A 57,671-nucleotide genomic window follows, 5' to 3' on the forward strand; every position below is an offset into this window, starting at 1 on the left:
GACGGAGCAGCTATAGGACGTCCTGATATTTCTATTATCCTATGCATTACCTTATGTGAAGGAACTCTTATGCCTACGGTATCAAGTCCGCCTGATGTTATCATAGGTATCTTGTCGTTTTTAGGAAGCACCATAGTAAGCGGACCCGGACAGAATTTTTCAGCAAGCTTATAAGCAAGCTCAGGTATAGAGCTTGTATACTCCACAGCCTGTGAAAAATCGGCAAGGTGAACTATTAACGGATTATCAGCAGGTCTGCCCTTTGCTTCAAAAACTTTTCTGACAGCTTTCTCATTTGAAGCGTCAGCACCGAGACCATAAACAGTTTCGGTAGGTATACCTACAATATCACCATTTTTAATTAATTCAGCCGCTTTTATAAGGTCTGACTCATTATCACCAAGTAAAACTGTATCCATAAAAACTACGCTTCCTGATTTGCGAGCTTGGCAGCCTGATCGGCAGTAGCAAGCGCATCAAATACTTCATCAAGATTTCCGTTGAGAATATCTTCAAGTCTGTATATAGTAAGTCCTATACGATGATCTGTAAGACGTCCCTGCGGATAATTGTAAGTTCTGATCCTCTCGGAGCGGTCGCCTGTACCGACCTGCATTTTTCTCTCCGATGCGATTTTTGCGTCGTGCTCCTCCTGCATAGCTTCGTAAATTCTTGAGCGCAGAATTTTCATTGCTTTATCTTTGTTCTTATGCTGGCTTCTTTCGTCCTGACACTCCACTATAACATTTGTAGGGAGATATGTTATTCTTACAGCAGACTCTGTTTTATTTATATGTTGTCCGCCTGCACCGCTTGCGCGGAAATAGTCTATTTTCAGATCCGTGGGATTGATATCAAGCTCTACTTCATCAGCTTCTACAAGAACAGCCACGGTAACTGTAGATGTGTGTATCCTTCCCTGAGACTCTGTCTCGGGAACTCTCTGTACACGATGAACACCACTCTCGTATTTAAGGCGCGAATATGCTCCTTCGCCTTCAATAGAGAAGCTTATCTCCTTAAATCCTCCAAGCTCGGTCGGATTTGCACTGAGTATCTCCTGCTTCCAACCCATAGCTTCAGCGTACATCGTATACATACGGTACAGTGAATTTGCAAAGAGTGAAGCCTCTTCGCCGCCTGCACCGCCTCTTATTTCAATGATAACGTTCTTTTCATCATTCGGATCTTTCGGAAGTAAAAGTATCTTTAGTTCCTGAGTTATTGTTTCTATATCTTCACGAGATTGATCAAACTCAGCCTGTGCCATTTCCTTGAATTCTTTATCAAGTCCGCCGCCTTCAAGAAGCTCCTTAGCTTCATTAAAGGAAGCCTGTGCCTTCTTGTATTCACGATATTTTTCTATAATAGGTGTAAGGTTTTTGTATTCCTTCATAAGCTGCGCATACAGCTTATTATCACTGATTATTTCGGGATCAGATAATTTATTGCTTATTTCTTCGTATTTCTGCTCCATTAAAGCAAGCTTTTCAAACATTCAGTATTCTCCTTAATGCTAAAAATATTACAAAAATTATTGCAGAAAGCTAACCTTCATCGGCGTGTTTAACGCTGCGGATACTCTTTTCTATCTTATTCCTTGCGACCATGAACTCTCTCTCACATTTTGTACAGCGAAGTCTGAAGTCCATTCCTGAGCGTATCACATACATTTCGTTGCCACCACATGGGTGATTTTTTTTCATTGTAAGTGTATCTCCGGGTCTGATATCCAAAGCAGTATCCTCCTTCCGAAAAATTTGAAAAATCGTACATTTTTCATTATACCCTAAATACGTTCTCAAATCAATATTTTAGAAGTATATTTTTTTCATTTTGGTGAAAAATAATAAAAACTTCACTTTAAACATATTGAACACATACAAAAATGGAAAGGATTTATAATTATGATTTCAAGAGTAACAGCCGAATTTGAGTCTCCTGAACTTGCAGAGCTCGCAATGAAGCGGGTAAAAGAAAGCGTTGACTATGTTTATTCAGCTAAAATGATATATAACAGGATCTCAGACAAAGCCTTAAAACTTAGCAGAGGAACTTCATTTTCTATTATTCCGACTTACTATAATACCAACACAAATTTTCTTACAGCAGTAATGGAATCCCCTGCCTCACGGGATATAATTCCCGAACCCGCCAGAAGCAGAAAGACCTCTGCCTGTATAATCTGCGGAAGTGCAGCAGTAGATAATGTTATATCGGTTCTTAACTCTATGGGAGCGCTTAATATCAGATTTGCCCAATAGCATAATTGTATTTGTCCTCGCATAATATCTAATGTCAGGACTGTTCAAAGGAACAGTAACAAAAGGAAATTGCGGAGGTACAAACATGATCTACAAACCTGAAGGCTGCATATACGAAACAGTTTCAAATCAGAAATATATATCCTCATCCGAAGGATTGAGAGAGGCTATGGAAAAAGGGGTTATCCTTGAAGCCAAAGCAGTTTTATGTACAAATTCTCACGACCTTATAATTGATCTGCCATATGCAAAGGGTATTATCAGCCGAGAAGAAGGTGCTTTAGGCATAACAGAAGGTACGACCCGCGATATCGCTCTGATATCACGGGTCAACAAATATGTATGTTTTAAAGTTAAAGCTATCAAGCTTGATGAAAACGGATTTCTTACAGCTCATCTCTCACGAAAAGATGCTCAGGAGGAATGTTTAAAAGAATATGTATCAAAATTAAGATCGGGAGATATTATAAATGCGCGAATAACTCATTTTGAAAAATTTGGCAGCTTTGTTGATATCGGCTGCGGAATACCTTCACTGCTGCCGATAGATACAATGTCTGTTTCCCGTATCTCACACCCTTCTGACCGTTTTAAAGTAGGCCAAATGATAAAAGCAGTTGTAAAGGCGAATGATAATAATAAAATATTTCTTACTCATAAAGAACTGCTTGGTACATGGAAAGAAAATGCAGATCATTTTAAGCCGGGAGAAACGGTCCCCGGTATTGTACGTTCTATAGAAGAATATGGCGTTTTCGTTGAACTTTCTCCTAATCTTGCAGGTCTCGCAGAGCCGAAGGAGTCTGTATGTATCGGGCAAAGTGTAAGTGTCTACATAAAAGCTATTCTCCCTGATAAAATGAAAATAAAGCTTATAATTGTAGATGTATGCAGCGACAAAGCAGAGCCCTCGGAGATAAATTACTATATCCGATCAGATCATATTGACCACTGGAAGTATTCTACAGATAATTCTTCAAAAAATATAATCACTGATTTCTGACAAAAAATGCACCTGTAAAAACAGGTGCATAATTTTTTTAAAAAGCGATTTCTTCAGCGATATGATGAAGCTTTTCATCATAATCCTTATGCATTGAAAGTGCTTCCTGAATATCATAATCAACGATCTTGCTGTCCTTGATACCAACAACACGATTGCCGATACCCTGCTCGAGAAGCTCAACAGCATAATATCCCATTCTTGTAGCTTCAACTCTGTCTCTTACTGTAGGTGAACCGCCTCTCTGTACATGACCAAGAATTGTTGCTCTTGCATCAATTCCTGTTTTCTCCTGAAGCATATTAGCGATCTCCTGTGAGTGACCAACGCTCTCAGCAACGATTACTACAAAGTTCTGCTTACCCTTTGCCTTCTTAGCAAGCATTGTGTTTGCTATTGCGTTGATATCATAAGGTACTTCCTTTGTAATGATATCTGTAGCTCCGCAGGCAATACCTGTATTTACAGCGATATGACCAGCGCCTCTTCCCATTACTTCAACAACAGAAATTCTGTCATGTGACTGAGAAGTATCACGAAGCTTGTCAACAAGCTCCATAGCTGTATTCATAGCTGTATCGAAACCGATCGTATAATCTGTGCAAGCGATATCATTGTCGATAGTTCCGGGAAGACCAATACAAAGAACTCCCATTGCAGAAAGATCAGCTGCACCTCTGAATGAACCGTCGCCGCCAATAACTACAAGACCTTCGATACCGAGCTCGTCACACTTTGCTTTACCCTTAGCAACGCCTTCCTGTGTTCTGAACTCAGGGCATCTTGCTGTATAAAGAACTGTACCGCCTGTGTGAATGATATCTGAAACGCTTCTTTCGTCCATCTTGATAATGTCACCGTTTAAAAGACCAACATAGCCTCTGCGGATACCGTAAACTTCCATGCCTTTGCTGAGGGCAGCTCTTACAACTGCTCTTACTGCGGCATTCATACCCGGTGCGTCGCCGCCGCTTGTTAAAACACCAATTTTCTTGATCATACATATTCTCCATTCTGCACTTGGCATATATTGTTTAACCCGCAGGAAAACTGCGGCATAATTCCATACTCTTATATTTTACTACTTTGTGGAAAAAATGTCAAGTGTATTCCTTATTTTTTAGGATAAAACTTGAATTTGATAAAAACGGGATCAATGATGGACTGAATTATCAGTGTTTGAGATACTCCAAAAATCTATTATAGATATCAGGATATTTGTTTTTCAGGCGAATCGGTTTCATGTTTTTATCCGTAAGGCAATGGAGAGAATGACCGATAGCATTTACCTCTCCTGATTTTTCGCTTACAACACGATAATCAAGTTCGAGCGTTGTTCCGTTGAATTTTACTAATGTGCCATAAACAGAGAACGGCTCGTCAAAAACAAGAGGACGTTTGTATTCGCAATTGAGTGATAATGTATGAAGAAGGATGCCAAGTTGTTCCAACATATCAAATGGGATATCAGCCTGTTTGAGATAATCCACTCTCGCTTCATCAAAAAATCGTATATAGTTTGAATGATGTACTCCCCCCCATTTTGTCTGTTTCATAATAAAAAACATTTCTTTTGTACGCGTTTAACTCTTTCATAATATGATCTTCTTAAATAAAAATTATACTTATTTATTTTGTCACGCAGGCCGAAGAAAGTCAATATTTTTATAATAATATTTATTTCAACTTAATAATGAATGTTATGTTAGGCGTAAGTTTGATGTTTATTGGAGGCAAAATCAAGTTATTTAATGCGTCGGTTGCTCTTTTTTTATTTCTGTGCTATAATAAATAAAGAATTTTTCAATCAGGAGGTCAATATGAAAACAGCTCTTGTAACAGGCGGCTCTGGCGGTATCGGCGCTGCTATCTGCCGAAGACTTGCTTCGGAAGGGTATTTCGTTTATATAAATTACAACAGCTCAAAAGAAAAAGCTGAGAACCTTGCTTCAGAAATAGGTGGACAAACAATTTGTTTTGATGTTTCGGATAATAGTGCTGTAAAAATTGCAATTGAATCCATAAGCGATATCGACCTTCTTGTCAATAATGCAGGAGTATCGGAAATAGAGCTTTTCACTTCAATAAAACAAGAAAATTCTGACAGAATATTGGATATAAACCTGAAAGGCACTTTAAACTGTGCAAGAGCGATACTTCCTCCAATGATTAATAAGAAAAGCGGAAATATTATTAATATATCATCTATGTGGGGACAGTGTGGAGCTTCCTGCGAAGTTGACTATTCTGCATCAAAAGCAGGAATTATAGGATTTACAAAAGCTCTGGCAAAAGAAGTTGCACCTTCCGGGATCAGAGTGAATTGTATAGCTCCAGGATTTATTATGACAGAAATGAACAGCAGATTTTCAAAGGAAGATCTTGAACTGATACGTGAGGATATCCCTCTTGGCATATTTGGAGAACCGCGGCATATTGCAGATGCTGTTGCTTTTCTTGCGTCAGATCAGGCGGAATACATTACAGGTCAGGTATTGGCTGTAAACGGCGGAATGGTTATTTAGGAGGAAATAAAATGAATGACAGACTGAAAAAGCAGATAGATTTTATACTTGAAATTGACAAAATGAAAAATCTTTATCGTCAGACATATGTGTTACATGAAGACAGGAAAGAAAATGATGCAGAACACAGCTGGCATCTTGCTATTCTTGCGTTCCTTCTTGCGGAGTATTCTAACGAAAAAATTGATGTTACCCATGTAATGAAAATGGTGCTTCTCCATGATATCGTTGAAATTGATGCAGGAGATACATATTGTTATGATAAAGAAGGAAACAGATCAAAAGCTGAACGCGAAGAGAAAGCGGCTCAACGCATTTTCGGACTTCTTCCTGATGATCAGCGCAAGGAATTCTATGAGTTATGGCGCGAATTTGAAAATTCAGAGACAGCAGATTCACGTTTTGCAGCCGTACTCGACCGAATACAGCCACTGCTTCTGAATTATACCAAAGACGGAATTTCGTGGAAAGAACACGGAATACATAAGCAGCAGGTCTTAGAACGTAATGCTGACTATTTTTCGTCGTCTGATGAACTTTCTGAGCTGATAAAAAATATTATTGATGATGCAGCTTTAAAGCAATGGCTTAAATCATAAATCGACAAAATGCACAATTTTCGTTATCATTCACAGTACACTATTACTAAACCGCTGAATTTCGTGAATAAATGATGACAATTTATCTTAAAACTTGAATTTTTACTTATATTATGCTATATTAGTAGTGTAAAATTAGATATAAAATAAGATTATTATAGAAGGATGATGACTAATGCCAAAGAATTCAATAAAAAGTCCTTCCGATTCTGCTGTTAAAACGGAAGAGACAATTATTAATAAAGTTAAAGATCCTATAGAAGCTGCCATTGAACCGGCTGAAGAAAAGAAAACCCGTTTTCCAAGGCTTAAACGGTTCAATGAAAAAAGAGAAGCAAATTCTTTGAAATACAGCAAATTCAATCATTTTATAATGATAATTTTTCCGATATTCATTTGCTGTATGGCTGAAATAAACCATTCAAAATATATTTCTTCTTTTGGAAAGCTTATAACAGAAAGACCAACAGTTTTTGTGTTCGATCTTATAATCACAACCATTGTTTTTATTTTCCTGCTTGGTATCTTCAAAAAAGGTTGGCTTACAATACTTGTACACAGTATTATTTTTATGGCACTGAGTACTACGGAGCTATTTAAATACGGAACAAACGGCAATCACCTTATTCTTTCGGATATGAAGCTTGTCAAAAGCGTAAAGAGCCTTACTTCGTTTGCGTACATAAAAATAACTCCGCAGCTTATCCTGCATTTTGTAATAGCTATTGCGTTTATATATTTAGCGTTTTACTTCAATCCCAAAATCAACGCTACGCCGCTTCGCAGAGTGACTATGTCCTGTGCTTGTGTTCTTCCGATGGCAGCACTCATAGTTCTCCCCTCATTTTACAAGCCTGTATATAATGTTTTCAAGCTCGATACGACAGATGCTACAAACGCATTTAAGCTCAATGAAAAATTTGACAAAAATCACTTCCTTGCGTTTCTTGTTCAGACAGCTTCTGAAAGCTACGCAAACCGTCTTGTAGTACCTGAAAGCTACAGTGAAGAATATATTCAGCAGATAATGAATATCCCTGTTGACACAAATGAGGACTTTAACGGAGGCAAGAAGCCGAACGTTATCGTTATAATGAGTGAATCATACGCTGATTTCCGCGTTTTCGACCAGCTCAAGGTCGATGATAAATATTATAAATACTTCGACAGAGCATCTGCTGAGGGAAAAAGCGGTACAGCGATAACTCCTACATACGCAAGCTGGACTGTTCGTTCTGAATTTGAGCTTCTATTCGGTCTCCCTGTAAGAGGAATCAATACACCTAATATGCCGCAGCGTGAACTCGCAGAGAGAGAGCAGCCTGCTCTTGCACAGTACTATAAGAGCTGGGGATACAATACGATATATGTTCACCCATTCCAGAGCGGATTCTACAGCAGAGCTAAGATATATGGCTACTTCGGATTTGAGAAAATGATCTACCATGATGACCAGGAGGGCACAACCGATTTTACTGTTCCTGTTGATCATTTCGGTACTTATGTTGATGATTCATCTGTTTTCAATCAGATACTTTATGAAATAAAGGAGTCTGACAGACCTATTTATCTCCATACAACAACAATGCAAAATCATCAGCCGTACAATCAGGGAGATGATCCTGATGATGAATTCGGAAATTATCTTACATGGATCCAGCATACTAACGAGGGCCTTAACAATTTCCTCTCTGAATTAAAAAAGATAGACGAGCCTACACTTGTATTCTTTGTCGGCGATCACTTCCCTTCATTGAGAGGAGAAACAAGTGTTTATAATCAGCTCGGTCTGACAGGTGAAAATTGTTCACCGCTTTATCAGCAGAAGTATTTCTTCTGGAGCAATTATGATGCTGATTACTCATACGTTCCAAAGAAAGAAATATCATTCTTCTATATTCCTTACGTTATACTGAACATTATTGATGCTCCGCATGATGCATTTATCGAAAAAATGAATGGTTTTATGGAAACAGCGCCTGTTTACTCTACTGAGTATAACAACGACATTCCAAGGAATGATGAGCTTGACATTCTTACTATCGACAGAGTTGTATTAGAGGAGTTTTCACCTTCTCCTATTCCGCCTGAAGAATTATCAACACATGATTAAGGAGTCAATATGAAAGAATTAACCAAAGGTATAACAGGCATATCTGAACTTACAGTTTCTAAGAATGAGCTTGCTGTTAATGTTGGCAGCGGCAGTCTTGAAATACTCGCCACACCTGTAATGGTAATGCTTATGGAAAAGGCAGCCTGTGCTTGTATTTCAGATTTTCTTGAAGGTGATGAAACAACTGTCGGAACTGAAATAAATGTAAAACACATTTCCGCTACCCCAAAAGACATGAAGGTTTGTGCTGAAGCTGAGCTTCTGGAGGTAAACGGACGAGAACTTGTGTTTTCTGTAAAGGCGTATGATGAAGCCGGAGATATTGGCGAAGGAATCCATAAAAGATTTGTTGTTTATGGTGAAAAATTCACTGCAAAAGCCAATTCAAAATTATAAAACGAAAGCTTCCGCTATAAGAAAGCGGAAGCTTTTTTTGTATTAAAAAGCCTCTTGTATTGCTCAAGAGGCTTTGTCATATTTATTTAATCATTATGTCCCTTCCTTAGGATTATCAATGATAGCTTTCTGTTCCTGGAGGGTTACTTTTATCTTTACATCTCTTCCGTCACGAGAAACTGTAAGAGTTATCACATCTCCAGCCTTGTACTTATTCTTTACTTCATTGAATTCCTTGGCTGTTGTCACGGTTTCGCCTTCAATATCAATTATAACATCGCCGACTTTAAGTCCTGCAAGATCAGCTGCACTTCCCTCCTGGATAGCTCTTACAAGAACACCCATCGGAATATTATAAAAACGTGCCTGTATTTCATCAATGTCCGTTGTATTTATACCTATCTGAGGTCTACCTGTAACATATCTGTAATTGATGAGGTCATCAATAATGACCTTTGCTTCCTTCATCGGGATAGCAAAGCAAAGACCTTCGACGCTTGCTGAACTGCTGCTGTAGCTTGATGACATCTTTGCAGAATTAATACCTATGACCTGTCCGCAGCTGTTAAGAAGCGGTCCGCCGGAATTACCGCTGTTTATAGCAGCATCTGTCTGTATCAGATTCATCTTTTTTTCGTTTATATCAATTTTTCTGTTTAATGCAGAAACAATACCGCTGGTAACGGTTCCAAAAAGATCAAAGCCAAGAGGGTTTCCTACAGCAATAACAAGTTCTCCGACCCGCAGCTCATCGCTATCACCCAGGACAGCAGGTTTAAGTCCTTTTTCATTAACCTTCAGAACAGCAATATCTGTATCAGGATCAAAAGCAACGATGTTAGCTTCGTGTTCTGTTTCATCACTAAAAAGCACAGAAACCTCTATAGCCTTTCCGGCATTGTACTGTGTATCGTATACAACATGAGAATTAGTTACAATGTATCCGTCCTCTGAAATTATAAAACCTGTACCTGTAGCTATTGCCTGACGCATAACAGGCTGAGTGTTCCAGCCCCACATACTAAAGGACTGCTGCTGTTCAAATTCAAAGGTGGAAGCAACGCCTACTACAGAAGGCATTATAGAATCTACAATATCAGGAAGAGGCTTTGCGTCGGTACGAGATGCAAGCTCGATAAGGCTTGGAAGCTCCTCTATCTTTTTATCAGTCTGCTCTATCTCTTTTGAAACAGATTTAGCAGACGGATCACCTGACAGTTCTACAAGCTCTTCCCTTGTATCACTGAGAAATTTATAAATCTGAACAGTTCCCGCGCCCAATATTATAACAGCGAGAACAGCTGCGGCACCTTTCATAAGTAAGTGGATATTTTTATTGCACTTCTTTTTGGAGTTTTCGGAAGTATATGAATATGAGCCTGAATTTGAATCCGAATTAAATCTGACTTCGCTGCTCTTACTGCCAATTATATCATCAGAACTATCTTTACGAGAATAATTATCGTTACTTAACAAATCATTTTTATCCAAATTATTGTTATCATTATAATTCTCTGGCATATTGTTCTTCCTTCCCATACTTATTCATTATATACTATTATAAGCAGTTTTGTGATAAATATATGATAACATACGGAAAAATCAGATTTTACCATAAAATTATATTTAAAACAAAAGCCCCGACATAATGTCGGGGCCGTAATTATTCTATTTTACTTTTAAGCGACTTTCATCACTTGGCTAAATTACCCTTTGGACTCACCCTTTCGGATCAGATTTTAAATGTGTACCTATTTTTCATATGCACATCATTCCTTTAATAAAAGTAATCAAGCAATGTAAAAATTCTCCATTGGAATCACCTATAAATTGTATTTTTTTCGGTATCGCTACATCCGATCCGAATATTCTGCAATTTCATTAAGTAATAACCTATTTTCTCATTGGACTCGTCCTTTACTAAAAGATTTTTCGCAATATATCTAAAGACTCATTGTCGAAATTTCAGATAATCTGTATTCAAACTGAGTTTAGACATGAAGCCGTTTAAAACAGCAATACGTCAGCCTTGTGAATCGAACTTAAAGCATTTTTGAACTTTTATCAATGGAACAAGCCTTTCAGCCTAAATTCCCTCTTACTTCGTTCTTTTCACTCAGCAAGCCCGCCGGCTTCACGCTGCTGTCTTAACGTTTCTTCCATCGGACTCACTCTCCCTTCCGCGTATAATCATTTACATTGAGGCTCACGCCTCAGTCCAAGTAAATTCAGCTTGGAGTTTCCTTTCGGTCTCTCCTTTTCCTTGATTATATAATACCACATCTTATGTAAAATGTCAATAGAATTCTATTAACTTTAAATAAAAAATAGTGCATTTCAGCATATACAACAAAGCAACGAACGTTTGATTGTGCATTTTTACCTTTGTAATTATATTACTATTTCCTCTTGATTTTTCAGCAGAAATAGTGTATAATATATTTATCAAAAGGCGTACGCCGGAATGGAGAATTATTATGTCAGAAATGAACGAATACACCCCGGATCTCTTTGAACTGATCGACGAGGAGGGAAATAAAAAACAGTTTGAGCTTTTTGACGTTGCTGAGATAAACGGAGAGCAGTATTATGCTATGCTTCCTGCTATTGAAGATGATGATTTTCTTAATTCCGACTGTGATCTCGTTATTCTTAAATCAATTGAAGAGGACGGCGAAGAAATTCTCGCTTCTATTGATGATGATGACGAATTCGAATCCATTTCTAAATTTTTCCTTGAAAGATTACAGGATGCTTTTGAAGAATAAAAAATTTCATATTTTAATGATTTTACATAAAAATCCTATTGATTTTTTGAATTCTTTGTGATATAATATATACAGTAAAGAAAAATTTCTGCCTTGTTCGGGTAATTATAGTTTTTATAATCCAACACATAATCCTAGGGAATTCGACTCCGTATGTGGACTGCAGACCTCCCGCCCTGCGGAAGAAGGGAGCGAGAAGCATAAGGGCGTTTACCCACCTGCTTCGTGCGGGTTTTATGCACTATATGACGGCAAGGCGGATTTTTATAACATTTTATAATCAAAAAAGCCTGAAAGCAATTCGCTTTCAGGCTTTTTGTATGTTATGCAGCTTCCTGCTGTTTTATATCGTTAGTTTTCCATTTCTGTATTTCTTCGATCAATCCATCAAGATTTGTGAAATGGAGATAATGCTCACCCTTTATAACCGTTACCTTGCTGTTAGGATTTGTGACAACATCTCTGTGTATCTGCTCCCATGAAGACATACTATCAACATTAGATTTTGCAAGAACATAAAGAACCGGGATCTGCGGCGGAAATTTCATATCATAGCATTTATCCATATTATCCGGAAGTTCATTCATCTCGTCCATTTGTGTATCCGTAAGAGACGCTGTACAGTAAAGTGCAAGTGCCTTTTCTCTGTCATCTTTTGTAAGTGTTGGTATCTGCTTCATATATTCATCAAATGAAAGTTCCGTAATCAGACGCTCAATACCTGTTTTAACAAAAGCTACTCTTACTATTTTATATAGTATTCTTGTATTTTTCGGTTTGGCTATCCATATTGCATCATCTGACTGATGCGGCAGTGAAGCATCTATTCCGATAAAAGCTTCAACTTCATCAGTGTACTGATTAGCATAATATAAGCTGTACAGTCCTGCTATTGAGTGACCAATTATAGTATACTTGTCGTAATCAAGATACTGCATAAGCTCGTGAAGTTCTTCGCAGTAATTCTCTACAGTTCGCTTTCTTTTTGTTCCGTCACTTAGTCCTACGCCTAACGGGTCAACGATTATAATTTTGTAATCATCTTTAAGTCTGTCTGCGAAAGCATCGAATTCATAATGTGCTGTACTACAGCCGTATCCTGGGAGAACAATTGCCACATCATCGGATTTGCTGTCATAGAAGGTATAGTTAATTCTGTCCCCTGATGATGTAGTAAAATACTCGCCATAGGCATTTTCAAATATCTTCCTGTCACTTTTGCATTTGAAATAATGCCTTATGGTCAATATCACAACTGCAACAAGTATGATAAGGAACAGTATTCCGAAAAATTTAAGTATTTTTCTGCCTATTCTGCGAGGTTTCTTTTCTTTGATCGTAGTTTCGTTATTATTCATTTAAATTCTCCTTTTTTCGACATTTCAGGATTTTATTATACATCAAAGGATATTAATTTGTCAATTATAAAAAAATAATACCTCTGACTGTACATCAGAGGTATTTATTCTTATTTATGAATTATCAAAGAAATTATGGTTCTGTCTCTACAGCACGACCTGCTGCAAGACTTTTACCGCAATCAATATATCTTTGATTTGAACTTCCTCGGAACTTTATTTCCCAATCCTTCTGAGCGAGGATAAAGGGACCGTCAATAAGGTAGTCTGTAACTGAAAGAAGCTCATTCCAGTGATTTTTGCCGCGATTTTCATAAAGCTGCTCGAACGTATAGCCCGTATACGTTATAATATTCAGCCCAAGCTTCTTTATTTCGGTACCAAGCGCTGCAAGAGCTTCTGCCTGGAAAAAAGGTTCACCGCCGCTGAATGTAACACCGTCCAGAAGCGGATTTGACTTTATCTTTTCAAGCAGTTCTTCCGTTGTTGTTACAGTTCCGCCATTAAAATCATGTGTCTGAGGATTATGACAGCCCTCGCAGTTGTGAGGACAGCCCTGTACAAAAATCGAAAATCTTATTCCCGGACCGTCAACAATAGAATCGTTGACAGTTCCGGCAATCCTGATATTCATTTATATCACCTTATACATTATGCTTTACTCGGTCATGCTCCTCGGCACGCTTGCCGTCGTTGAAACGATCAAGGGTTCCTACAAGATAACCTGTGATACGGCGTATCCTGTCAAAAGCGACATTGTTGGAGTGTTCCTTTCTGCCGCAGCATGGACAGGTCTCACCGATAATACCTGTATATCCACAGCATGGGTCACGGTCAACAGGGTGGTTTATAGCACCGTAGCCTATTCCCGACTCCTTCATGCAGCGAACTATCTTCTCAAATGCGCTGAGATTTTCAAGTGGGTCACCGTCAAGTTCGATATAGCTTATGTGACCTGCATTTGTAAGCTCATGGTAAGGAGCTTCTATCTTTATCTTTTCAAAAGCGCTTATCGGATAGTAAACAGGTACGTGGAAGGAGTTCGTGTAATAATCACGATCTGTAACTCCTTCTATTATACCGTATTTCTTAGCGTCCATGCGTACAAAACGTCCTGACAATCCTTCAGCAGGAGTTGCAAGAAGTGAGAAGTTAAGACCTGTTCTCTTTGACTCCTCATCAAGACGTCGTCTCATGGCTGTAACGATCTCTATGCCGAGCTCTCTTGCTTCTTCACTTTCGCCGTGATGAACTCCGATAAGAGCCTTTAATGTTTCAGCAAGTCCTATAAAGCCTACAGATAATGTTCCGTGTTTAAGTACCTCGCCTACTGTGTCATCCGGAGCAAGCTTGTCGGAATCGATCCATATTCCCTGTCCCATAAGGAAGGGATAATTTCTTACTCTCTTCTGAGACTGTATCTTGAAGCGGTGCATGAGCTGGTCGATAACAAGCTCTACCTTTTCTTCAAGCATATCAAAGAACAGACCGACATTATGATCTGCCTTTATAGCAAGACGAGGAAGATTTATAGATGTAAAGCTGAGGTTTCCTCTGCCTGTTACGATCTCTCTTGAAGGATCGTAATTATTTCCGATAACTCTTGTACGACAGCCCATATATGCTATCTCAGTATCAGGATTGCCCTCCTTGTAATACTGGAGATTATACGGAGCATCTATAAATGAGAAATTCGGGAAAAGACGCTTTGCAGAAACTCTGCAAGCAAGCTTGAAAAGATCATAGTTTGGATCGGTAGGATTGTAGTTGATACCGTCCTTAATCTTGAAAATATGTATCGGGAAGATAGGAGTCTCGCCGTTGCCGAGACCTGCTTCCTGAGCGAGGAGAACGTTCTTGATGACCATTCTTCCTTCCGGAGTTGTATCTGTACCGTAATTTATAGAACTGAAAGGTGTCTGTGCACCTGCACGGCTGTTCATGGTATTAAGGTTGTGGATAAGAGCTTCCATAGCCTGATAAGTAGCCCTGTCTGTTTCCTTTTCAGCATTTCTTGTGGCGAAAGCCTGAATTTTCTCAGCAGTTTCCTTATCTGTGTACTTCAGCAGAAGTTCCATTTCCTTTTCCTGATAGCCGTTATCCTGTGCAAGAACGGGTTTCAGACCAAAGTTTTCGGATATTTCTTTCTTTATATTGTCTATTACCTCAAACTCGTTATCAACACCGCCGATAAGTGAAAGAGCTCTTGCAACATTCTGTGTATATCTTGCTGCATATGTTTTCTTTACACCCTCAGCCATTGCGTAATCAAATGTCGGTACGCTCTGACCGCCGTGCTGATCATTCTGGTTAGACTGGATAGCGATACATGCAAGAGCTGAATAGCTTGCTATATCGTTAGGCTCTCTGAGAAAGCCGTGACCTGTGGAAAAGCCGTTTGTAAAAAGCTTTTTCAGATCTATCTGCGTACAAGTAGTTGTAAGCGTATAGAAATCCAGATCGTGTATATGTATATCGCCCTCGCGGTGAGCCTTTGCATGAGCAGGTTCAAGGACGTACATTTCATAATATTCCTTTGCTGATACCGAACCGTATTTGAGCATGGTTCCCATAGCGGTATCACCATCTATATTGGCGTTTTCACGCTTTATATCACTGTCTTTTGCGGGACTGAAGGTAAGCTCGTTGAGCACGCACATTAGATTGGTTTTCATCTCACGTGAGCGTGTACGCTCGTAACGGTAGAGAATATATGCCTTTGCTGTTTTGGCGTGACCTTTTTCAATAAGCACTTTCTCGACGAGATCCTGTATCTCTTCAACAGTTGGAGTCTTTCCTGGATTTTGTTCCTCATATATTCTGCACACCTCAACAGCAACGTCCATTGCAACATTGAAATCCGTGCCGCCGCGAGTCTGCGCAGCCTTGAAAATAGCATTTGCTATCTTCTCTATATTAAAAGGAACCTTTCTTCCGTCTCTTTTAATAATATGGATTATCATTTTTTTGTCATACCTCCAAACACAATATATAGTGTCTGCCTTTCAAGAGTTCTTTATAAGTATAAAACATTCTGAGTCATATGTCAATGTCGTATGTGCACAACTAATCTGCTTTACAAAAGCTGATTATTGTAAAATCTGTGCATAAATCATTTAAAAAAGAGCTTTTTTTCGATATTTCGTTGTTTCAAGCGCTCTACAGATAGTAAATGTCCCAAACACTATATATAGTGTTTGGGACATAAATTATACAGTATGACAAAGTATGTAATCTGCTATAGTTTTGTAAGCAGATTCTGTAAGTGCACCTGTTGAAGTATCTCTGTACTCGTTTGAAAGAGCACCGTCTACACCTTTAAGTGCAGTGTTTGTATCAATGCAGTATACGTTATGCATATTAGCAATAGTAAGAAGCTTTGTATTGAACTCGTTTATTGATCCATTGCCTATAGTTGCATTTGCATCATCTCGCACAGGCGGAAGCTGCATTATATAAATAGCAGCATCAGGAAGGTATCCTCGCAGATTTTTTATAAATTCGGTATAGCTTGATATCATATCTTCAGTCTTTGAAGTGCCGATATCGCTACCAAGCATGATATACACTATCTCAGGCTTCTTAGCCTGTAATACCTCATAAACGGTCTTAGTACCGTATGATGACTCTACAGCAACTGTATTGCACCCTGCTGCACTGAGCTCACTGCTTCCTATAACGTCTTTTAGACCTGTATATTTTGCCATATCAATAAGCGTTGAATCTGTAACGAGACAGCATGATGAAAGATAATCTGCGCTTTTTGCTTCTGACTGAGCTATAGGGTTTGTTATCCTGTTTTTGTCATCAGCAGAAGTGTCCTCGCTGTTTTCAGAACCGTCATCTTTGTTTAAGTCACTATTGGCAGGAGAAGCTCCTTTATTCTCATTGCCTTTATCATCGCCAAACTCTTCGCTGAAAAAATTCTCGTTAAAGTTTGCTGCTGCCATATATATAATAAACCAGGCAGAAAAGGACAGTGCAAATATGAGTATAAGTCCCCATATACTGAATCTCACCTTTGGTCTGCCGCGTTTTTTATCAGAAATCCTTGTAATACTCTTCTTTTTAGCCATTTTTTCTCCCAACTCTTAAAAGCTGCCGAATTACGGTATTCGGCATACCGAAATGTGCCGAAACGACATACAAATATATTATATCTCTTTTTTTATACATTTGCAATACATTTCAGTAATTTTACAACATTTTTATTTTTCTGCTATTATTGTCTTGAATTATTTTCGGAAATAGTCTATAATTATACTATACTGTTTTTTAAGGAGGGACGATATATGATGCACTGCGGCAAGCCTATGTACAGAGGAAGATTTGCTATGGAAAAACGTGGTATTCCGGGAAAAGGCTCATCTCTCATTTATCCTGTTGCTGCCTTTTATGACGGTGAAGATAAAATATGTGAAACTCCTGTTGACTCTACACTTGGCTATTACTGCTCTGAATGTGGTCTTATGCTCGGTGTATTTCCCGTAACTCACCCTACAGGCTTTGTGGGAAGGTTTAATGAGAGTATCAATGACAAAATTGATATCCTTCCACAGAAGATATGTCCCGAATGCGGCGCAGAGATAGATGTTGATTATCCGCGCTGCCCTTTCTGCGGTCACATATATGAAGTTATTTAATGTCTTAAACCTGCTTTGCAGGCTTTAAATAAATACATTACGGAGGATTAAATATGACTTACAAGGAAAGCTTTATAAAGTTTATGGTAGATTGCGGAGTGCTTACTTTCGGTGAATTTACACTGAAAAGCGGCAGAAAAGCTCCTTATTTCATCAACTGCGGCAATTACAAAACAGGTGCTCAGCTTGCAAAGCTTGGCGAATACTATGCCGAATGCATAAAAGCAAACAATATTCCCGTAGATACTCTCTTCGGACCTGCTTATAAGGGAATCCCGCTTGCTGTATCCGCAGTAGTTGCACTCAGCAACAAGTTCGATATAGATGTTTCCTACTGCTTTGACAGAAAAGAAGCAAAGAATCACGGCGAGGGCGGTATGTTTGTCGGAAAAACACTTGAGGACGGTGAAAACGTTGTTATAATCGACGACGTTATGACTTCAGGAAAGGCTCTCCGTGAGTCAATGCCAAAGCTTATGACAGCCGCTGATGTTAACGTTACAGGTATGGTCATTACTGTTGACCGTATGGAAAAAGGCACAGGCGAGCTTTCTGCGGTCCAGGAAGTTAAGCGTGATTTCGGTGTTATCGTATATCCTATCGTTACAATGGAAGATATTATCGAAGCGATAAAGAACGATATCGTTCCAGGCAAGGAATATCTCGATAAAATGCTGGAGTACAGAGAACAGTACGGAGTTAAATAAAAAAATTAAGTGCTTCCATTACGGAAGCACTTTTTATGTTACTTGAAAAGTATTATCAGGAACTGTGATACCAGAACTACTGATATAAGAGCTACAGGATAGGTTGATGCATATGCAGAAGCAACATTCTCTGTGCCTGCTGTACTGATAAGGGTACCAAGCGCAGGGGTAGATGTCATGCCTCCTGTGATCGAGCCAAGGTTGTTGAGAAGTCTGAGCTTCAGAACATACTTAGCAAACAGATATCCTATTATCATAGGAAGAATAGTCATTACCATTCCATATACGAAGTATACTGCATCAAAGTACTGTACAAACTTAGCTCCTCCTGATACTCCTGCGCCGATAAGGAAGAACATAAGTCCCAGCTCGCGGAATACCTTGAGAGTTGAATCCTTTGGCATTATCGAGAATTTACCGATACGTCCAAAGTGTCCGAATATCAAAGATACAAGCAAACAGCCTCCTGTTGTTGACAGCGAGAAGTTGCCGAACTTGAATGAACCGATTATAATTCCGAAAAATGCAGCCAATGAAAAAGGCATGATACCGAAGCTGTCCATTTCGATGAGCTTGAACATCATCTTTTCCTTTGTATCTTTTTTTTCTGTAGGAGCAAGAAGCTCTCTTTCCTTAGCCATATCAGCCTTTGTGAGCTTCGGAATGATCTGAACAAAAAGAACAACGCCGATAACTCCGAAGATATAAGCGATAGCATAACCTACGGAAACGATACTCTGTAAGTGGTCGCTTCCAACTGCGTCTTTAGCAGCTGAGAAGCCCGGAGTACTTGTAAGAGCACCCGAAAGAATACCTGTCAGCATAGCGGTAAACTCTTCGTTGTTAAGATCAGTGAAGTTTCTGCCTATCATGATGCAGCCTGCACAGGCAAGTCCGCCGCTGAGAATGATGATTATTGCAAGAATAACATAAGATTTGAAGTTTTTCTTGAAGTTTCCGAAAAAACTGGGACCTGCAATGAATCCAACTGCCGTAACAAAGAGAATAAGTCCCAGGTTGTCAACTATTTTCAGAGCATTACCAACGAAGTCGGTATTTATCTCGGCTGAAAGATCTTTATAGAAAATACAACCGTATAAAAGAGCGATAATGAATACGCCTGCTGTTCCGAGAGAAATGCCTTTGATCGTTATTCTGCCAAGTATATAGCCAAGAGCTGCTATGGCGATAACTGATATCATAAGAAAGGAAACGTCGTGAATTGACAGAATTCCGTTAAAACAATCCATTTTATATCACTTAACTTTCTTTTATAATAACATATTTTGGGACGCTTTTTACAGCGCCCCATTTTTATTTATTTTTTCTTGCATAGTGTGGAAGGAGCATCGGTGAAGCTACACCGCTTGCAGCACCTGACTGTGCAAGTTCATTGTTGAACTTCTCGATATGATCAAGAGTTAACTTAGCAGGAGCCGCTGTTTCCTTAGCCTTAGCAGCTGCATAGATACCTGCATTTCTGCCAAATACGATAACATCAAGAAGCGAGTTGCCCATAAGTCTGTTTCTGCCGTGGATTCCGCCTGCAACCTCACCTGCTGCATAGAGGTTCTCAACTCCTGTAGCACAGTCATCGGAAATATCGAGTCCGCCGTTCTGATAGTGGAGTGTAGGATATACAAGGATAGGCTCCTTGCGTATGTCAATACCGTACTTGCCGAACATTCTCATCATGGCAGGGATTCTCTTTTCAATAGTTCCCTCTCCGTGAATGTACTCTATCATAGGTGTATCAAGCCATATGGACTTGCCAAGTGTGGTTTCGATACCCTTTCCGCGCTCGGTGCACTCACGAATGATAGAAGCAGCTGTAACATCACGGGTCTCAAGCGGATGCATGAATACATCACCGTCGATATTGACCAGCTTTGCACCAAGTGAACGAACCTTTTCTGTAACAAGAGCGCCGAATATCTGCTCGGGATAGCCTGTACCTGTTGGGTGATACTGAAGCGTATCAGCGTAAAGGAGCTTTGCACCTACACGATATCCAAGGATAAGTCCGTCAGCTGTTGCACCGTAGTGGTTAGATGTCGGGAAGCCCTGATAATGAAGTCTGCCTGCACCGCCTGTTGCGATAATAACCGTCTTTGCTCTTGCAACAAGAAGTTCCTTTGTCTCCATATTCATAAGAACAGCGCCTGCTGCTCTGCCCTTATCATCAAGGATTATCTCAACAGCGGCTGTAAAATCAATTACAGGTATTCCTCTGTTGATAACTTCATCACGAAGCGTACGCATTATCTCAGCACCGGAATAATCCTTTGCAGCGTGCATTCTTTTACGAGAAGTACCGCCGCCGTGAGTTGTTACCATTGTGCCGTCGGCTTCCTTGTCGAACTCTACGCCAAGCTTGTTGAGCCACTGTATAGCTTCGGGAGCTTTTGTTACAAGCTTCTTTACAAGCTCGGGCTTTGCAGCAAAGTGACCGCCGCCAAAAGCATCGAGGAAATGTATTGCAGGCGAATCATTTGGCTTATCAGCAGCCTGAATACCGCCCTCTGCCATCATTGTATTTGCGTCGCCGATACGCAGCTTTGTAACGATCATTGCCTTTACACCTGCATCATCAGCTTCAATAGCAGCAGAAGCACCTGCGCCGCCTCCGCCGATTATAAGTACATCTGTATCATAATCAGGAGCAGTAAGATCAACGTCTGCTGCATTTATACGGCTCTTGCCCTGTAGAAGGGCGGCAAGCTGAGTAGGAACCTTATCGCCTTTGTTTACGCCTGCGGAAAGAACTGTGAATTCATCCTGCTTATAGTCAGGGTGGAAATTAGCAAGGAGCTCGTCCTTCTCCTCGGCAGTCATTCTTCTGGGTTCGAGAGCAGCATTTTCAGCTCTCTTAGCTGCAACTACCTTTGCAAGTTCATTAAGCTTTTCTACTTTATACATTGTCTCTCCCCCTTACTTCTCGATCTCACGGTGATTATACATATCCTTGATCTCTTCTATGCTGTCAACCGCCTTAGTCATAAGCTCTTCGATCTCTTTGTCAAAGATGCCCTCGTTAACTTCCTTTACTCTGTCGGAGAGATGTCCGCACTCCGGCTCGATGTACTTGCCGTTAAGACGTCTTGCAAGCATAGCTACCTGAGGGTGTGAAATACCTGCCGGACATCGTGATGAACATACACCGCACATTACGCAGTCAAAGCTCTCCTCTGCACACTTATCATACTCGCCTCTCTGAGCATATGCGATATACTGCATAACATTGAGTTCCTGAGTACAAGCCTTTGTACAGGCATTGCAGCCGATACAGCTGTATATTTCGGGATAAAGCTGCATCATTATCTGCTGTGTGGGCTTTATCTCCTCAATGTTGTAAACTCTCTTTTCAAGCGGGAAGAATGGAAGTGTTGCAACATACATTCCCTCCTGAACCTCTGTCTGACAGGCAAGACAGCCGTGAAGCTCTATCTCGCCCTTTATTCTGTATATAGTTGCACAGGCTCCGCAGAAACCATTTCGGCAGCCGCAGCCTCTTACAAGGTCATAGCCTGCATATTCCATAGCTGTCATTATCGTAAGACCTGCCGGAACTTCATACTTTTTACCGAACAGGTAAACATTCAACATATTTTCCATGCGAAAATCTCCTCCTTAATATTCATCAGGCAGTTCGCCAAGCTGATCAAAACGGAAAACGGGTCCGTCCTTGCATACGTACTTATCACCGATATTGCAGCGTCCGCATTTTCCTACTGCGCACTTCATCTTCAGCTCCATAGTTGTATAGACCTGAGTATCGGTAAATCCAAGCTCTTTGAGTCCTGCAAGTGTAAATTTTATCATTATCGGAGGTCCGCAGATGAGAACTGTTTTATTGATAGAAGGATTAAGCTCCTTTACATAATTAGGAACAAATCCGACATGACCGTCCCAGCCCTCCTGCGGGTTATCAATAGTGAGGTTGACTTCTATTCCTTCATCAGTCAGCCACTCATCAATTATTTCCTTATAATCAACAAGGTCGTCCTTTGAACGAGAACCGTAAACTATCTGTACCGAACCGTAATCAGCACGTTTATCACGTACATAATTGATCACGGAACGAAGAGGAGCAAGTCCGATACCGCCTGCTATAAACAGGAGATCTTTGCCCTTGAGCTCGGTCTCAACAGGAAAATGATTACCGTATGGTCCGCGTATAGTTATCTGCTGACCTACGTCCATTGCATGAAGCCATGTTGTAAGACAGCCGCATTTCTTTATGCTGAACTCCATAAACTCCTTGTTTGTAGGTGAAGATGTTATAGAAAACATACCCTCTCCTACTCCCGGGATAGACAACATAGCACACTGTCCGGGCATATGCTCAAAAACCTTGTCGCCTTCAGGCGATACGACTCTGAAAGTCTTAACGTCAGGAGTATCCTGTCTTATATCGGTAACTACTCCTATGTAAGGTATCAATGTATCTTTATTCATCACTTTACCTCCAATGCTTTCATTACCTTGACAATATTCATTGATATGGGACATTTTGAAAGACATCTTCCGCAGCCTACACAGCCGAATTCGCCGTTATTGTTTGAAGGGAAATATACAAGCTTGTGCATAAATCTCTGACGGAAGCGTTCAAGCTGAGTAAGTCTCGGATTACCATGAGCCATTTTCGTAAAATCAGAATACATACATGAATCCCAGCAGCGGAAACGCTTTATGCCGTGTCCTGTATTGAAGTCCTTGATATCATAGCACTGACAGGTCGGACAAACAAAGGTGCAGGTGCCGCAGCCAAGACAGCTCTCGGACAGCTCTCCCCACTTATCGGAATTAAAGTGCTCCATAAGCTTATCACCGCCGAAAGCATCTGTTGAAAGATTGGCAAGCGGAAGCTTTTTGAGTATAGCCCTTGTCTTTTCGCGCGTTTCATCGAGCTTTGAAGTGTCGCCATCTTCAAGAAGTGATGAAATAGAATCGATAAATTTTTGCCCCTTCTCGTTATGAGCTTCAAAGAAAATACTTTCTCCATCGCTGTAGCAAGCGGCATCGCCCTCGGGAGCAGCCGCATCAATTCCGAATGTACCGCAGAAGCAGGTCTCAGCGGGTCTTGTGCAAGCCATAGTAACTACTGTACCATGTTCACGGCGTGTCTTGTAATAGCTGTCTACAGGCTCACAAAGAAAAACCTTGTCAAGAATTGTAAAACTTCTCGCATCACAGGCACGGACGCCGAATATAACAAAGTCCTCCGACTCTTTTCTGATGTCGATGACTTCTATATTCTTGCCTTCCATTTTGAAATCCACAAGATTTTCAGTCTGAGGGAAGAAGAAATCCTTTGCACTTCTTACTGTGTTAAGCGCATTGCTGAGCTTCATACCGCTCTTATATTTCTTATATTCCGCAGCGCCGTCCTCGCGGTCAGCAGGAATATAAAGAGTCTGTTCAGCCGATATCGCCTCGAAAAGAGCGTCAAGCTTATCAATAGATATTTTAAGCATTATTCAACTCCCCTTTCATGTACGATACTTGCTTCACAATCGTCTTGTTTGTAATCATTAAGAGGAGCGCGTGAGGTAGTATCCTCACCTGCCTGATATTCACCATAAAGAGAATTGATATCCTTGATGAATTTTCTGTTCAGCAGATGAAGCGGTATATTCTGAGGACATACTCTTGAACACTCACCGCAGTCAGTACATCTTCCTGCAACATGGAAAGCGCGGATAATATGGAACATATTCTCCTCGAAGCTGTCAGCAGGCGCTTTATTCTCTACGCCTGAATTCGGATTGTCAAATACGCACTTTTCACAGGTGCAGGCAGGACAGACATTTCTGCACGCATTGCAGCGGATACATTTTGAAAACTGATCTCTCCAGAAATCATATCTTTCCTGAGCTGTCATATTCTCAAGCTTTTCTACCATTTCAAAGCGGTTTGACTCAAGAACATCTCCGTCCTCGCCAATAAGCTCATCAAATACAACGTGTTTCTTGCTCTTGCATGAAGCACATTTATCAAGAACCGCTTCATAGAAAGGCATAGTTTCCTCGCCGTAGATCGTATCAATTTTCAATGTATAGTTTTCGTTTTTAACACCGAGTATACCTGTGATACCCTTAGCTTTTATCTTTTCGGCATCAAGCTTAGGACCGCCGGGAATACCGATGATATAAACATTTTCACGAACGACTCTGTGCTCCTTAGTAAGCTGATTGAAACTGTATGTATCGCATGGTTTCAGGAAAGCAAGTATTTTTCCCTCTTTTTTACTCTCTTTAACAAGATACTTCGATACATTTGCAGAAGTGAAATCATCGAAAACGAAATCTGCATCAAGTTCTTCAGCTGACTGGAATACAGCAGGAGTTATATCATAGGCGAATTCTCCTCTTTTCCAGCCTATAACGCGGTTTACTGTGCCGTCAGCCAGCAGCTGCTTAGCTCTGTTTATCATTGCTTCCTGCATCGTAAATCCTCCAATCTGCGGTTCGGTCCGAGTTTTTTGACGGCTTCTGTAAATTCATTCATAGTTGCGGCGAATTTAGCGCCTTCAGCAGCCGATACCCATTCAACCCTTGTTCTGTCACGCTCGATTCCAAGAAAGTCGAGCATACTAAAGAGAAGTGTCATTCTTCTTCTTGTAAAATAGTTACCTGATGTATAATGGCAGTCTCCGGGGTGACAGCCGCAGAGAATAACTCCGTCCGCACCTTTCTGGAATGCTCTGAGTATAAACATAGGATTTACTCTGCATGAGCAGGGCACCCTTATGATCTTTACATTCGATGGATAGTTAAGTCTGTTTGTTCCCGAAAGATCGGCTCCTGCATAAGAACACCAGTTACAGCAGAATGCAACGATCAGCGGCTGAAACTCTTTATTTTCATTTACTTGCATATTGCATCTACCTCCGCCATGATCTGGCTGTTAGAAAATCCGTTAAGATCCATAGCACCCGAAGGACAGGCAACTGTACAAGCGCCGCAGCCCTGGCATACAGCAGGATTAACGCTTGCGACTCTGCGTATTGCAGTTGTTCTGTCGGGCATTCTGAATTCTTTGTCCTCATACGTGATAGCTCCGTAAGGACATACCTTTTCACATGAAGAACAGCCGTTGCACATAAGCTCATCTGAATGAGCAACGCAAGGATTGCAGGTAATGCTGTTCTTTACGAGAAGTCCGATAGCCTTAGCTGCTGCTGCACTTGCCTGAGCAACAGTCTCCGGGATATCCTTTGGTCCCTGACAAGCACCTGACAGGAAAATACCTGCTGTAGCACTCTCTACAGGACGAAGCTTAGGATGTGCTTCGGTAAAGAAATCATTTGTATCCATCTGAGTTGTAAGCATTGTAGCCAGCGGACGAGCTGTCTTGTCAGGCTCTATAGCTGCTGCAAGCACAACCATATCAGCGTCAATATGAAGCTGTTCATTTGCAAGAAGATCCGAAGCCTGTACATCTATTTTTCCGTCAGAGCGTGGAGTAACCTTGCCTACCATGCCCTTTATGTAGTGAACATTATACTGCTCAACAGCACGGCGATAGAATTCATCAAAGTTCTTACCTGGGGTACGTACATCTATATAGAATACATAGACCTCAGTATCAGGATATTTCTCGCGGATAAGCATTGCGTGCTTAGCAGTGTACATACAGCATATCTTTGAGCAGTAAGGCTTGCCCTTGCTGTCGTCACATCTCGAACCAACACACTGTACAAATACGATCTTATGAGGGTGTGTTTTATCGGAAGGACGAAGAAGAGTACCGCCGTTAGGACCTGCGGCGTTCATAAGTCTCTCAAGCTCAAGAGATGTGACCACATCAGGACACTGATTGTATGCAAATTCGTCATACTTATCAAGATTTATAGGATTAAAACCTGTTGCAACTACAATAGCACCGTATTTCTGTTCAATGAACCTGTCCTCCTGCTTGTAGTCGATAGCGCCTACAGAGCAGACTGACGAGCAGATACCGCACTTTCCCTTTTGCAGCATCATACAGTGATTAGGGTCGATAGTAGCTACCTTCGGTACAGCCTGTGCAAATGGTATATATATAGCTGTTCTGTTGTCAAGTCCCATATTGAACTCGTTAGGTACCTTCTTCATAGGACATTTCTCAGTACACAAACCACAGCCTGTACACTTGGTCTCGTCAACAAAACGTGCTTTTTTCTTTATAGTTACAGTAAAGTTACCGACAAATCCCTTTACATCTGTGACTTCACTGAATGAATGAATAGTGATCTTCTCATTCTGTGAAGCTTCGACCATTTTAGGTGTAAGGATACAAGCAGCACAGTCGAGGGTTGGGAAGGTCTTGTCTATCTGCGCCATTTTACCGCCGATAGTTGGATTTTTCTCGACTATATCGACCTCAAAGCCTGCTTCTGCGATATCAAGAGCAGTCTGTATACCGGCAATACCGCCTCCGATAACAAGGGCTCTTTTAGCAACAGGGCTTTCTCCTGCTGTAAGCGGCGCATTCAGATGTACCTTTGCTACAGCAGCCTTGCCGAGGATTATAGCCTTTTCTGTAGCTGATGCAATGTCCTTGTGTATCCATGAACATTGCTCACGTATATTTGCTATCTCAACGAGATAAGGGTTAAGACCTGCTGAGGCAGCAGCTTTTCTAAAAGTATTTTCATGCATTCTCGGTGAACATGAACATACTACCACACCTGTAAGATTATGTTCCTTTATAGCGTTCTTGACAAGATTTTGTCCTGATTCGGAACACATATACTGATAATCCTGGGAGATAACGACTCCTGGCTCATGTCCAAGTGCTTCAGCAACAGATTTTACATCGACTGTTGCTGCGATGTTAGTTCCGCAATGACAGACAAATACGCCTATTCTCTGCATAGTGCTATCTCCTCCTTACTTTATGTATTTCCTGAATGCTGTAACAATAGCCTGCTGTGGCATATCGTCGTCAAGCATATCGGGTATCTGATTAGGATTCATATGATTATTGCCCTGCTGGCGTACAGCTGCAAGACGAACAGCCTCAACAACTTTAGCAGGCTCAACATTTCTCGGGCATCTGTCTACACAAGCAAAGCAGGTAAGACATTTGTAAATGGACTTTGAATTCATAAGAGTCTCAATGTCACCTCTTTCAACCATGTAAACAAACTGGTGAGGATGGTATTCCATTTCATCATAGGAAGGGCAGGTACCGGAGCATTTTCCGCATCGCATACATTTCAGAACGTTTACACCGCTTGAACGCAGTACCTGTTCTTTCAGGTTCTTATTCATCATTACCCTCCTTCAGTCCGAGAGCCTGAGCAAGAAGCTCGGTAAAATAGTAAACAGGGAGCTCAGAGCCCGAATTCTTTTTCAAATTATATAAACAGAGAGGACAGGCTGTGATTATCATATCAGCTCCCTGATCCTGTGCAGATCTCATAACTGTGCTGCTTCTCTTTGAAGCCTGGGCTTTATCCTCCAATGTTATATATCCGCCGCAGCATTCGTTTCTCTGAGCGTATATAACAGGAGTTCCGCCTATAGCCTTTATGAAATCCTCCATAATAGTAGGATTTTCAGGATCATCCATAGCAAGAGCCTTTGAAGGGCGAAGAAGAAGACATCCGTAATATGCTGCTATTTTTTTGCCCTTGAACGGATTAACGACCTTCTGTGCAAGGCAGTCAAATCCCACAACATCACGAAGCATTTCAAGGTAATGATAAACAGTTGTCTCGCCGCAATAAGGCTCGTCGAGCTTCAGGTAATTATTTACCTTTGACGCCATATCCTCATCATTTACAATATCATAATTAGTCTGTTTTATTACATTATGACAGGCTGAACAGACTGTGATTAACGGTCTGTTCTTTTCCTTTGCAGAATTAAGTGTTCTTACCGCAGAAAGCTTTGTAGCTATCTCATCTTTGGCTGTAGTATAAGCTCCGCCGCAGCACTGCCAGTCCGCAGGCTCTTCAAGAGCAATACCGAGAGCTTCGGCAGAAGACCTTGCATACATATCAAGATCCTTTGCCTTTGTTCTCAGCGTACAGCCCGGGTAATATGTAAAAGTTTCCATATGTACGCTTCCTTTCGTTTTATATCAGACCATTTCCTCGGGGTGAAATACCTCATCGAACTTTTCTGCTGTAAGGAAACCAAGCTCAACACAGGCTTCTTTAAGGGAAATATTGTCCTTAAAAGCCTTCTTGGCAGTTTTTGCAGCATTTTCGTATCCGATGTAAGGATTAAGAGCTGTGACCAGCATAAGTGAATTATAAAGATTATGATGCATTTTATCCTTATTTGCTTTAATTCCCACTGCACAGTTCTTGTTAAATGATGTGATAGACTCAGCAAGAAGACGTGCTGACTGGAGAAAATTATACGCACAAACAGGCATGAACACATTAAGTTCAAAATTGCCCTGAGAAGCTGCCATGCCAACTGCAACATCATTTCCGATGACCTGAACAGCTACCATAGTGACCTGTTCGCACTGTGTAGGATTAACCTTACCCGGCATAATAGAAGAACCCGGTTCATTCTCAGGAATAGTGATTTCCCCAAGACCAACACGAGGACCTGATGCAAGCCATCTTACATCATTTGCTATCTTCATCATATCAGCCGCCAGTGCTTTAAGAGCACCGTGAGCAAATACGATCTCGTCCTTTGAAGTAAGTGAATGGAATTTATTGAAAGAAGATACAAACTTCTTTCCTGTAAGGCTGCTGATCGCCTCAGCAGCTTTATCTGCAAAGCCCTTCGGAGCATTAAGACCTGTTCCTACGGCAGTTCCGCCCACAGCCAGTTCTTTAAGCTCTTCACAGGCGGAAAGTATCATTTTGCGATCTTTTTCCAGCGAAGCTCTCCAACCGCTGATCTCCTGCGAAAACTTTATAGGAGTTGCGTCCTGAAGATGAGTTCTTCCGCTTTTTACGATACCCTCATTTTCAGCTTCAAGGCGTTTGAATGTAGTAATAAGTGTATCTATTGCAGGGATAACCTTATCCTCGATAGCAAGGACAGCCGCAATATGCATAGCTGTGGGGAATGTATCGTTTGATGACTGACTCATATTTATATCATCGTTCGGGTGGAGCAGCTTGGCACCTGCAATTTCATTGCCGCGGTTTGCGATGACCTCGTTTGCGTTCATATTAGACTGAGTACCGCTGCCTGTCTGCCATACAACTAATGGAAAATGATCGTTGAGAGAACCGCTGATAACTTCATCACAAGCCTGTGATATAGCAGAAAGCTTTTCATCGGTCATTCTCTCGGGTCTGACTGAATGATTTGCCATTGCGGCGGCTTTTTTTAGGATTCCAAAGGCGTGTATTATTTCTTTCGGCATAGTCTCGATGCCGACGCCGATAAGAAAGTTCTCATGACTTCGCTCAGTCTGAGCTCCCCAGTACTTATCAGCAGGAACCTTCACTTCTCCCATGGAATCATGTTCAATACGATAATCCATTTAATATCCACTCCTAAACATTGTCAGAGGATTTGTCCAAAACCGACATCTATCCCCTTATTACATTATCACACAATATAAGTATACCAGTATATTTCAATAAATTCAAATTCAGTTTAAGAATATTGCTATTCTGATATTGATATCTAATTAACAAATGATTACAACAAAATTTTCACTGCAATAAAATATGATATATTGTATTTTATATCGCCACTTCATAGCTCATACATATTTAAGAACAAAGTGTGTTATTTTTGTTGCATTTGTCTTAATTTCAACAATAAGCAAGTGTTTTAAGCCAATATAAACGGTAGGTTTATACCGCCTGTTTTCACTTCCCTATTATATAATTGCTTAAAAAGTTATTATTTATTTTATGCAATGCATACTAAAACCAATTCCATTACAGAATACAACAATTCCATATTTAATATATAGCTGATAAATCTTTGATAATTTTTTCACATTCATTGATCAAAAAAGCAGCGGATAGATCGTATCCGCTGCAATTTATCATATTTTTGATTTCTCGTCAAGATTATTGAGACAATAGGATAAGGTAGTAAGACTGTCTCCGAGATGAACGTTCTCAACAGCCACTCCCTTATGAGTAACCTTAAGATCATAGTGAGTAAAGTTCCAGAAAGCTTTTATACCGCACTCTATAAGAGTGTCGGCAAGCTTTTAAGCCGCAGACATAGGAACACAGAGTATAGCCGCAACAGGCTTATTCTCAGCACAAAAAGTTCCTATCTCATCAATGCCTCTGATTTTGAGTTCACCAAGACCCTTTCCGATGAGCTCAGGATTGATATCAAATGCACCGATAAGATCAAATCCTTTGTTGTGAAAATCAATATGTGTAGCGATTGCTTTACCAAGATTTCCCGCTCCAAGAAGGATCATAGGAGTTTGCTTGTCGAGTCCAAGTATCTTGCCGATCTCAATACGCAGATCGCTTACATTATAGCCGTATCCCTGCTGACCGAATTCGCCGAAGCAATTGAAATCCTGTCTTATCTGAGAAGCTGTAAGTCCCATTTTCTCAGACAGTTCCCTTGAAGATATGCGGACATATCCGTTGTTTTCAAGCTCTCCAAGAAATCTGTAGTATCTCGGAAGCCTTCTAATAACAGAGTTTGATATTGAGTTTTTTGACATCGTGATATGCCTTCTCTCTTCTTACATTAATTTATCGAGTCTTATCTTTATTTCATCAAGGAATGTCTTTGAATCGACTTTTTTCTTGTTGTCAAGCTTAGAAATAAGGTAAAGATCACCTGTCATAACTCCATCTTCGATCGTCTGTATAGTAGCTTTTTCAAGCTTGTCTGCAAAAGCGCAGAGCTCAGGAGTGTTATCGAGCTCGCCTCTCTTGCAGAGCGCACCGCTCCAAGCAAAAATAGTAGCAACAGAGTTTGTGGAAGTCTCCTCGCCTTTAAGGTACTTGTAATAATGACGCTGAACAGTTCCGTGTGCAGCTTCATACTCATAGATACCGTCAGGAGAAACAAGTACAGAAGTCATCATTGCTAGGCTGCCATATGCTGTAGATACCATGTCTGACATAACATCGCCGTCATAGTTCTTACAAGCCCAGATATAGCCGCCGTTCGAACGGATAACTCTTGCAACAGCATCATCTATAAGAGTATAGAAATACTCAATTCCTGCTGCTTCATACTTTTCCTTGTATTCCTTATCGAATATCTCCTGGAATATGTCCTTGAAGTGGTGGTCATACTTCTTTGAAATTGTATCCTTTGAAGCGAACCACACGTCCTGCTTGAGGTCAAGGCCGTAATTAAGGCAAGCTCTTGCAAAGCCTGCAATAGAGTAATCAAGGTTGTGAAGTCCCTGAATGATACCGTCACACTTTTTAAAGTCGTGGATAAGCTCGCGTGTCTCGTTGCCATTCTCATCTGTAACAACAAGTTCAGCCTTGCAGCCCTTACTTACTCGCATTTCTGTATTCTTATATACATCACCATAAGCATGACGAGCGATAGTGATAGGCTTTGTCCATGTTGGAATATAAGGTTCGATACCCTTAACTATAATAGGAGTACGGAAAACAGTTCCGTCAAGAGCAGCACGGATAGTACCGTTTGGTGATTTCCACATCTGAGTGAGGTTATACTCAGGCATTCTTGCTGCGTTAGGAGTGATAGTTGCACACTTTACAGCTACGCCATACTTCTTTGTAGCCTCTGCCGAGTCGATAGTTACCTGATCCTTTGTCTCTTCTCTGTGTTTGAGTCCAAGGTCATAATATTCTGTATTAAGCTCTACATATGGTTCAAGAAGAGTTTCCTTGATCCACTGCCAGAGAACTCTTGTCATCTCGTCGCCGTCCATTTCGACCAGCGGCGTTTTCATGGTTATTTTAGCCATTGGTATATACCTCCATAATTATAATCAGTTAGAGGCGATGATTATCGCCATTGCTCCACAGAAAAGAAGCATTAGAATAATATTTCTTACGATCGCAGGCACAAACGATATTTTGTCAAAGGAAACGCTTTTATACGTACCTGCTGCAAGCGCACATATTCCTCCGATCACTACATAAGCCGAACCGTGGAATCCAAGCAGCTTTGTTACAGCAAGTCCGAAAATAAAGCCTAAGAACTGCGGCATAAGGATAACCAGCCAGCCGTTCATATAATCGTTTGCCCGCTGACGAGGAGTTACCGAAAAGAAGCCGCGCTCTCTTCGGCTATCCGTATAACGTTGATTTGTTATATCAACATCATCTTTTATGTCTTTAAAGATCTCTGATAGTTTCATATGATATATCGATGTTTATTCAGCCGCTTACTTCATTGACTCTCTTGTAAAATCAAGAAGTCCGCCTGCAAGCATGATATCCTTGGTACGTCCTGAAAGCTCGCAGAGTACAGGTATCTCTTTACCGTTAGTCTTATTGAGTACTGTAAGCTCAGACTTGCCTGCTTCTACAGCCTTTCTAACGTCAGCAAGTACAAGCTCGTCACCCTGTGAGATGCTGTCATAATCAGCCTCATTCACAAATGTAAGAGGAAGGATACCTGCATTGATAAGGTTAGCACGATGAATTCTTGCAAATGACTTTACAAGAACAGCCTTTACGCCGAGATAAAGCGGTGCAAGTGCAGCGTGCTCTCTTGATGAGCCCTGACCATAGTTAGAACCGCCAACGATTATGCTCTTTCCAAGAGATTTAGCTCTCTCAGGGAAGCTTTCATCGCATACAGCGAAGCAGTGCTGTGAGATCTTCGGAATATTTGAACGCAGAGGAAGGATCTTAGCGCCTGCCGGCATAATGTGGTCTGTAGTGATATTGTCGCCAACCTTCAGTGAAACGGGAGCATCTATAGTTTCAAGGAGAGGTGATGTCTCCGGATATGGCTTGATGTTTGGTCCGCGGAGTATCTCAACGCTGTCCATTTCCTCAGCAGATGCAGGAGGAACGATCATGTTGTCGTTGATAACGAATTCCTCAGGAAGCTTGAAATCAGGCATTTCGCCGAGCTCTCTCGGATCTGTGAGATAGCCTGTAAGAGCTGAAACAGCAGCCATTTCAGGAGAAACGAGGTAGATCTGTCCATCCTTTGTTCCTGAACGTCCTTCAAAGTTTCTGTTGAATGTACGGAGTGAGATACCCTTTGAGTTAGGAGACTGTCCCATACCGATACATGGACCGCAAGCACTTTCAAGAATTCTTGCACCTGCATCAATAAGTATTGAAAGCGCACCATTCTGTGCAAGCATATTGAGAACCTGTTTTGAACCAGGTGCAATAGCAAGTGATACATCAGGGTTAACAGTCTTGCCCTTGAGGATATGAGCTACCTTGAGCATATCAAGGAGAGAAGAGTTTGTACATGAACCGATACAAACCTGATCTATCTTAAGTCTGCCAATTTCCTCAACACTCTTAACATTATCAGGAGAATGAGGACAGGCAGCAAGCGGAACGAGTTCGCTGAGGTTTATCTTTAACTCTTCATCGTATACAGCGTCAGGATCAGCAGCAAGAGGAGTCCATACCTCTTCACGCTTCTGAGCCTTGAGGAACTGCTTTGTGATCTCGTCTGAAGGGAAAATCGAAGTAGTTGCACCAAGCTCTGCGCCCATGTTTGTGATAGTAGCTCTCTCAGGAACAGAAAGAGTCTTTACGCCTTCACCACAATACTCAATAACCTTGCCAACACCGCCCTTAACAGACAGCCTTCTGAGAACTTCGAGAATAACGTCCTTTGCAGCAACCCATGGCTGGAGCTTGCCTGTAAGCTCTACCTTTACTACCTTAGGACAGGTAATGTAATATGCGCCGCCGCCCATAGCAACAGCAACATCAAGTCCGCCTGCGCCGATAGCGATCATACCGATACCGCCGCCTGTAGGAGTATGGCTGTCAGAACCGATAAGAGTTTTTCCGGGAATACCGAAACGCTCAAGGTGTACCTGATGACATATACCGTTACCGGGACGTGAGAAATAAATACCGTGCTTCTTTGCAACACTGCCGATAAATCTGTGGTCATCGGCATTTTCAAAACCGTTCTGAAGTGTGTTGTGATCTATATAAGCCACTGAACGCTCGGTCTTTACACGAGGAACGCCTATAGCTTCAAATTCAAGATACGCCATAGTACCTGTTGCGTCCTGTGTGAGAGTCTGATCGATACGGATACCGATCTCCTGACCTTTGACGTACTCGCCGTCGACCAAGTGTGCTCTGAGGATCTTTTCAGTTAAAGTTAAACCCATTGAAGATCATTCCTTTCAATACATAAGAATACACTCTAATTGTACAACATTTAAAGCAGTTTGTCAAGAATTAAACAAAGTATTTTTAATAAATATAAAATCAATTTTTGCAAGCTGCTGATTTTATATTTATTGTTAAAATTGACAAACAGGTGTAATGATAACTGTGCAACAAGACAAAAATCAAAAAATATTTTTTGATAATCAATGGTTTTCCATTGAATTTCCTACTTTTTCAGCCCTATTATAGAAAAGAGTTTACGATGCGAACTGGCTGTTGTAAAGCTCGGAGTAGAAGCCGCCCTTGCTCATAAGTTCGGAATGACTTCCCTGCTCTATCACATTACCTCTGTCCATAACAAGAATCACATCGGAATTCTTTATAGTAGAAAGTCTGTGAGCGATAACAAAGCTTGTCCTGCCCTCCATAAGCTTCTGAACTGCCTTTTGTATGCGCTGTTCTGTACGCAGATCTATGGAGCTTGTAGCCTCGTCAAGTATAAGCATAGGCGGATCCATGAGCATTATCCTTGCAATGCATATAAGCTGCTTTTGACCTTGTGAAAGTCCGCTGTCCTCACTTATGACTGTGTCATATCCGTCAGGCAGTCTCTTTATGAAGCCGTGAGCATATACAGACTTTGCAGCTGCTATTATCTCATCTCTTGATGCATCAGGCTTTCCGTATGCTATATTTTCCGCAACCGTGCCTGTAAACACCCATGTTTCCTGCAATACCATACCAAAGCAGCTTCGCAGACTGTCTCGTGTTATATCAAAAATATTTTTGTCCGATATTTCTATCTTTCCCTTATTTATATCATAGAAACGAAGAAGAAGATTTATAATGGTCGATTTTCCGCAGCCTGTCGGTCCTACGATAGCTATACGCTGACCAGATCTTACGTCAAGGCTGAAATTCTCGATAAGCTTCATTTCTGGGGAATACGAGAAAAAGACATCTGAAAAACGTATAGTGCCGTCACATGAGGATAATACCTCCTTATCACCGTCGTCGCTTATCTCCTCCTCATCAAGCACATCAAATATTCTCTGTGCCGAAGCTACCGCATTCTGAAGCTCTGCAAAAACTCCCGATATCTCATTGAAAGGTTTGGTATACTGATTAGCATACGCAAGGAAGCTTGAAAGCTTTCCGACTGTCATTCTGCCAAGAAAGCTCCAATATCCGATAACGCCGAGAGCACCAAGAAGTCCTACGGCAGCATAGATGAGACCGTTGACAAAACGGGTAGTCGGATTTGTCATAGAACTGAAAAAGGTTGCCTTTGCGCCGATTTTTCCGTAAACCTCGTTTATCTCCTCAAACCTTTTCTCTGCACGTTCATCGTATACGAACGCCTTGACTATTTTCTGATTTCCTGCCATTTCCTCTGCAAGACTGACCATATCGCCGCGCAGCTTTGACTGCTTCATATACGAATTATGGGAAGCCTTTGTTATTTTTGAAGCAGCAATAAACGAAAGAGGTGTAAGTACAACAACAACTATTGCTATCTTTACATTTATAGTCATCATAAAGATAAGCGTACCTATTATAGTAATAACACCGCTGAAAAATTGAGTGAAGCCCTGAAGAAGTCCGTCAGAAACTATTTCTATATCATTTATCACTCGGCTTGTAAGCTCGCCCTTTGTATGACCGTCTATATATTTAAGCGGAACTCTTTCAAGCTTATTGAAAATATCCGCTCTCAGGTCACGAACCGTATAAAAAGCAAGTTTATTCGTGCAAAGACTCATAAGCCACTGAAACAGCGTGCTTGCTATTACCATAGCCGCAAGAGCAGTTATGATCTTCAAAAGCCTGTCGAAATCAACATTTCCCTTTCCTACGCAGCAATCGACTGCTTCACCTATAAATACGGGGACTGCAAGAGAAAGTGATACCCCCAGCGCAGCAAAAATGACAGTAAAAGCAAAATACCTTATATAAGGACGGGCGTAGCGAAATACTCTTTTCAAAGTTTTAAGCATTTTTCTCACCCTCCTTCTGATTCATCTGAGAGCAGTATATCTCACGGTATACCTCACAGTTGTTAACAAGCTCTTCGTGTTTACCTATTCCAACAGCCTCACCGTCGTCCATAACTATTATCTTGTCAGCATCTCTGAGAGACGTAGTTCTCTGCGATATCATAACCACTGTTGTATTAGGCAAATCATTGCTGAGTGCTTTTCTGAAAGCAAGATCCGTTTTATAGTCAAGTGCGCTTGTTGAATCGTCAAGAATAACTATATCAGGACGTCCAACCAAAGCGCGGGCAATTGAGATACGCTGCTTCTGACCGCCGGAAAGATTTTTTCCGCCCTGGGATATGACCGTATCCAGACCGTCTGATGTACGCTGAACAAACTCCCACGCCTGAGCGGTTTTTAGTGCAGCAATTATCTCATCATCTGTAGCGTCAGCTTTTCGCCATTTCATATTATCCCGGATAGTTCCTGTAAAGAGTACCGCCCTCTGCGGAACAGTTCCGATATGCTTTCTTAATTCATCAGGCTCGATATCATTTACATCACTGCCTGCTATATCTATCTTTCCCTCAGTAGCCCTGTAGAAACACGGTATCAGATTTGCAAGGGTAGACTTTCCGCAGCCTGTACCGCCTATAATTCCAAGCATCTGACCGCGTTTTACTGAAAAACTAATATTTTTGATTGAATAATCGCCTGCTGTCTCGTAAGCAAATGACACATTTCTGAACTCTATTATATTATTGGAATTCTCATTAATTGCAGTTATTTCGCCCTTTTCCTCAGGAGGTAAAGCGAATATCTCACTGATACGATTTGCGGAAGCAAAGGCTTTTGTGAATATTACTATAAGATTTGCAAGAACTACAAGTGCGAGAAGTATCTGTGTCATATAGTTTGTGAACGCAGTAAGTTCTCCCTGTGTAAGCTTTCCGCAGTCTATTCTTCCGCCGCCGAACCATATAACAGCAACTATACCCAGGTTCATGACCATAAATGCAACAGGATTAAGTATAGCCGATATCTTGCCTACAGCTACAGAACAATCGGATATATCATTCACAGCTTCCTTAAACTCATCTATTTCTTCCTGCTGACGTGAAAAAGCTCTTATAACTCTTGCACCTTCAAGGTTTTCTCTTGTGAGCATAGATGCGCGATCAAGGCACTTCTGCGTTTTTTTGTACATCGTAACAGTTTTTCGCATAATAAAGAAGATAACAAGCGAAATAAGCGGAGCGACAACAAAAAAGACAAGCGAAAGCTTCAGATCAATAGTCACAGCCATAACAGCGGCTCCTATAACAAGAAAAGGAGCGCGTACCGCAAGCCTTATGAACATATTCACGCCATTCTGAACAGTATTCGTATCGTTGGTAAGTCTGTTCACAAGTGAAGCTGTTCCTATCCTGTCGATACTGCTGTAAGACAAGGAATTGATATGTTTGTAAAGCGCAGCGCGGAGCTCAGTGCCGAAGCCGTATGCACATTTTGCAGCAAGATACTGACAAGTAAGAGCAAAAGCCAGTCCACACACGCCCAGAACAACTATTAGTCCGCTCATTTTAAATATATAAGCACTGTCATTTCTTCCGATACCATTATCTATTATCTTAGCCATTACAACCGGAACTATCAGCTCGAATATTGCTTCAAGAAGCTTGAAAAAAGGTCCGAGAACAAGCTCCTTTTTGTAATTTTTAAGATATTTCAGCAGATCTTTCATATGCTATAAACCACCTGTTTTTTATTTATACATAGTAAGCGACACTCCCGAATAATCAAAAGTGCCGCTGAACAGTTATATTTTTATGCCGTTAGCTTCTAAAAGCTCTCTTGCCGACTCAACAGAATCAACTCCTGTTGCATTCTTTACGGGAGCAAACTCTTTCTCGCGCACTACCTCATATGCAAGACAGCTGTCCTGCATATGCACCATATCAAGAACAAGCGTTTCAAACTTGTGTCCGTTAGGTTCAGTCGGTTTTACAAGCTCTCCGTTTTCGTTCATATACGGTATCTTCTTGTCAACAACATGGACAGGCATCTTTCTGTCACATATCTCCTCAAGTTTCTTCACATTGAAAAGGTAATTGAGGATAACACCGTATTTATACGCAAGCTCGCCTTTTTCATTGAGCAGAGTACGCATTTCCTCTGTCATTTCATAATACTCAACTATTGAAGGCATACCGTCCTCAAGACAAAGAACTCCGACCTTTTCGTCAGGAGATGCTTTGCTTACAACTTTTCCGCCGGACTGTAATCCGGATTTTATAACAGCTCCTATAAATCCGGGATCTGCAATACGCTGAAGAACATTATCAACTGCAAAAACGTTTATCCATTCAACACCATTTGCCTTTATTTCGTCGAGAAGTCCTGCACGCACAAGAGATGAGAACCAGCCGCCGTTGCCGTTGGGCGAAATGGATATCTTTGATTTGCTCTCCATAAGTATCTTTCCGTTAAAATCAACGGAAGGAGCCATATCCTGTATGAAGAAGTGAACATATTTGGGAGCATAGCCAAAATAGTTCTTTTCCTTGAAGAAATCCGTAGTATCCTTATGATTTTTCTCGCTGGTCATGATATAGAGAGGGACCCATGCACCTGCAAGCTTTACTACGTCCATAAGATTATTGATAAGACACTGGAAAATGTATAATTCCTTTTCAACGCCTATATTGAACATTCCCTTTGGCTTATCAAATCCGAGTCTTGTTCCCTGACCGCCTGCAAGAAGAACTGCTGCGGCTTTTCCGTTTTTTATCGCTTCCACACCTGCACTGATATATTCATCACTGTTTGAAGCGATATCTTCAATAGTCACAGCGCCGAGAGGCTCAAACTTGCCGCGGACCGTATTGCTGTTCTTTTCGGCATCAAGATTATCGAGAACAGAAAAATCTATTATCTCGATCTGAGATAACAGCTCTTGTTTTTCATTTTCACTTAATTCGTCAAAGTACTTCAGAATATGTTCCTGTCCATAATCCTTTAGTATACGTGCTGCCTGATCACGATTTATCATAAACTCCTCCTATTTTACACGACAATAATGCCGTTTAGTTATATTATATTATATCATATGTATATAAAATAGTCAATCAGATATAAAAAAATTCCGATACTTTGTTAAGTATCGGAATTTTGGGGTAATGCTGATCGCATCTGGTCTGAGTGACGGGACTTGAACCCACGGCCTCTACCACCCCAAGGTAGCGCGCTACCAACTGCGCCACACCCAGACGGTTTCGTTTGCTGCAATCAACGATATATATTATATCATCATAAAAAGCATTTGTCAAGCATTTTTCAAAAAATTTCTTTTGAGAAGAACAATATGCTGCAAAACATCGCAGATGCATCTTTTTCACCCCCCATGGCAAAGTCGGATTCCAGCTGTAAAAAGGCACTCTTATCCATAAATTCAGCCTCTTGTGTTGCTTTTTTGAAAGCTTTATGTTATAATAAATTTTGGAAGGAGCTGATAAAATGCAGAATAAGACTGCTAAAATAATTACTGCTCTCATATCAGCCACATTTTCTTTATGCATCATTTTTTCGGAATGTTTTACGGCTTATGCGGCAGATGGTTCTGAAAAAGCAAAAATTTCAAAAGGTATGACTATTTTTATAATGGTGTCTGTTTTCGTTGTTACTGCAATTATCACAGGTGTTATATCATTCAGAGTTCGCAGGAATAAGCTGAGACAGTCATCAGAAAACAAATCTTCCGAGGAAAATAAAGAATGATATAACGGAGGCTGTTTCTTATGGATATAGACCTTTATATTGATTTCGTATATCACGGCTTTTACCGACTTGATGACATCGAAGAACGCTTTGAAGAATATCGTTCAATGGCTGAAGAACAATCAGCCGGCCTTGCTGATGACGAAGTTATACTTTTTGCAATATATGGCTTTGAGGAAGAAACAGAAAGATTTATATATGCTAATTTCATGCTTCGCAGACTTAAATTGGAACAATATGCGCGAGTGTGCGAAAGGCTTTCAAAATTATGCAGGTTATTCTGCATAGGAAATGGTTAGGTGAAACTATAATGTTAAAAAATACTATAGCCGCTGCTGTATCGGTACTGCTGATATCAGGTGCGTCGGCAGCTGCAATATCCGCCGCTAATGTTGAGCAGCAAGGCTCAGCCTACACGGTAAAGGTCGGTGATACGGCAACTTCCACAGTTCCGACATCTGCGACAACAAGTACCACCACTACTACTGCTGAGCCGACTACAGAGCCAACTACATTGAGAACTTACTATATAAAGTTCCTTGATTTTGACGGAAAGCTTATTACTACACTGCCTGTAGAAGAAGGCGACCCTATCAACTATGACGCTGTTGATATAAAATCATTGCACAAACACATAGATGTTAATACAGAGCAGGCTTTCTCATCATGGGATATCAAGCCTGATTTTGCGGACTCTGACTATACTATCCGCGCATTGTCAAAAACAGCTGTTATCACACTTAAATCAACTCCTACCAAATCAAGATATTTCTCAACAAAGGGAAATGTTTCTTTAAAAGGACTTGATGTTGTGATAAAGCTTTTCGTTCAGACACCGAAAAAGGATAAAAACGGTAATTACATAACGGAAGAAAGCACCATAAACGTTTCGGAAAGCTGTACAGCAAAGCCATCAGCTCTTTCAGAAGCGTTTGCCAAGGGCGATAAAGCGACTATATCTGTATACCCTATCGGAGATCAAAAGGCGTTATGCTCCTTCGATATCGTATGCTACCGAGATCTTGGCGATGTTAATGAGGACGGAAGCATAAACTCCGCCGATGCTTCAAAGGTTCTGAATATATATGCCGGTATGGCTGCCTCACAAAATCCTTTCGTTTCAGATAAGATGTTAAAGCTTTCAGATGTAAATATGGACGGTCAATTGGACTCGCATGACGCTTCGCTTATCCTGAAATACTATGCGGAGGCTTCTATCAATCCGAATTTCTTTGATTGGGAAGATCTTATGGATTACAGCTTTCTTAATACAAAATAAGTAATATGTGCCCCGTTTTTCGGGGCATATTTATTTTATTCCATATTTTTTGCAGATACCTATTGAAATTTAATAAGAAATATTGTATAATAATTAGGTAATGCATTTGCGCAAATTCACTAATCATTTAAAGGAGTGCTAATAATGTACAACGATCTTATGGATTCAATCGGCTTCGTAAAGGGCTACGATCCTGCTGTAGGCGAAGCTATGGGTAAAGAGCTTGCTCGTCAGCAGAGAAATCTTGAGCTCATCGCAAGCGAAAATATCGTTTCCCCTGCTGTAATGGCTGCTATGGGAAGCGTTCTTACAAATAAGTACGCTGAGGGTTATCCCGGAAAGCGTTACTACGGCGGCTGTCAGTGCGTTGACGAGGTAGAGGCTATCGCTATCGAAAGAGCCTGTCAGCTTTTTGGTGCTAAGTTTGCCAACGTTCAGCCACACTCAGGTGCTCAGGCTAACACAGCCGTATATTTCGCTGTTCTCCAGCCAGGTGATACTGTTCTCGGTATGAGCCTTGCAGACGGCGGTCACCTTACACATGGTTCACCTGTAAACCTTTCAGGTAAGTACTTCAACTTTGTTTCATATGGTCTTGATGATGAAACAGAGATGATAAACTATGATACAGTTCAGGCTCTCGCAAACGAGCACAAGCCAAAGCTCATCGTTGCCGGTGCAAGTGCTTATCCAAGAGCAATCGACTTCAAGAGACTCCGTGAGATCGCTGATTCAGTAGGAGCACTCCTTATGGTAGATATGGCTCATATCGCAGGTCTTGTTGCAGCAGGCTGCCACGAGTCACCTGTTCCATATGCTCATATCACAACAACTACAACCCACAAGACTCTCCGCGGACCAAGAGGCGGTCTTATCCTCACAAATGACGAGGCTCTCGCTAAGAAGATCAATTCCGCTATCTTCCCGGGTACACAGGGTGGTCCTCTTATGCATACTATCGCTGCTAAGGCTGTATGCTTCGGCGAAGCTCTCAAGCCTGAGTTCAAGGACTATCAGCAGAGAATCGTCAAGAACGCTAAAGCTCTTGCTGAAGGACTCCTCAAGAGAGGCTTCAACCTTGTATCAGGCGGTACTGATAACCACCTCATGCTGGTTGATCTCCGTCCTTTCAACATCACAGGCAAGGAGCTTGAGCACAGACTTGATGAGGTTTATATCACAGTAAACAAGAATGCTATCCACAACGATCCTGAGAAGCCTTTCGTAACAAGCGGTATCCGTATCGGTACTCCTGCTGTTACAACAAGAGGTCTCGGCGTTGAGGAAATGGAGAAGATCGCTGAGTACATCTACCTCTGCGCTACAGATTTCGAGGCTAAGGCTGACGAGATCCGTGCAGGCGTAAATGCTATCTGCGAGAAGTTCCCACTTTACAAGTAATAAATAGCTAATTAGGGACGGACAGACTGTCCGTCCCGATTTTTTATGATTTGATAATATAAATTGGAATTTGTAGGAGGATTAAGTATGGAAAATTTCGAGTATAAAGTTGTCGTGTATGATACAAAAGGTTTTTGGGGTGGAAACGTTGAGTCAAATCAGCTTGAAAAACAGCTCAATCTTCTTGGTTGTGAAGGCTGGGAATTAGTTAGTTGTACTTCTACAAACCAAAGCTATGGTTCATCAAAAAGCATAGTTTGCATATTCAAGAGAAAAAAGAATAGCTAAATTCTTATTTATATTACCAAATAAAAGAAATAGCTATGGGATTTCAAATAATTTCGCTCTATCTGTGCGTTAATGACATGGAAAGAGCTATAAAGTTCTATGAGGAGCTTTTAGAGCAGAAAGTTACCCAAAAAGATGATATTTACAGCGTTTTCGATGTAAACGGCTTTCGCTTGGGCTTATTTGCCTACGAAAAGAAGAACGAACCGCACACTTTCGGAAACAATTGCCTGCCCAGCATAAGCGTTGAAAGTCTTGAAAAACTGCAAGAAAAGCTTAACGGCAAAGAGATATGCTTTCCTGTAACCCGTATCGGAAACAACTGGGTAGCGGAATTTGTTGATACCGAAGGAAATCACATCGAGATAACTGCACCGTCAAAGTAAAATGAAAGGAGAACTTCTATGTCTGCACCTTTAGCCGATAAAATACGCCCAAAAACTCTTGCCGATGTGGTCGGACAGGAGCACATCCTCGCCGAAGGTAAGCCCCTACGCCGTATAATAGAAAGTGGTACTGTTCCCAATATGATATTCTACGGTCCGTCAGGCGTGGGAAAAACTACCGTTGCTCGTATTATCGCTGAAAACTGTGGAATGTCCCTGTATAAGCTCAACGGCACTAATGCTTCCCTGTCTGATATCAAGGACGTTGTTGCGGATATCGGTACATTCGGTAGCGAAAATGGTATTCTCCTTTACCTTGACGAGATACAGTATCTCAACAAAAAACAGCAGCAAAGCATCCTCGAATACATTGAAAACGGTGATATCACGCTTATTGCTTCAACTACCGAAAATCCTTATTTTGCAGTTTATAATGCTGTTATAAGCAGAAGTACAGTTTTTGAATTCAAGCCTGTTTCCGCGGAGCAGCTCGTTCCTGCAATAAAACGAGCTTTTAATATTATGTCAGAGGAAAACGGATATGAAATATCTGCTTCAGATGATGTAATTACTAAAATCGCTTACAGCTGCGGCGGAGACGTCCGAAAAGCAATGAATACCGCTGAGCTTGCTGTTGTTTGCGGTGAACCGTCTGACGGAAAAGTAACCATAACCGATGACTCGCTTGAAATACTTGCTCAGCGCAGTAATATGCGCTATGACCGTGACGGCGACCAGCATTACGATATACTTTCGGCTTTTCATAAGTCTGTACGCGGCTCTGATGAAAATGCTGCTCTCCACTATGCTGCCAGACTTATCGCAGCAGGAGATATCATATCTCTTTGCAGACGTATGCTTTGCATAGCCTCTGAAGACGTTGGACTCGCCTACCCTATGGCCGTTCCTATAGTTAAAGCTTGTGTCGACTCTGCGTTGCAGCTCGGACTACCCGAAGCAAAGCTCCCTATTGCAGAAGCTATCATTCTTATGGCAACTGCTCCGAAGTCAAACAGCGCCTGCATGGCTATTGATGCAGCTTTGGAGGATATAAAAAGCTGTGATGCTCTCGATTTTCCAAGGCATTTGCAGAATGTACACTTCGACGGCAAGGGAGCAAAGGTCGTTGGACAGCATTACCTTTATCCCCATGATTTCCCCAATCATTATGTTAAGCAGCAGTATCTGCCTGACGCTCTTAAAGATAGGATTTATTATCATTTCGGCGAAAACAAGCAGGAACAGTCGGCATATATATACAGACAAAAACTTCTCGGTAAAAATGAATAATAAATTGTCCGCAGCCTGTGCTGCGGATTTTTTATGGCAAGATACATAATTTTTTTGTATTTAACATCAATTATTTAGTCTTGACAAATCGGCAAAAAAATGGTATAGTAATTATGTAATGTACAATTGTTCACCACTGACGGACTATTTTTTTAGATTACACTAAAAAGGTGATTTCTTATGGATACCAAATCACAGCTTATTGTTGCCGATGCAAAAATACTCCCTGAGGTTTTTACCAAGGTGCTTGAAGTAAAAAAGCTTATGGCTCAGAAGGGCGAAAAAAGCTTCGCTTCAGCCTGTAAACGTATCGGCATTTCAAGAAGCGCTTATTATAAGTACAAGGACAGCGTTTTTTCATATGAGGAGCTTTTTAACAGAAAGATCGTAAATATCTATCTGCTGCTCAGTGACAGTCCCGGAGTTCTTTCAAGCGCACTTGTTTTTCTTCATAACCTGAATGCTAATATTCTTACTGTTAACCAAAGCATACCTGTTGATGGTGCTGCAGCTGTCAATATTTCACTCAGGCTTACAGGCGATTCCGATTCGGAGCTCGCCTCGCTTAATTCAATTACTGAACTCGACGGAGTTTTGGAGGTAAAGATCCTTTCCGCTGAGTAATTACGGAGGTTTTTCTTTTATGTCAGTCAAATTCGCAGTTTTAGGTCATGGTGTAGTAGGTTCAGGTGTTGTTGAGCTTTTCTATAAAAATAAAAAAAATATTGAGAAGCGCGCCGGAACTGATATGGATATAAAATATATCCTCGATCTCAGAGATTTCCCTGACTCACCTTATGCTGATAAATTCACAAAGGATTTTAATGATATATTAAATGATGACGAGGTCGTTTCTGTTGCAGAGTGCATGGGAGGCGTTGAACCTGCATTCACTTTTGTTAAAGCCTGCCTCGAAAAGGGCAAGAGCGTTTCTACATCAAACAAGGAACTTGTTGCCGAGAAAGGTGATATCCTTCTCAAAGCTGCAAAAGATCACAACTGCAACTTCTTCTTTGAAGCAAGTGTAGGCGGTGCTATCCCGATAATCAGACCGCTTCACCGCTGCCTCGCTGCTAATGATATCTCTAAAGTTGCCGGTATTCTCAACGGTACAACTAATTTTATTCTTACAAAGATGTATAACGAAAATATGCCTTTTGCCGACGCTCTCAAGCTGGCTCAGGAACTGGGATACGCTGAAAAGGATCCTACCGCTGATATCGAAGGACACGACGCTTGCCGTAAGATATGTATTATCTCTTCTCTTGTTTTTGGTAAGCACGTTTATCCAAAGAGTGTATATACAAAGGGCATCACAGATATACAGCTCTGTGATGTAGAAGCATCTGATGTCCTCGGATACGCTATCAAACTTGTAGCTTCTGTTACAAAACTTGATGACGGTAAGATACTCCCTTGTGTAATGCCTACTCTTGTTTCATACGATAACATCATGTCAGGTGTAAATGATGTATTCAACGCTGTTCTCGTTTACGGTGACGGTATCGATCAGACAATGTTCTATGGCAGAGGTGCCGGAAAGCTGCCTACAGCAAGCGCTGTAATGGGTGATGTTATTGAAGCTGTAAAGCACAAGGTAACAGTATTCTCTCAGTCGTGGGAGTCCGCTTCTGATAATTCATTCGTTGAAGATATCAAAAATTACAAGTCTCGCTGGTATTTCCGTGTTCCAAGCGGTTCACCAGTAAGTGACGTTGAGGTTTACAACAATGAAAATGGTCTTTCATATGTTACTACTGAAATGCTTACATTTGCTGAGGCTGAAAAGAAAGCAAAGGATTTAGGAGCACTCGCTCTCCTCCCCGTTCTTGAATAATTAAAAAGCTCCCTTTAACCGTGGTACTCATATAGAAGCTTATACTATTTATCGGGGGAAACCTTTCTGAAGAAAGGCTTTCCCCCGAACCCCTTTCCAAAGACTTTTTTAGCTGATTTTTTCTCAGATAGGGCACACCGAAAATAAAAAAGCCCCGCAAGTAATGCAGGGTGTGCCCTATCTGAGAAAAAATATAACTGAAAGTTTTAGGGAGAGAGTTTGAGAGAAGCCCCTTTTTCAAAAGGGGTTCTCTCAATAAATACTACAAAACTGCTATATGGGTATCGAGGTTAAGGGAGCTTTTTTTATCAGCTATCATTTTTCCTTATGTATCTTTCCATAAGAGACATAAGGTCATATTTACACATCTCAGGCTTGGTCTCCATAAGTCTCTGCTGAGTTACAAGGCACGGATTTTTCCTGAATCTATCACTTCTCTCGCCTGCACACCAGCCTATAGATGCCATATAGCTGCACCAGCGTCTGTGTTCGAGTGAAGCAAGGGCGTATGCAAAGCTGTCTTTTTTGAGATTATCCAGCACAGCTTTCTCTGAACCATTCATTCTCCATGCTGAACCGGTGAATTTCATTATACTTCCATCTGTACCAAGTATCTCTTCAAGCTTTTTATTAAGATCAGTTTTCTTCTCCTTTGCAAGTCTTGGAATTATAAACTCCTTTACTTCATCATGGTATGCAGCTGCCTTGCTTGAAGAACGCCTGAAAAGTCTTAATCTGTTCCATTCCGTTTCAGGATCTGCGTCTGAATTATCTGAATTTCCTTCCTCATCTGAGGTTATTATTGAGATGTTATTGTACAGATGATTATATTCCTTGGCGATCCTGTCTATTTCCCTATTGATTATCATATCAAGAGTTATGATACAGCTTCTGTCATCAATTATCTGTACATTTGCAAGTGCAGAGTTTTCAGAAGCGATAAATCCTGCAAGTCTTCTGTCAGAATCCATTCGCATCATAATCGGTATCTCGTGTCCGATTTCACAGAATATCTCATCAAGCTGCATTGCACAGTTAACCGCAAAATCAATGTTTTCAAGTGTAATAACAGCGTATGTATACGGATTTGAAGCTGTTTTCTCACGAAGCAGGCTGTAAAAATCAAGATACTTTACATTCAATGCATAAAAATTGATCTCAAGTACACCGTCAGCTGCTTCCGCTTTCAATTTTACACTGTCTTCACTTATATCAAATGTTTCTGAGCTGAATTGATTTATGAATTCAGCTTTTTGTTTTTTTATGTCAGTGTCGAAAACATCTATTATGATCTTGTTCTTATCGCTGAGAATACCCAAATTCATCGCCTGAAGCACAGCTTGCTGTCCCATTTGTCCAAGACCTGCCACAAGAAGGTGTACTGTACATTCATCAAGAGGTGTATCAGAGTCCTCATACACCTTATGCAGCGGTATATCGCTATACATTTTGTGTATCTGCATCTCGGGAAAATTAACAAGCTCAAGATCATAATATGCGTCTTTTCCTGCTGCACTGTTATAATACTCGGCTATCAGTCTGCCTATTCCTTCTTCCTCGCATCTGCACGAAACCTTAGCATCTTCGCGTAATCTGATCTTTTCGGTATTATCCTTTTCACACAATCTGAATGTCTGTAAAAGTGAAAAATTACGTATAGAAGATTCTTCAAAAAGTATTATATTTTTTGCATCTTCAAGATGTGTTTTTGCAAATAGTGCGGGAAGTTCTTCCGCTCCTGCTTTAAGAACGTCTATATTATGTATCACATAGCCTGATTTGTTCAGGTCATAAACTTCTTCCTGCCCGATTTTTTCGGTAGTGATGACATGGATGCATAACTCCTTCGGGTCAGATTTGTTATTGCGGAGCATAGCCTTTACGTCGTCGTTGTATCCGAATATAAGTATATGCTGACAGTTCTTTCTTCTCCTAAAACCAATTATCAACCTCAGTATTCGTTCAAGGAACTTGTATACAAAGGATATCGTACAGTATGGCGCTGTGAATACGGCAATGCAATAAGCATAACCCACAACCGTATTAATAAGAGTCGGCTCATTGTTCATAAAGGCTATAACATCCTTTATTGACACTGAAGCTTTAAAACCGAAAGCATTTATACTGTTCTGTATAACAAGAAGAAACTTAAAAAATGTATCATACTTCTTGTAATAAAGAATACCCTGAACAGTAGCTATGAGGAATGAAACTATTGCAAGTATAAAAATAAAGCGCGATGTTTTTACCTTTGTTTTATTTTTCATCAGTCATTCCCTTTCCGAAGAGTTTCTCGACATACTCCCTTGCTGTATCAATAAGCTGCTGCGGCTTGTATACAGGAATATATCCTGCCTTGTCGTTGCCGACATCCATTATAAATACCTTATCTTCCTTTGATGCAGCACCCGCGAAGTCGTCAATGCTATATCTTACCTTGAATTTATCGGTATTTACGAGCCAAGCCTTGTTATCCGACCAAATAACATACATACACGATGCATCGGTTGAAGGCTTTGAAACAAGAGATGCAGCTTTATTGCTGTCATTTTCGGATATGTTGTTCCTTTCATCGATTCCGAACTCAAGCTTTAAGCTTCTTCCTGTAAAGCCTTCGTAATTCATCTCATAAAGACACAGATCACGGCATAATACCGCAAATCTTTCTTTGTCAATAGGTACTACCGATATAGGCTCCTGACTTGTGCCATCAAGTGATACTTTAGCTTTAAGCTCGCCTGTTTCCGCATTAAAGAGTGCAACGCTTCTGTTGCTCAGGAACGCACCTACAGTTGTATCGTCCTGCCAGAACAGTTTATTCACACTGAGTCCGTCATCATTAGTCAGGTCATAATCCAATTTGGTTCTTTTTCCGTTAGCAAAATCGTATACCTCAATACCGCGGCTTTCATCTGTAGTGTCGCAGTAGAAAACAACAGCTCTGTCGCCGGAAACTGCTGAAACTCCGTTGCATATCTCCCTTTCCTGCAAAACGTTTATCTCTTTTTCACCTGACCACATTGAAATAGTTCCGTCAGTGCAAACTCTCAGCAGTTCTCTGTCAGTATTAGTTGTATAATAAACGCTGTTTCCTGACGTTATCATTTTCATTGAATTTAACTGGAAATCAAAGCTGCCATTGACCTCCGTGACTTTTCCGCTCGGAACATCTATGATAGCAAGCTTCTTTTCAGTTGAATAATCAGCCCGCGTTTGATATACAGCAGCTATTATCTTGTTTCCGTCAACAAATTCAGCAGCCGATACAGTATAACCTTTAAGCTCTGCTATATCAGAGCATTTTCCATCATCTGAACAGTAAATATAGAAATGCTTTACAAGATCATCGTCGGAATAATTATCTGTATCAGGATATTCTGTTGCAGTAATTACAGCGTATTTTCCGTCCTCACTTACGCTTGAAACATTGTAGTTATGTATATTTTCACCTGCATCTATAGCGTTAAAGAATTGGTTTTTCTGAATATACTGTATGTATGCGGTATTTGAATAATCTTCTGAGGTAACATATTTTCCCCTGCTGTAACTACAGAACGATATTCCTGTATTGAAGCTTTGTATCTTGTATGCTCCGTTTCGGCTGACATCTCCCAGATAGTTGCTTATGCTAATAACATATTCTTCACCGGTACTTAGTGTAAACATTATAAGTCCGCGTCTGCTGAATGTAACGTCAACTATATTGCTGTCAAGAGTCAGAGTCTTTATAAGCTTTCCGTTACTGTAATCAAGCATGGATAAAGTCCTGTTCGTAACTACGCCAAGAACGTCGATATCTGCATTTGTCTCATCTTTATTAAATCTGAACACCTTGCTTCCTGTTACATAATTTACAGGGATATCCGTACTCCACACAGCTTCCTTCATATCAGCGTCCATGCGCTTGATATTGGCATTATATTGCAGCGCAAATATGTCATTTGTTATTATTACAGGATCGTTGCCTAAGATATTAAGCTCTGCTGTTCTTATGCTGCCCTTTGAGTATTCAGGAAGAGTCAGACTGCTCTTTTCCTCAAGCTTATGATCCTTGATAGTATAAGCAATCATTTGTTCCTTATCGTTGTTATAGAAATAAACTGTATTATCAACTATATCCTGAAGCTCCATGTCCAGGAAAAATCCAAGCATTCCGCTATAAATACCGCTGACATCGACTGTTTCGGTAACCTTTCCAGTTTTACAGTCGATAAGCTCCATAAGTATATCATTTCCCGGCATAGCGACACCTGTTGAAGGAATAACATTTTTGCTCTTATAAAACCTTACAATATATTTATCGGTATTTGTTACCGAATAATAGCTATATGCTTTCTCTGAAGGTTCTGCGCACCAGATCACCTCACCGGTACCTCCATTAAGCTTCCAGAGCTTACTGTCAGAATTATATACATATAGATCACCGCCGGTTCCTGCTTCGTCATCTGAAACATCATGTGTGTAATATGTATATACATTTCCGAAAACAGAGCTTACTTCATAGTTCAGGACCCCGGGAGCGGCAGTACTGCTGAAATAAGTACCTGTCTTATCGTCGTCTATCTCAAAAATTGCAGTAAGCTTATTTGAACTGCCGTATTCCTTTGATGAAAAATCACCGTCAGAAGCTGTTATCTTCTTTAAAAGCTTTCCGCTTTCTGCGTCCCAGAAGTAAATACCTGTAGCATCCTGAGAAACAACAGACTTTCCTGAGCCCATAAATGATATTTTCTCGATAGCTGTATCGTGCCTTAGAGAAAGCTGAGGTACTGTCTGCTGACTTTTGAACATACCCATTTCACGGGATAATGCATATTCAGCCTCAGGTACAATAGGTTTATCTTCACCGTCCGACGGCATAGCTTCAAGTGCCTTCTGAATAGCAGGTATTAAACTGCTGTCCTTATACAGCTTTTCGGACTCAGCCGCAAGATGCTCGGAATTCTCAATAAGAAGGTCATTATTCTTCTTTTCGATCTGCTCATTCTGACTTTTTATCTGATCGTTCTGCTTCTGTATCTGCTTGTTCTTGTTATTGATGGTAAGAGCCGATATAACGCTTATAAGCGTTATAACCGAAAGCACTCCTGATACACCGCCGAAAATACGTCTTCTGCGAGCTGCTTCACGACGTTTTTCACGCTGAAAAAGATCGTTGAAATCACACCCCAGTAAAGGAGCAGCAATTCTCAGATACTCGGTATTAAGCTTTTTCATCGACTCCTTCAGAGTATCGGCTGTGATATTTGCTGCAAGCGGTTCAACTTCGACCTTTACTGTTGTTTCTTCACCCTTGTCATTTACAGTCTTGGCCTCTGTATATGTAAGCTGTTCGGGGAAAGCCTCCTTCGGCGGACCTTTTACAAGAAGCGTAATGATATTCTCATTCGTGTTGCCATGAAGCTCTCGGAATCTCGTTATCTCCTGCAAGCACCACTTTGACTGGTTATACTCAGGTGAACAGATAACGATAAGATATTCCGAACTTTCAACTGCATTCTTTATATCCTCACTCAGATCACTGCTGGACTGTAATTCCGAAACATCTCTGAATATACGCCATTTTTCGCTTTTTGCAGCCATGTTCTTCGGTGGCTTGTAGTTTTCAAGAAGCTTTTGAAGCTTTTCTGCTGCCTGCATATCAGGCTCAAGATGACGATAGCTTATAAACGCTTTGTATTTGTATTCTGACATTTTCATATCTCCCTAAATATATTCGCCGAACTCTCGGCATATTATTACATTTATTCTACCATAATTTTTACTCTTTTTCAATAGCTGTATCATTGCTTTTGTATATGTTTCTCATTAATCTTGATGTTTTGCTTTTTCGTAAGATATGTGATATAATTAATACGAAAAATAATGAAACGAGGAATTATCCATGAATGTTTTTGATTTCGATAACACTCTTTATCATGGAGAAAGTGCAGTTGACCTTGCATTATACATGATAAAGACCAATAAAAGAATAATAAAATATCTGCCGTCAATTTTTATCAACCTTATAAAATATAAGCTATGCATGGTAGAAAAGAAAAAAATGGTCATCGCTATCAACGACTTTTTAAAAAATGCTCTCCGTGACAAGGAGGAGCTTTTTAGTGCAGTTGAGGGCTTCTGGCAGAAAAACAACTGCAAGCTTGATAAAAATATGCTTAAAAAGATAAAAAAGGACGATGTTATAATCACAGCAGGACCCGATTTCCTTATAAATGGTATTCGCGAGCTTCTTAATACTGAAAATATTATTTGTAGCAGAATTGATGACGATAAGATGAAGGTGAAATACCTTAATTTCGGCAGCAATAAAGTAAGACGTTTTAAGGCTGTTTACAGAAATACTCCCATTAAACGTTTTTACACGGATTCTTTCAACGATAAAGCACTTATGGATATATCAGATGAAGTATATATTGTAAAAAAAGGCAGACTAAAAAGAATAAAATAGTCTTTCAGCAATTTTTTATATAAAAGAAAAACAGGATCGGAAAATCAATTCCGACCCTGTTTTTTTATGGTAAATTATATCTTAGAGACTCTTAACAATACCGAGAAGATATTTCTGGATCAAAAGTGCATCATTTGATGTAAGTCCCTTGGATTCCTTATCAACGTCGCCGTTTGCTGAGCCCTGTGCTGTAAGAGCATTTGTATCTGTACCGCCTACAGAATACTTGTTTGGATTAGCAAGTGACTGCATGATAAGAACTATATCAGACATATCAACTAAACCGTCACAGTTTGCATCTCCTGCCAAAGTTACATTAAGTTCAGGTGTTGATGTAGTAGTTGTGGAGGTTGTTGTTTCTTTTGTAGTTGTAGTGGTGGTAGTAGTTGTTGTTGTTGTCGTCGTTGTAGTTGTTGTTGTAACAACAGGAGCTGATGCGGTTACATAATCATCGATAACTCCTGCAAAGAAATTACCTATCTTCTTATATCCTGTTCCGTTAGGGTGGAGCTGATCGTTACCGATATCGTTCATACCGTCAAGGCAGCCGTGAACGTCAACAAACTTAACGTTCTTTCCCTTGCTTGCGTACTCATCAGCAACCTTCTTTACAGTGCTGTTATAATTTGCAATCTTCTGAGTATTTCCGCCATAAGCTGTATGCTCGGGAACAGAAGCCAGGAAGATCATACCGTCTGACGGCATATCTGCAAGCATATAATCCAGCATAGAACGCAGGTCAGATGCGCAGGCATCCATTGAACGATTAGCAGTAAGATCGTTTGTGCCGATCATAAGGAGTATGATATCAGGCTGAGTTTTCTTAACTACATCGTTGTTCTTGAGCTCATTATATAAGCTTCCTCTGCCGCCCTGCTGCTGTCCCCAGCCGGGTATCTCCTTGATCTGATAGCCGCTGAATCCTGCATGATTATCATCATATGTAATTCCGTTAGCAGTAGCATTATCTTTTCCGTTAGGACCAACCATATCGATCTTATAGCCCTTCTTTTTCAGTGCATCGTAAAGATACTTTCTGTATCCGCCCTGCTCACCGTCACCGTTGGTAATGGAGTCGCCGGCAGGCAGTATCTTTATGGTCTGTTCCTTTGAAATATTGCTTGTTCCCTGCTGCTGATTATTATTCTCGCCAGTACCTGAAGCAGTACCGCCTACTTTGCCGCCGCCTGTAACAACAGATGAACCCTTGCCTGACTTTGATACCTGAACCGAGTCAATATAGAAATCACAAAGAGCACCTGAATCCTGAGGCGTTTCGATATAAAGCAGCATATCACCTGAATTATCCGGGATAGTAAATTCTGCGTTTTCAAGCTTTGTCCATTCACCGCTCTTAGTGTCGGCTGTTGCAATGCTTGTATATGATGCTCCATTGCCGTCACCCTGCTGAAGGGACATCTGCATTGTTACTGGACTGCCTGACTTCTGAAGAACAGCAGCACTGAAGCTGTATGTCTGACCCGGTACAAATGCACTCGAATCAAGAGATATAGCGCAACCATTCCACTCGTTTGCTCTGTCTGTTACGAAAAGCGACTTGCTGCCGTCATAGTAGTTGTCGGAATCAGTTGCAACTGACGCATCTCCTCTGCCCGACCAGTCGTCCTTTCCGCTCTCAAATGTGCTTGTAAAGTAATCGCCGTTCTTGTCAGGCTCAACTGTTGGCGTTGGTGTTTGTGTTGTATTTCCTTCACCTGTATCGCCGTCAATACCGTCAGGATATACCCTTACACTCTTAACATTTGCAGAACCGCTGGATCTATAGCCCTCTATATTAAGTGACACTTCATAAAGAGTACCTGTCATATCGAGTCCGGCTTTCTGCCATGCATCAAAATGCTTGCCTACATGGATAGTGCCTGACATATTGTTTGTTTTATTGTTCTGGGAACCGCTTGTCTTACGAACGCTCCAGTACTGATTAAATGTTTTTGTACCGTCAAGCGATGGTGCATTATAACGAGTCGAAAGGAAAATATCGTAGGTATTACCGTCAAGAGTTACCGTACCTTTGTTCTGGCCTTCATTTCCTGGTGGTCTCCAGTCGCCCCAGCCCTCTACGATATAATACTCAACAAGAGGACTTCTTGTCCAGCCGTATACGCACATATACGAATTTCCCTTTGGAGTGTACTCAACATCATAAGTAAGAGTTATATCGCTGCCTATGCTCTTATAATTCTTCTTCAATTTGTCGTAGTTTTTGCCCATACGAGCAAGGAAGTTTTCGATACCTGTCCAGGAACAGCTAAATGAACCGTTTTTACCGGGGGTCATTGATACATTTCCCTTGTAAGCCTGATTCCACATCTCATAGTCATAGCCGTCAATGTTTCCCGTATCCTGCTGGTCATCTGCATTAGCGACCATAGAAGGAACCATAGGAGTGCTTGCAGCGATCATTACAGCTGTCGTACACGCTGAAATGATCTTTTTAAAAAAGCTTTTTTTCATGTTGGATATTCCTCACTTTCTAATATATATTTTTTCAGGGAAGAATTCAAAAACGTTTATGTTTTTGCGAACATTCTCTTCCTCTGATCTCATACTAATTATACACCAGTTTTGTTCATGCTTCAAGTCATTTATTGCCCTGAAATGAACATTTTTGCTAATTTTTCACTAAATATTGTAAAAAATCCCTTCAAGAAATACACTCGAAGGGACTTTATACAATCAGACAATATCAAAAAATATAAAACGTTTAATTATTGAAAGACTTTGTTTCAATAAGCTTTATAAAATCATCTCTTGCAATAGGTTTTGAAAAATAATATCCCTGCATATAATCGCAGCCCAGCTTTTTCAGAATATTTATCTGTGATTCGGTCTCAACTCCTTCCATAAGTGCTCTTTTGTCCATTTTATGAATCATTTCAATAAGTGTTACAAGCAATGTCATTCCATGCACGCTTTTCTCCGAATTCCAAAGAATACTCTTATCTATCTTGATTATATCAACTCCAAGTGAAAAAAGTGATGTCATATTTGAATAGCCCGTTCCGTAATCATCAATGGAAAATCTGAACCCTTCTTTTTTTAGACGATCTATCACCTCGGCAAGATGCGTGTAATCCTTAGCCGCAACTGACTCTGTTATTTCAAAATTGATCATGTTTTTGAGAACAGATTCAGCCTCAACCACACTGCTGATATGCTCCGCAAAGCCTTCCTTCATACACTCCTGCACAGAAAGATTTACGTTTATGCAGGTCATACCGTTTTTTTCAGGAATACCCGTATAAATGAACCTGCATACTTCTTTCAGAACAAATTCGTCGATACGGTCTATAATACCGAGCTGTTCCGCTATAGGGATAAATTCATCGGGATATATCAATCCCATTTTTTCATCATTCATACGAAGAAGTGCTTCTGCTCCGTGAAGTGTTTTATCAATGTTGTATGTAGGCTGATAATACACCTCAAAGCTCCCATGCTCCAAACCGTTTGTAACAGCCTTTTCAACAGCCGCACGGCGAATGACCCAGTCAAGGGATTTTCCGTCTATTATCCTTTCCTGTACACGTTCGGGTATCGGACATTCTGCGATATATATTACCTCCTCGGCGTTTTTAGCTCGTTCGGGCATTCGCACAAGAAGTATCCTTACAGAAAGGAATATATCTGTTCCGTTGATTTTCCAAGCAGCGCCAAAACGTGAAAGTACTTTCTTTGCAAGCTGCTGTGATTTTTCGTCTGTAAAGCCATACAACGCAACAGCAAATCTGCCGTGACCCAAGTAATAAATATAATGCTGCTTTACAACAGTTCCAAGATAATCAGAAACAGATCGTATGATAACATCTCTGTTCATTTTACCATAGACAACAGTATTCGCCGTCTTATCAAATCTTATACCGCGTACTATCATTATCTGTACAGGTATATGATTTTTCAGTGTTGCTTTCATATCAACTAAAAAAGCTGCGGAATTATACGCATTCAGCTCAACGTCCTTACGGTCATCTTCGTTTTCTATAAAAAGAAGTGCACCAGAAAATCCGACAGACTCCAAGAGTACCTCCACGCGAAAATTCATATAAAAGAGCTGTATAATTACTCCGCTCATTGCTAAGAAAAAACATACAGCAATAGAACGCTTACGGCTTTTTGTAAGGATATTCCACGACATCATTACCAGTATGAAGGCTGCAAAGCTCCAAAAACCAGACAATAAGTATATAAAAATATACTCGCCCCATGCCCTGTGGAATTGTCTTCCGCTTGTATAGTACCAGCACCAGTTTGTAAGCGGGTTAAATGCGATAACAAGCTCTGATATAATAACAACCGCCCACAGTGCGATACTTCTGATATAACCTAAAGATGACTGTGATGCCTGCCGCTTAAATTCTATTTTTACATTTCTG

50 protein-coding genes, 1 tRNA gene, 1 other RNA gene and 1 pseudogene (2 of these 53 only partly in view) are annotated in these 57,671 nt (G+C 40.7%); 20 read left to right on the forward strand and 33 right to left on the reverse strand.

The features are described from left to right. The 3 genes in view from BUB28_RS03525 to BUB28_RS03535 are tightly spaced (at most 49 nt apart) and all read right to left on the reverse strand, a layout consistent with a single transcriptional unit that may run on beyond the window. On the reverse strand, window positions 1-419 hold the 5' end (the start) of the coding sequence (locus BUB28_RS03525; protein WP_072948811.1) for an L-threonylcarbamoyladenylate synthase. The gene continues 595 nt to the left of window position 1, outside the view; 419 of the gene's 1,014 nt are visible here — the first part of the coding sequence; its start codon is at window positions 417-419; its stop codon lies off the left edge, out of view. A 5-nt stretch (window positions 420-424) separates the two neighbouring features. Next, window positions 425-1,498 carry a peptide chain release factor 1 gene (gene prfA, locus BUB28_RS03530; protein ID WP_072948813.1) on the reverse strand — a complete coding sequence of 358 codons (1,074 nt, stop codon included), beginning with the start codon at window positions 1,496-1,498 and terminating at the stop codon, window positions 425-427. A 49-nt stretch (window positions 1,499-1,547) separates the two neighbouring features. After that, on the reverse strand, window positions 1,548-1,736 hold the full coding sequence (locus BUB28_RS03535; protein WP_072948815.1) for a DUF951 domain-containing protein: 189 nt from the start codon (window positions 1,734-1,736) through the stop codon (window positions 1,548-1,550). A gap of 171 nt (window positions 1,737-1,907) precedes the next feature. Here BUB28_RS03535 and BUB28_RS03540 point away from each other — a divergent pair, with 171 nt between their 5' ends. Together BUB28_RS03540 and BUB28_RS03545 are read left to right on the forward strand one after the other, a co-directional pair. Beyond that, entirely contained in the window at window positions 1,908-2,264 is a 357-nt protein-coding gene (locus tag BUB28_RS03540; RefSeq protein WP_072948817.1) for a hypothetical protein, read from the forward strand. Between the two features lie 85 nt (window positions 2,265-2,349). Then, complete coding sequence (locus BUB28_RS03545; RefSeq protein ID WP_072948820.1) at window positions 2,350-3,267, forward strand: S1 RNA-binding domain-containing protein; 918 nt, start codon at window positions 2,350-2,352, stop codon at window positions 3,265-3,267. Window positions 3,268-3,304: 37 nt separating this feature from the next. Here the strand turns inward: BUB28_RS03545 and pfkA are convergent, their stop codons facing one another. Both pfkA and BUB28_RS03555 read right to left on the reverse strand, forming a co-directional pair. Further along, window positions 3,305-4,267, reverse strand: a complete 963-nt coding sequence (pfkA, locus tag BUB28_RS03550; RefSeq protein WP_072948822.1) for a 6-phosphofructokinase — start codon at window positions 4,265-4,267, stop codon at window positions 3,305-3,307. 172 nt (window positions 4,268-4,439) lie between these two features. After that, window positions 4,440-4,823 (reverse strand): acyl-CoA thioesterase, encoded by a 384-nt coding sequence (locus BUB28_RS03555; protein WP_242939924.1) that lies wholly within the window; start codon window positions 4,821-4,823, stop codon window positions 4,440-4,442. Between the two features lie 264 nt (window positions 4,824-5,087). Here BUB28_RS03555 and ymfI point away from each other — a divergent pair, with 264 nt between their 5' ends. The 4 genes from ymfI (at window position 5,088) to BUB28_RS03575 (ending at window position 8,903) form a co-directional block, all read left to right on the forward strand. Next, window positions 5,088-5,792: an elongation factor P 5-aminopentanone reductase gene (gene ymfI, locus BUB28_RS03560; protein WP_072948824.1), complete on the forward strand. Its 705-nt coding sequence runs from the start codon at window positions 5,088-5,090 to the stop codon at window positions 5,790-5,792. Between the two features lie 11 nt (window positions 5,793-5,803). Next, window positions 5,804-6,391, forward strand: a complete 588-nt coding sequence (locus BUB28_RS03565; protein WP_072948826.1) for an HD domain-containing protein — start codon at window positions 5,804-5,806, stop codon at window positions 6,389-6,391. Between the two features lie 175 nt (window positions 6,392-6,566). Beyond that, window positions 6,567-8,504: an LTA synthase family protein gene (locus tag BUB28_RS03570; RefSeq protein ID WP_072948828.1), complete on the forward strand. Its 1,938-nt coding sequence runs from the start codon at window positions 6,567-6,569 to the stop codon at window positions 8,502-8,504. A 9-nt stretch (window positions 8,505-8,513) separates the two neighbouring features. Continuing rightward, window positions 8,514-8,903 carry a thioesterase family protein gene (locus BUB28_RS03575; RefSeq protein ID WP_072948831.1) on the forward strand — a complete coding sequence of 130 codons (390 nt, stop codon included), beginning with the start codon at window positions 8,514-8,516 and terminating at the stop codon, window positions 8,901-8,903. 93 nt (window positions 8,904-8,996) lie between these two features. Here BUB28_RS03575 and BUB28_RS03580 read toward each other — a convergent pair whose 3' ends face one another. Then, window positions 8,997-10,424 (reverse strand): S1C family serine protease, encoded by a 1,428-nt coding sequence (locus tag BUB28_RS03580; protein ID WP_072948833.1) that lies wholly within the window; start codon window positions 10,422-10,424, stop codon window positions 8,997-8,999. Between the two features lie 956 nt (window positions 10,425-11,380). On the opposite strand from BUB28_RS03580, the gene BUB28_RS03585 reads away from it, so the two are divergent. Further along, window positions 11,381-11,671 (forward strand): DUF1292 domain-containing protein, encoded by a 291-nt coding sequence (locus BUB28_RS03585; RefSeq protein ID WP_072948835.1) that lies wholly within the window; start codon window positions 11,381-11,383, stop codon window positions 11,669-11,671. 82 nt (window positions 11,672-11,753) lie between these two features. Further along, window positions 11,754-11,938, forward strand: a non-coding RNA gene (gene ssrS / locus BUB28_RS03590) — 6S RNA. Between the two features lie 56 nt (window positions 11,939-11,994). Here ssrS and BUB28_RS03595 read toward each other — a convergent pair. The 4 genes from BUB28_RS03595 to BUB28_RS03610 all read right to left on the reverse strand — a co-directional run bounded on the left by BUB28_RS03595 (window position 11,995) and on the right by BUB28_RS03610 (window position 17,105). Then, entirely contained in the window at window positions 11,995-13,029 is a 1,035-nt protein-coding gene (locus BUB28_RS03595; protein WP_072948837.1) for an alpha/beta fold hydrolase, read from the reverse strand. Window positions 13,030-13,162: 133 nt separating this feature from the next. Further along, the gene (nrdG, locus tag BUB28_RS03600) at window positions 13,163-13,663 is read right to left on the reverse strand and encodes an anaerobic ribonucleoside-triphosphate reductase activating protein (RefSeq protein WP_072948839.1); all 501 of its coding nucleotides are present in this window, start codon (window positions 13,661-13,663) and stop codon (window positions 13,163-13,165) included. Window positions 13,664-13,673: 10 nt separating this feature from the next. Then, entirely contained in the window at window positions 13,674-15,992 is a 2,319-nt protein-coding gene (locus BUB28_RS03605) for an anaerobic ribonucleoside triphosphate reductase (RefSeq protein WP_072948842.1), read from the reverse strand. A 246-nt stretch (window positions 15,993-16,238) separates the two neighbouring features. Next, window positions 16,239-17,105 carry an SGNH/GDSL hydrolase family protein gene (locus BUB28_RS03610; protein ID WP_072948844.1) on the reverse strand — a complete coding sequence of 289 codons (867 nt, stop codon included), beginning with the start codon at window positions 17,103-17,105 and terminating at the stop codon, window positions 16,239-16,241. 216 nt (window positions 17,106-17,321) lie between these two features. On the opposite strand from BUB28_RS03610, the gene BUB28_RS03615 reads away from it, so the two are divergent. Both BUB28_RS03615 and pyrE read left to right on the forward strand, forming a co-directional pair. Next, window positions 17,322-17,672: a zinc ribbon domain-containing protein gene (locus tag BUB28_RS03615; RefSeq protein WP_072948847.1), complete on the forward strand. Its 351-nt coding sequence runs from the start codon at window positions 17,322-17,324 to the stop codon at window positions 17,670-17,672. 53 nt (window positions 17,673-17,725) lie between these two features. After that, window positions 17,726-18,379, forward strand: a complete 654-nt coding sequence (gene pyrE, locus BUB28_RS03620) for an orotate phosphoribosyltransferase (RefSeq protein ID WP_072948849.1) — start codon at window positions 17,726-17,728, stop codon at window positions 18,377-18,379. A 38-nt stretch (window positions 18,380-18,417) separates the two neighbouring features. On the opposite strand, the gene BUB28_RS03625 is transcribed toward pyrE, so the two are convergent. The 19 genes and pseudogenes from BUB28_RS03625 to BUB28_RS03715 form a co-directional block, all read right to left on the reverse strand. Further along, window positions 18,418-19,581, reverse strand: a complete 1,164-nt coding sequence (locus tag BUB28_RS03625) for an aspartate-alanine antiporter-like transporter (RefSeq protein WP_242939925.1) — start codon at window positions 19,579-19,581, stop codon at window positions 18,418-18,420. Window positions 19,582-19,693: 112 nt separating this feature from the next. Next, window positions 19,694-21,298 carry an FAD-dependent oxidoreductase gene (locus BUB28_RS03630; protein ID WP_072948852.1) on the reverse strand — a complete coding sequence of 535 codons (1,605 nt, stop codon included), beginning with the start codon at window positions 21,296-21,298 and terminating at the stop codon, window positions 19,694-19,696. A 12-nt stretch (window positions 21,299-21,310) separates the two neighbouring features. After that, window positions 21,311-21,994: a 4Fe-4S dicluster domain-containing protein gene (locus tag BUB28_RS03635; RefSeq protein WP_072948854.1), complete on the reverse strand. Its 684-nt coding sequence runs from the start codon at window positions 21,992-21,994 to the stop codon at window positions 21,311-21,313. Window positions 21,995-22,009: 15 nt separating this feature from the next. After that, the gene (locus BUB28_RS03640; RefSeq protein WP_072948857.1) at window positions 22,010-22,837 is read right to left on the reverse strand and encodes an FAD/NAD(P)-binding protein; all 828 of its coding nucleotides are present in this window, start codon (window positions 22,835-22,837) and stop codon (window positions 22,010-22,012) included. Next, on the reverse strand, window positions 22,837-23,856 hold the full coding sequence (locus tag BUB28_RS03645) for a 4Fe-4S dicluster domain-containing protein (protein WP_072948859.1): 1,020 nt from the start codon (window positions 23,854-23,856) through the stop codon (window positions 22,837-22,839). Before BUB28_RS03645 ends, BUB28_RS03640 begins: the two co-directional genes overlap by 1 nt. Further along, the gene (locus BUB28_RS03650; protein WP_072948861.1) at window positions 23,856-24,827 is read right to left on the reverse strand and encodes a 4Fe-4S dicluster domain-containing protein; all 972 of its coding nucleotides are present in this window, start codon (window positions 24,825-24,827) and stop codon (window positions 23,856-23,858) included. Before BUB28_RS03650 ends, BUB28_RS03645 begins: the two co-directional genes overlap by 1 nt. Beyond that, entirely contained in the window at window positions 24,812-25,258 is a 447-nt protein-coding gene (locus tag BUB28_RS03655) for a hydrogenase iron-sulfur subunit (protein WP_072948863.1), read from the reverse strand. Before BUB28_RS03655 ends, BUB28_RS03650 begins: the two co-directional genes overlap by 16 nt. Next, window positions 25,249-27,240, reverse strand: coding sequence for a CoB--CoM heterodisulfide reductase iron-sulfur subunit A family protein (locus BUB28_RS03660; protein WP_072948865.1), 1,992 nt, complete (start codon window positions 27,238-27,240; stop codon window positions 25,249-25,251). The genes BUB28_RS03655 and BUB28_RS03660 overlap by 10 nt, the downstream gene beginning before the upstream one ends. A gap of 15 nt (window positions 27,241-27,255) precedes the next feature. Beyond that, window positions 27,256-27,642: a 4Fe-4S dicluster domain-containing protein gene (locus BUB28_RS03665; RefSeq protein ID WP_072948867.1), complete on the reverse strand. Its 387-nt coding sequence runs from the start codon at window positions 27,640-27,642 to the stop codon at window positions 27,256-27,258. Then, on the reverse strand, window positions 27,632-28,429 hold the full coding sequence (locus tag BUB28_RS03670; protein WP_072948869.1) for a CoB--CoM heterodisulfide reductase iron-sulfur subunit B family protein: 798 nt from the start codon (window positions 28,427-28,429) through the stop codon (window positions 27,632-27,634). Before BUB28_RS03670 ends, BUB28_RS03665 begins: the two co-directional genes overlap by 11 nt. Window positions 28,430-28,453: 24 nt before the next feature. Beyond that, window positions 28,454-29,830 (reverse strand): class II fumarate hydratase, encoded by a 1,377-nt coding sequence (gene fumC / locus BUB28_RS03675; protein WP_072948871.1) that lies wholly within the window; start codon window positions 29,828-29,830, stop codon window positions 28,454-28,456. A 516-nt stretch (window positions 29,831-30,346) separates the two neighbouring features. Then, a pseudogene (locus tag BUB28_RS03680) lies at window positions 30,347-30,994 on the reverse strand (redox-sensing transcriptional repressor Rex). Window positions 30,995-31,015: 21 nt separating this feature from the next. Next, window positions 31,016-32,227: an NADP-dependent isocitrate dehydrogenase gene (locus BUB28_RS03685; protein WP_072948873.1), complete on the reverse strand. Its 1,212-nt coding sequence runs from the start codon at window positions 32,225-32,227 to the stop codon at window positions 31,016-31,018. 24 nt (window positions 32,228-32,251) lie between these two features. Continuing rightward, on the reverse strand, window positions 32,252-32,623 hold the full coding sequence (locus BUB28_RS03690) for a hypothetical protein (RefSeq protein WP_072948875.1): 372 nt from the start codon (window positions 32,621-32,623) through the stop codon (window positions 32,252-32,254). Between the two features lie 27 nt (window positions 32,624-32,650). Beyond that, a complete protein-coding gene (locus BUB28_RS03695) occupies window positions 32,651-34,588 on the reverse strand; it encodes an aconitate hydratase (RefSeq protein WP_072948877.1) in 1,938 nt (645 codons plus the stop codon). Between the two features lie 258 nt (window positions 34,589-34,846). After that, window positions 34,847-36,586, reverse strand: a complete 1,740-nt coding sequence (locus tag BUB28_RS03700; RefSeq protein ID WP_072948879.1) for an ABC transporter ATP-binding protein — start codon at window positions 36,584-36,586, stop codon at window positions 34,847-34,849. Beyond that, window positions 36,579-38,312 (reverse strand): ABC transporter ATP-binding protein, encoded by a 1,734-nt coding sequence (locus tag BUB28_RS03705; protein WP_072948882.1) that lies wholly within the window; start codon window positions 38,310-38,312, stop codon window positions 36,579-36,581. Before BUB28_RS03705 ends, BUB28_RS03700 begins: the two co-directional genes overlap by 8 nt. 75 nt (window positions 38,313-38,387) lie before the next feature. Continuing rightward, window positions 38,388-39,620: a UTP--glucose-1-phosphate uridylyltransferase gene (locus BUB28_RS03710; RefSeq protein WP_175547789.1), complete on the reverse strand. Its 1,233-nt coding sequence runs from the start codon at window positions 39,618-39,620 to the stop codon at window positions 38,388-38,390. 141 nt (window positions 39,621-39,761) lie between these two features. Continuing rightward, window positions 39,762-39,837: transfer RNA gene (locus BUB28_RS03715), tRNA-Pro, on the reverse strand. 247 nt (window positions 39,838-40,084) lie between these two features. Here BUB28_RS03715 and BUB28_RS03720 point away from each other — a divergent pair. The 9 genes from BUB28_RS03720 to BUB28_RS03760 all read left to right on the forward strand — a co-directional run bounded on the left by BUB28_RS03720 (window position 40,085) and on the right by BUB28_RS03760 (window position 46,826). Further along, the gene (locus tag BUB28_RS03720; protein ID WP_072948884.1) at window positions 40,085-40,345 is read left to right on the forward strand and encodes a hypothetical protein; all 261 of its coding nucleotides are present in this window, start codon (window positions 40,085-40,087) and stop codon (window positions 40,343-40,345) included. Window positions 40,346-40,365: 20 nt separating this feature from the next. Beyond that, on the forward strand, window positions 40,366-40,644 hold the full coding sequence (locus tag BUB28_RS03725; protein WP_139277501.1) for a hypothetical protein: 279 nt from the start codon (window positions 40,366-40,368) through the stop codon (window positions 40,642-40,644). A gap of 11 nt (window positions 40,645-40,655) precedes the next feature. After that, window positions 40,656-41,624, forward strand: coding sequence for a dockerin type I domain-containing protein (locus BUB28_RS03730; protein ID WP_139277502.1), 969 nt, complete (start codon window positions 40,656-40,658; stop codon window positions 41,622-41,624). A 144-nt stretch (window positions 41,625-41,768) separates the two neighbouring features. Beyond that, window positions 41,769-43,025, forward strand: a complete 1,257-nt coding sequence (glyA, locus tag BUB28_RS03735) for a serine hydroxymethyltransferase (RefSeq protein ID WP_072948889.1) — start codon at window positions 41,769-41,771, stop codon at window positions 43,023-43,025. An 87-nt stretch (window positions 43,026-43,112) separates the two neighbouring features. Then, the gene (locus BUB28_RS03740; protein WP_072948891.1) at window positions 43,113-43,313 is read left to right on the forward strand and encodes a DUF4177 domain-containing protein; all 201 of its coding nucleotides are present in this window, start codon (window positions 43,113-43,115) and stop codon (window positions 43,311-43,313) included. Window positions 43,314-43,348: 35 nt separating this feature from the next. After that, the gene (locus tag BUB28_RS03745; RefSeq protein ID WP_072948893.1) at window positions 43,349-43,699 is read left to right on the forward strand and encodes a VOC family protein; all 351 of its coding nucleotides are present in this window, start codon (window positions 43,349-43,351) and stop codon (window positions 43,697-43,699) included. Window positions 43,700-43,717: 18 nt separating this feature from the next. Beyond that, entirely contained in the window at window positions 43,718-44,989 is a 1,272-nt protein-coding gene (locus tag BUB28_RS03750; protein ID WP_072948896.1) for a replication-associated recombination protein A, read from the forward strand. A gap of 180 nt (window positions 44,990-45,169) precedes the next feature. Further along, window positions 45,170-45,613, forward strand: coding sequence for an ACT domain-containing protein (locus tag BUB28_RS03755; protein ID WP_028516730.1), 444 nt, complete (start codon window positions 45,170-45,172; stop codon window positions 45,611-45,613). 19 nt (window positions 45,614-45,632) lie between these two features. Beyond that, window positions 45,633-46,826, forward strand: coding sequence for a homoserine dehydrogenase (locus BUB28_RS03760; RefSeq protein WP_072948898.1), 1,194 nt, complete (start codon window positions 45,633-45,635; stop codon window positions 46,824-46,826). A 308-nt stretch (window positions 46,827-47,134) separates the two neighbouring features. Here the strand turns inward: BUB28_RS03760 and BUB28_RS03765 are convergent, their stop codons facing one another. Both BUB28_RS03765 and BUB28_RS03770 read right to left on the reverse strand, forming a co-directional pair. Continuing rightward, a complete protein-coding gene (locus BUB28_RS03765) occupies window positions 47,135-49,093 on the reverse strand; it encodes a hypothetical protein (protein WP_072948900.1) in 1,959 nt (652 codons plus the stop codon). After that, window positions 49,083-52,520: a TIR domain-containing protein gene (locus BUB28_RS03770; RefSeq protein ID WP_072948902.1), complete on the reverse strand. Its 3,438-nt coding sequence runs from the start codon at window positions 52,518-52,520 to the stop codon at window positions 49,083-49,085. The genes BUB28_RS03765 and BUB28_RS03770 overlap by 11 nt, the downstream gene beginning before the upstream one ends. A gap of 190 nt (window positions 52,521-52,710) precedes the next feature. On the opposite strand from BUB28_RS03770, the gene BUB28_RS03775 reads away from it, so the two are divergent. Next, window positions 52,711-53,277 (forward strand): haloacid dehalogenase-like hydrolase, encoded by a 567-nt coding sequence (locus BUB28_RS03775; RefSeq protein ID WP_072948904.1) that lies wholly within the window; start codon window positions 52,711-52,713, stop codon window positions 53,275-53,277. A gap of 81 nt (window positions 53,278-53,358) precedes the next feature. Here the strand turns inward: BUB28_RS03775 and BUB28_RS03780 are convergent, their stop codons facing one another. Continuing rightward, window positions 53,359-55,752, reverse strand: a complete 2,394-nt coding sequence (locus tag BUB28_RS03780; protein ID WP_072948906.1) for a glycoside hydrolase family 11 protein — start codon at window positions 55,750-55,752, stop codon at window positions 53,359-53,361. A gap of 250 nt (window positions 55,753-56,002) precedes the next feature. After that, window positions 56,003-57,671, reverse strand: partial view of an EAL domain-containing protein gene (locus BUB28_RS03785; RefSeq protein ID WP_072948908.1) — the 3' portion only. 302 nt of this gene lie beyond the right edge of the window; the window shows 1,669 of its 1,971 coding nt (coding positions 303-1,971); its start codon lies beyond the right edge, outside the window; its stop codon occupies window positions 56,003-56,005.

Source organism: Ruminococcus flavefaciens, assembly GCF_900143025.1.
Taxonomy (GTDB): domain Bacteria; phylum Bacillota; class Clostridia; order Oscillospirales; family Ruminococcaceae; genus Ruminococcus; species Ruminococcus flavefaciens_I.

Excerpts from the sequence above, each read along its gene's own strand:
- BUB28_RS03710 (WP_175547789.1), bottom strand. The coding sequence starts at position 39,620 with ATGATAAATCGTGATCAGGCAGCACGTATACTAAAGGATTATGGACAG.
- BUB28_RS03615 (WP_072948847.1), top strand. The coding sequence starts at position 17,322 with ATGATGCACTGCGGCAAGCCTATGTACAGAGGAAGATTTGCTATGGAA.
- BUB28_RS03655 (WP_072948863.1), bottom strand. The coding sequence starts at position 25,258 with ATGCAAGTAAATGAAAATAAAGAGTTTCAGCCGCTGATCGTTGCATTC.
- BUB28_RS03670 (WP_072948869.1), bottom strand. The coding sequence starts at position 28,429 with ATGGAAACTTTTACATATTACCCGGGCTGTACGCTGAGAACAAAGGCA.
- BUB28_RS03545 (WP_072948820.1), top strand. The coding sequence starts at position 2,350 with ATGATCTACAAACCTGAAGGCTGCATATACGAAACAGTTTCAAATCAG.
- BUB28_RS03695 (WP_072948877.1), bottom strand. The coding sequence starts at position 34,588 with ATGGGTTTAACTTTAACTGAAAAGATCCTCAGAGCACACTTGGTCGAC.
- BUB28_RS03610 (WP_072948844.1), bottom strand. The coding sequence starts at position 17,105 with ATGGCTAAAAAGAAGAGTATTACAAGGATTTCTGATAAAAAACGCGGC.
- BUB28_RS03720 (WP_072948884.1), top strand. The coding sequence starts at position 40,085 with ATGCAGAATAAGACTGCTAAAATAATTACTGCTCTCATATCAGCCACA.
- BUB28_RS03750 (WP_072948896.1), top strand. The coding sequence starts at position 43,718 with ATGTCTGCACCTTTAGCCGATAAAATACGCCCAAAAACTCTTGCCGAT.
- BUB28_RS03640 (WP_072948857.1), bottom strand. The coding sequence starts at position 22,837 with ATGAATAAAGATACATTGATACCTTACATAGGAGTAGTTACCGATATA.
- BUB28_RS03700 (WP_072948879.1), bottom strand. The coding sequence starts at position 36,586 with ATGCTTAAAACTTTGAAAAGAGTATTTCGCTACGCCCGTCCTTATATA.
- BUB28_RS03755 (WP_028516730.1), top strand. The coding sequence starts at position 45,170 with ATGGATACCAAATCACAGCTTATTGTTGCCGATGCAAAAATACTCCCT.
- BUB28_RS03745 (WP_072948893.1), top strand. The coding sequence starts at position 43,349 with ATGGGATTTCAAATAATTTCGCTCTATCTGTGCGTTAATGACATGGAA.
- fumC (WP_072948871.1), bottom strand. The coding sequence starts at position 29,830 with ATGGATTATCGTATTGAACATGATTCCATGGGAGAAGTGAAGGTTCCT.
- BUB28_RS03650 (WP_072948861.1), bottom strand. The coding sequence starts at position 24,827 with ATGCAGGAAGCAATGATAAACAGAGCTAAGCAGCTGCTGGCTGACGGC.
- BUB28_RS03585 (WP_072948835.1), top strand. The coding sequence starts at position 11,381 with ATGTCAGAAATGAACGAATACACCCCGGATCTCTTTGAACTGATCGAC.
- pfkA (WP_072948822.1), bottom strand. The coding sequence starts at position 4,267 with ATGATCAAGAAAATTGGTGTTTTAACAAGCGGCGGCGACGCACCGGGT.
- BUB28_RS03690 (WP_072948875.1), bottom strand. The coding sequence starts at position 32,623 with ATGAAACTATCAGAGATCTTTAAAGACATAAAAGATGATGTTGATATA.
- BUB28_RS03760 (WP_072948898.1), top strand. The coding sequence starts at position 45,633 with ATGTCAGTCAAATTCGCAGTTTTAGGTCATGGTGTAGTAGGTTCAGGT.
- BUB28_RS03740 (WP_072948891.1), top strand. The coding sequence starts at position 43,113 with ATGGAAAATTTCGAGTATAAAGTTGTCGTGTATGATACAAAAGGTTTT.
- BUB28_RS03685 (WP_072948873.1), bottom strand. The coding sequence starts at position 32,227 with ATGGCTAAAATAACCATGAAAACGCCGCTGGTCGAAATGGACGGCGAC.
- BUB28_RS03635 (WP_072948854.1), bottom strand. The coding sequence starts at position 21,994 with ATGGAAAATATGTTGAATGTTTACCTGTTCGGTAAAAAGTATGAAGTT.
- BUB28_RS03705 (WP_072948882.1), bottom strand. The coding sequence starts at position 38,312 with ATGAAAGATCTGCTGAAATATCTTAAAAATTACAAAAAGGAGCTTGTT.
- BUB28_RS03660 (WP_072948865.1), bottom strand. The coding sequence starts at position 27,240 with ATGCAGAGAATAGGCGTATTTGTCTGTCATTGCGGAACTAACATCGCA.
- BUB28_RS03730 (WP_139277502.1), top strand. The coding sequence starts at position 40,656 with ATGTTAAAAAATACTATAGCCGCTGCTGTATCGGTACTGCTGATATCA.
- nrdG (WP_072948839.1), bottom strand. The coding sequence starts at position 13,663 with ATGAATATCAGGATTGCCGGAACTGTCAACGATTCTATTGTTGACGGT.
- BUB28_RS03770 (WP_072948902.1), bottom strand. The coding sequence starts at position 52,520 with ATGTCAGAATACAAATACAAAGCGTTTATAAGCTATCGTCATCTTGAG.
- BUB28_RS03725 (WP_139277501.1), top strand. The coding sequence starts at position 40,366 with ATGGATATAGACCTTTATATTGATTTCGTATATCACGGCTTTTACCGA.
- prfA (WP_072948813.1), bottom strand. The coding sequence starts at position 1,498 with ATGTTTGAAAAGCTTGCTTTAATGGAGCAGAAATACGAAGAAATAAGC.
- BUB28_RS03775 (WP_072948904.1), top strand. The coding sequence starts at position 52,711 with ATGAATGTTTTTGATTTCGATAACACTCTTTATCATGGAGAAAGTGCA.
- ymfI (WP_072948824.1), top strand. The coding sequence starts at position 5,088 with ATGAAAACAGCTCTTGTAACAGGCGGCTCTGGCGGTATCGGCGCTGCT.
- BUB28_RS03565 (WP_072948826.1), top strand. The coding sequence starts at position 5,804 with ATGAATGACAGACTGAAAAAGCAGATAGATTTTATACTTGAAATTGAC.
- BUB28_RS03580 (WP_072948833.1), bottom strand. The coding sequence starts at position 10,424 with ATGCCAGAGAATTATAATGATAACAATAATTTGGATAAAAATGATTTG.
- BUB28_RS03605 (WP_072948842.1), bottom strand. The coding sequence starts at position 15,992 with ATGATAATCCATATTATTAAAAGAGACGGAAGAAAGGTTCCTTTTAAT.
- pyrE (WP_072948849.1), top strand. The coding sequence starts at position 17,726 with ATGACTTACAAGGAAAGCTTTATAAAGTTTATGGTAGATTGCGGAGTG.
- BUB28_RS03630 (WP_072948852.1), bottom strand. The coding sequence starts at position 21,298 with ATGTATAAAGTAGAAAAGCTTAATGAACTTGCAAAGGTAGTTGCAGCT.
- BUB28_RS03765 (WP_072948900.1), bottom strand. The coding sequence starts at position 49,093 with ATGAAAAATAAAACAAAGGTAAAAACATCGCGCTTTATTTTTATACTT.
- BUB28_RS03645 (WP_072948859.1), bottom strand. The coding sequence starts at position 23,856 with ATGCTTAAAATATCTATTGATAAGCTTGACGCTCTTTTCGAGGCGATA.
- BUB28_RS03555 (WP_242939924.1), bottom strand. The coding sequence starts at position 4,823 with ATGAAACAGACAAAATGGGGGGGAGTACATCATTCAAACTATATACGA.
- BUB28_RS03780 (WP_072948906.1), bottom strand. The coding sequence starts at position 55,752 with ATGAAAAAAAGCTTTTTTAAAAAGATCATTTCAGCGTGTACGACAGCT.
- glyA (WP_072948889.1), top strand. The coding sequence starts at position 41,769 with ATGTACAACGATCTTATGGATTCAATCGGCTTCGTAAAGGGCTACGAT.
- BUB28_RS03575 (WP_072948831.1), top strand. The coding sequence starts at position 8,514 with ATGAAAGAATTAACCAAAGGTATAACAGGCATATCTGAACTTACAGTT.
- BUB28_RS03595 (WP_072948837.1), bottom strand. The coding sequence starts at position 13,029 with ATGAATAATAACGAAACTACGATCAAAGAAAAGAAACCTCGCAGAATA.
- BUB28_RS03540 (WP_072948817.1), top strand. The coding sequence starts at position 1,908 with ATGATTTCAAGAGTAACAGCCGAATTTGAGTCTCCTGAACTTGCAGAG.
- BUB28_RS03625 (WP_242939925.1), bottom strand. The coding sequence starts at position 19,581 with ATGATATCAGTTATCGCCATAGCAGCTCTTGGCTATATACTTGGCAGA.
- BUB28_RS03570 (WP_072948828.1), top strand. The coding sequence starts at position 6,567 with ATGCCAAAGAATTCAATAAAAAGTCCTTCCGATTCTGCTGTTAAAACG.
- BUB28_RS03665 (WP_072948867.1), bottom strand. The coding sequence starts at position 27,642 with ATGATGAATAAGAACCTGAAAGAACAGGTACTGCGTTCAAGCGGTGTA.